Below are 54,012 nucleotides of genomic sequence, written 5' to 3'. Positions count from 1 at the left end.
CGTCATCACGACCGAGATGGGCAAACCCGCCAAGGAGGCGGCGGGAGAGGTCCAGCTGGCCGCGGACATCTATCGCTGGTACGCCGAGCACGGACCGGATCTGCTCGAGACCGAGGCCCTCGACCCGCAGGGCGCGGATGCGTCGATCGTGCAGGTCGCGCCGATCGGACCACTGGTGGGCGTGATGCCGTGGAACTACCCCTACTACCAGGTCGCACGTTTCGTCGCGCCGAACCTGTTGGCCGGCAACACCGTCATTCTCAAGCATGCGTCGATCTGCGCGGCGTCGTCGGCGTTGATGGCAGAAATTTTGCACGACGCGGGTGTGCCCGCCGACGCGTACATCAACGTGTACGCAAGCAGTGATCAGGTCGCAGACCTGCTCGCGCACAACGCGATACGCGGTGTATCACTCACCGGGAGTGAGAAGGCGGGTGCAGCCGTGGCGAAGGTTGCCGCGGAGAACCTGAAGAAGTCCGTGCTCGAGCTCGGCGGTTCGGACCCGTTCATCCTGCTCGACTCCGCCGACACGGAACGCACGACGAAGATCGCGGCGGGCGCACGGCTGTCGAACGCGGGCCAGGCGTGCAACTCGCCGAAACGGTTCATCGTTCTCGACGAGTTGTACGACGACTTCGTCGACGGTGTGGTCAAGCAGTTCGAGTCGACGGTGGTCGGTGATCCGTCCGACGATTCCACTCAGATGGGTCCGCTGTCGTCCCTGTCGGCGCGCGACACCGTGGCCGAACAGGTCGAGACCGCGGTGAAACAGGGCGCCACCCTGCGGACGGGTGGGAAGCCGCTGGAGCGCGACGGAGCCTTCTTCGAACCCACTGTGCTGACGGACATCACCCCGGACATGGACGTCTACTCCGAGGAGATCTTCGGGCCCGTCGCGATGGTCTACAGGGTGTCATCCCCGGAGGATGCCGTGGCGCTCGCCAACGATGTCGAGTTCGGTTTGAGCGGCTCGGTGTGGAGCGGCAACATCGGCAAGGCCGAGGAGGTTGCCGACCAACTCGAAGTCGGCATGGCGTATGTCAACGAACACGGCACCACGCTGCCCGGCCTTCCGTTCGGCGGGGTGAAGCGGTCCGGCTACGGTCGCGAACTCGGGCGTTGGGGCATGGGCGAGTTCGTCAACACCAAGCTGCGTCGCACCGCCTCCGAGTAGCCGGGCGATCGGCGACGGCCGGACGGGCCGATGCGGAAAGCGTCGGCCCGTCTCGCCGTCTGGCCCGTCTCGCTGTTCGGCTCGTGATCCGGCGGCCGGCTGTCCGACGTGTCAGCCGTTGGTCTGACGCGCCCGGTCGACCGCGACGGCCACCCCGTGATGCCACGGAACCCCGTGCCCGGGAAGCAGAGACTTCGCGTCCGTCGCTGCCAGCGCGTCGAGCGACGCCCGATTGCGATCGAGGTCGGCGGTTGCGGAACCGGCGATCATGCGCGGGCCGGTCGCCGCGGTGTACGGATCGAGGGTGACGAGCGCGTCGCCGGCGATGACCGCGTCGCGCAATGGAAAGTGCAGCGACACATGGCCGTAGGTGTGACCGGGAGTCGGCACCACCTGCGCGCCACCGGGGAGCAGGGCATCATCGCCGAAAGGCGTCACATCCAGGTGATCGACGCCGCGCACCGTGAACGCACCGGCCGCCGCCATGCGTCCGAGCAGGCGTAGCGAACGCGGATGACGAAGGGGCACTCCGAATCTGGTCGCGTTCTGATGCGCGTAGCGGTAGGGATGGGACGCCAGCCACGCATCGTCGCGATGGACGTGGACCGGGATCCGCCACTCGCGCGCCAGGCGGCGCGCGGTGCCGACGTGATCGAAATGACCATGCGTGATGATCAGGTCGGTCACGGCATCGGTGTCACGGCCGAGTTCCCGGATGGCCTTGACGAGGGGTTCGTACGAACGGGGGAGTCCACAGTCGACGAGGATCAGCCGGTCCTGGTCCTCGATCAGGTACTGATTCGTGTAGGCGTACTCGAGCCAGTGGATGCCGGGGACGACGCCACGATGGAAGGTCATGACGAGACGCGTACCCGGTGGTCGCGGCAGCAAACCGGGACGACCGTCGAAGTTTGGACAAGACCGGGGGTTTCTGTAATCACCCCGGCCTCTGGCTCGACATGCGGGTTACAGCACCGCAGGAGCGTGACTGCGACAGTAACAGGAACACCCCGGTGAACGCGAATCACCGATCGCCGACCTGCTGTCGATCGTCGATGAAGACCTGCCAGCACAGGTCATTGCGGGCATGTTGGTCGTCGAGCACCAACTCGCGTACCCGAACAGGGAGATGTTCTCGCTGCCAAGCGCATTCGTGTCTACCCGCGTCGACCCCGTGTGCGGACCGGACTGCCTTGATCGCGTACGCCGCGGCACCGAGGTCGTGCGATGCGACGTGCGCGGTCACCGCCGCTTGCCCGGCGGCGTAGGCGGCGAACCGCGGTGCGCCACGTAGATCGCGGGCGGCACCCATGGCGTGTCCGCCGGCGGCGCGCGACTCCATCATCGCCAGTTCGCCCCGGGTCCACGCGCGGACCGCCGCGATTGCCTCCCTGGGGCGAGCGTCATCCGGCCGTGCCGACTCGAACAAGGGCAGAACGTGCTCCGCACACCGTGCCGCCCAGAGCGCCAGCAAGTGGTGATCGGCGTCGGTGAGCGTCCCGCCACGACGGATGGTGACCAGGCGGGGGTCGAACACTGTGGGGAGGATCATCGCGACCTCTCTGCCGGCCGCGGACTCAACGGCCGCGCCGGGCAATTCGCACCTCGACGTCCTCGGGTGTGAGAACCGCGGTGGGTTCGGCGACGACGCCCACGCGTACGGGCGCCTGGGCTCGGTCGGTGACGGTGAGCGGCGGGCCGTCGGGCTGCAGATGGTCGTTGCCCCACTGCATCAACGACATCACCACAGGAAACAGATCGCGGCCCATGTCGGTGAGCTGATACTCGAACCGTTCGCGCTGCCCGGCGTCGCGGTAGGGGACCTTGGTGAAGATCCCGGCCTCGGTGAGTTCGCGCAGGCGGGCCGACGCGACCGCGTCGCTGATCCCGACCCGCCGGCTGAACTGATCGAACCTGGTGGCGCCGTAGAAGGCCTCCCGCAGGATGAGGATCGCCGACCGGGTGCCCACCATGTCGATCGCCTTCGCGATCGAGCAGCCGCTCGCCTCCCAGCTGTCGCGTTCGGCCAGCGGGCCCTTCAGGTGCATCATGCCCCCAGCCTACCCTGACTTGACAAGACCATAGCCAGAGCGTAGACCTGACTTTGGTAGACAAAAGTCAGCCATCATCCGGATCGGGTTGCGTTCCGATCCGCACACTGACGGAGGATCAGTCATGAGATCTGCGGTCATCGTCGACGCTGTTCGCACACCCATCGGCAAGGGCAAGCCCACCGGCGCCCTCCATGACGTTCATCCCGTCGACCTCCTCGCGCACAGCCTCCGAGCAGTCGTGGACCGTTCGGGTGTCGATCCCGAACTCGTCGACGACGTGATCACCGGTGTCGTCAGTCAGGTGGGGGAGCAGAGTTTCAACATCGCGCGGCGCGCGCTCCTGGCCGCCGGCTACCCCGAATCCGTGCCGGGGGTCTCCGTCGACCGCCAATGCGGAAGCGGGCAACAGGCCATCGCGTTCGCCGCGCAGGGCATCATCGCGGGCACGTACGACATCGCGGTCGCCGCGGGTGTCGAATCGATGTCCCGTATCCCGATGGGCTCGGCCGTTGCCGGTACCGCCGATCTCAACGGACGGGCGTTCGGCGAACGATACCCGCAGGGCCTCGTGGGTCAGGGGATCTCGGCGGAACTGATCGCCGCCCGCTGGGACATCTCGCGACGCGAGATCGACGAATTCTCGCTGCGGTCACACGATCTCGCCGCCACCGCCACCAAGAACGGACTCTTCGACGACGAACTCGCCCCCATCGCGGGGCTGACGTCGGACGAGGGCATCCGGCTCGGGGGCAACCTCGACGACCTCGCCCGGCTGCGACCGGCCTACTACGACGAGGCGATCGCGAACCGGTTCCCCGAGATCGACTGGCGGATCACCGCGGCGAGTGCGAGTCAGATCAGCGACGGGTCGTCGGCGGTGCTGCTGATGAGCGAGGAGAAAGCCGCCGAACTCGGTCTGCGTCCGCGCGCTCGTGTGCACACCATCGCGGTCGCCGGTGACGACCCACTCCTGATGCTCACCGGCATCATCCCGGCGACGCGGAAGGCACTGTTACGCAGTGGTTTGCGAGTCGAGGACATCGACCTGTTCGAGGTGAACGAGGCGTTCGCGCCGGTGGTACTGGCGTGGTCGCGGGAGTTCGGGGTGGACGTGGATCGAGTCAACGTCAACGGCGGTGCGATCGCGCTCGGCCACCCGCTGGGTGCCAGCGGTGCCCGCCTCGCGACCACGGGACTGAACGCGCTGGAACAGCGCGGCGGTCGTTACCTCCTGCAAACGATGTGTGAGGCAGGCGGATTGGCCAACGCGACGATCTACGAGCGACTCGGCTGAGCCGTCGGCGGTCCGGGCGGACGTGCTCGTCGTCCATTCGGTGTATCTCGGTCGCACACGTTGCGTCCGCCCGGTACCGTGATTGCGCATACCCGCTGTTCGGAGCGGGGCCGATGACTGCGGGGACCTCATGAACCCAACCGACCCGAATGCAGCAGCGCTCGTCGCGACGCGGGAGGCCACCGTTCTGGCGCATCTCGAGGCCGAGAATCGGCACGACGTCGGTGCCACGCTGGCGACGTTCAAAGACGGCGCGGCACGTACCGAGTTGCCCGGTGAGATCGCCGATGGCCACGACGCGGTGTCGGCCTCGTATCACGAACTGTTCACCGCATTGCCGGACATGCATTTCGATGTCGACCCCGAGACGCTGTGCCATCACGACGATCGAGTCATCTGTGAGACGCGAGTTCGCGGAACACATCTGGGCCCATACCGCGGGCTCGCCCCGACGGGTCGGTCTCTCGACCTGCCCATCGTCGCGGTGTTCACCTTCGCGGGCTCAGATCTGGTTGCGGAGCGCGCCTACTTCGACCGTCTGGAAATGTTCATGCAGCTCGGGGTCGCGCGGGATCCGAACACCCTCGCCGGCCGGATCGCCACGCTGCTCAATCACCCGATCACGGTCATCGGCGCTGCTGTCCGTCGTCTAACATCCCGGTCCGCCGCGTCGGCCTGACGCCGCTGAGGATCACACCCCCAGGCGGCGCCTCGCCGCATCGATGTCGAAAGACGTCGGGTCGAAGGCAGAACCAGGTGACATGCCCGCCCACTCGCGTAGCTCCAGATGGCGAGGGTGCGTCTGATCATTGACCGCCTCGATGAAGTCCGCCCATCCAGGCACTCCGCCGACGTCTTCGAACGGGGCGGTTCCACCACCGTCGATGAACGTCACCGGCGGTTCGTCGTCGTTCATCGGCGCGAATGCCTCGACGACAATGCTCACTTCCCAGCCGTCGCCGAAGTCGTACTCGTAGGTCACCACGTCGCCGGGTTCGTCGACCAGCTCGCCCAGGGTCGAGTCGAAGACAGACTCCGTGTATTGGTCGACCCGTGCGGTGTCCATCGCTTCGTCGGACAGGTACCGGTGCGCGTGGCCAGAACACGGCGTTGTGAAGGGGTAGAGATGCGCGTCGTCCCAGGCGAAAGCAGCTTGGAGCACTTCATGGAGTTCGTTCAATGGAACCAGCGCGAGAATTCGAATCCGTCGCCAGACTCTGGGTCGTACGCCGGCGAGTTCGACGCGCACCGTGATCATGGTCGCCTCGCCCCCGCTCTCCGGATTGTGACGTTCCGGAAATCCGCCCCACACCGCGGGTCGCAACCCCTCGGGGACGACGTAGTCACCGTCCTCGTTGAGGACGAGCCACCCGTCCTCGATGATGTGCTCGACGCGAGAATGAGCCTTGGGAATCTCCGGTGAGATCAGCCCGTCATCGCGCAGGGCGGCGAAGCGATCGGCGGCAAACGGCATGATCGTCAGCCCGTGGTATACGACGCGCGCGACGATACCGTCCACAAACTGTGCCTTTGCACTCGAATCAGAGGTCAACGCCCTGCCGACGGCCGCAGCCAGCGTGCTGCGTCGCGTCGTCAGCGACTGTGGTCCACGCCAGGACGCGGCCGCCGGGCCCGGGTAGACATGGGATGGAGTAATTGCGATCAACTGGGCATCCCGGGCGAGCTCCCAGATCTCGGCAAGAACGCGATGATGTTTCATTGCCTTGAGTGCTGCTGACGGTTGCTCGATCTGAAGGGCCTGCAGAAGGTCCGGAAGCAGTGCCGGCTTGAGCCATCCACTCGGCGTCACCGGCCGTTTGTAACCGATCCAGTCCATCAACACATCGAGCCGCTGCAAAACCCGAACCGCTTCCAGTGCATCGCGCTCGGCGGAGCTGTCGATGTCGTCGACCTCGACCTTCAGCCCGCCCATGGAGTCGAGGAGGTATCCCTGGCAAGCCCCCATCACGACATCGGCGCTGATGGCTCCTGTCCACCTGGAAGTGGTGACGAGGAAATCGATGAACAGGCGCAATGCGAAGACCGCGATGCTTGCCGGTAAGGCGTCGTCCTCTTCCTCTTCCATGTACTCGGCGAAGTCGATTGCCGCATCGACCTCATCGAGCGACCACTCGGTGGGCCGATGGTCTGGCAATGCGTAGCCGACGGCAAAGTCCAGCGCTCTTACGGCGTCGACGATGGCTGCCTGCTTGTCCGGATCGTCTTCGAATTCCTCGCTGGGCAGCCATCGTTCGAACTCGCGCAACAGGACGCCCATCTCCGAGGTGTCGCGACCCCGGATCGGGATCACGTTGCTGTTTCGGCGGGCAGCCCGCTTCTTCGCCTTCTCGGTCCGCTTGGCGCCGCGGGATCGCTTGTTCTTCCGGCTCATCGGCGTCGATCCTATGCGCTGGCGCGTCCGACAGCCAGGCCGATTTCTGGTGCCGACAGCACTCGAACGGCCCCGGCTTTGAGGTGCCGGGACCGTTCGATTCGGAGGTTCCAGATGTCCTCAGCGCTCACCCGGTCCCTGCTCCACCGGTTCCTTCTCTTCCGGCACGTCCTCCTTCTTCGCCAGCGCGCTGGGCCACCACACGGGACGGCCGATGTCGTAGACGAGCGCCGGGACGAGCAGGGTCCGGACGATCAACGCGTCGAGGAGGACGCCGAAGGCGACGATGAACGCAATCTGCGCCAGGAAGATCAGCGGGATGACCGCCAGGGCGGAGAACGTCGCCGCGAGGACCACGCCGGCCGAGGTGATGACTCCGCCGGTGACCGTGAGCCCACGGAGAACACCTCGGCGCGTACCGATCTGCAGTGCTTCCTCGCGGACGCGGGTCATCAGGAAGATGTTGTAGTCGATGCCCAGCGCGACCAAGAAGACGAACGCGAACAGCGGCACGACCGGGTCGGCGCCGGGGAATCCGAGGATGTGGTTGAACACGATCGACGAAATTCCCAGTGTGGCCGCGAAACTCAGGATGACGGTGGCCATCAGGAGAATCGGGGCGACGATCGCCCGGAGCAGCGCGCACAGGATGAGCAGCACGACGATGCTGACGATCGGGATGATCAGGTTCCGGTCGTGGATGGCCGTCGTCTTGGTGTCGAGGTCGACCGCCGTCGGACCACCCACGAGCGCGTCGGCGCCGTTGACGTTCCCCACCGCGTCGCGAAGACGCTCGATGGTCTCCTCGGCGGCCAGGGAATCGGCCGGATCGGTCAGGGTCGCCTGCAGAGCGACCCGTCCGTCGACGGTCTTGGGGGCGCCGCCCGGATCGGTGACCGGGACGACCTCGGCGACGCCGTCGACATTCGCCGCCGTGTTCTGCACCTGCTGCAGCGATGCGGCGTCGGCGATGATGACCGCGGGTGAACCGTCCCCGGCGTCGAAGTGGGCGGTGAGGACTTCTTGGCCCTCCTGCGACTCCACTGCTACGAGGAAGGTGTCGGACTGCGCGACCCCGTCGGCCTTGAACTGGGGGAGGAACAGCGCGAAGAGCACGAGTAGCAACGTCGTGGCCACCCAGAAGCGGCGGGGGTGCCGTCCGATCCGGTTCGCCAGGGCGCCCCAGACGCGATGATTGCTGCTGTCGTCACGTTGCGCCGACGCCGGGTCGACGACCGGTCGCTTCGGCCAGAAAGCACTGCGTCCGAGCAGGGTCAGCGCCGCGGGGAGGAACGTCATCGACGCCAGGAACGATGCCGCGATGCCGATCGCGGCAACGGGGCCGAGACCGCGGTTGGAGTTCAGATCCGACAGCAGGAGGCACAGCACACCGGCGATGACCGTGCCGGCGGAGGCGGCGACCGGTTCGAGGGTCGCGCGCCACGCGGCCCGCATGGCGTCGTACTTGTCGGCGGTCAGCCGTAGTTCTTCTCGATAGCGGGACACCAGGAGCAGGGCGTAGTCCGTCGCCGCACCGAACACGAGGATGAAGAGGATGCCCTGGCTCTGGCCGTTGAGGGTGAGCACGTCGTTCGACGCGAGCACGTAGACCAGCAGGCTGGCGAGCCCCAGCGCGAACACGGCGGACACGATCACGACGAACGGGAGGATCGGACTGCGGTACACCACGATGAGGATCAGGATGACGACCGCGCCGGCAACCAGTAGCAGCAGGCCGTCGATCCCGCCGAATGCCTCGGTGAGGTCGCCCGCGATGCCTGCGGGTCCGGTCACATACACCGACAGTCCCTCGGGCGGGCCGTTCGCGAGTTCCGCACGCAGAGCCTCGATGCTTTCCGAGATCTCCCCGGAGGAGTCGACGGGCACGATCATCTGGATCGCCTGACCATCCTGCGAGCGGATCGGCGGAGACGTTCGCTCGGAGATCCCGTCCGAGCCGGCGACCTTGCCCACCGCCTCGGACACGAACGCGAGGTCGGCCTCGGTGATGCCGCTCGTACGTTCGGCCACCACGACGGCCGGGATCTCGGAGGAGTCCACGAAGTCGGCTTCCAGGCGGGAGACCTCGGTGGCTTCGGCGGACGCGGGCAGGAACGACGTGTTGTCGTTCGCCTGTACGTCACCGAGTTTTCCGGCGAACGGTCCGCCGACAGAACCCAGGGCCAGCCATCCGATAACCAAGAGGGCTGGCAGAATCCATCGCAAGCGACTGACTCGTCGAGCAGAGGTGGGTGGGTTCACGGGCTTCCGTTCGTCGGTTGCGGGTGGAGTGCGTGAGCACCATGATGTTCAGCAGGCTGAACAATTGCAAGTCTGCGCGGTGTGACGTAGAGAATCGGCAGGACAAGGTGAACGACGGGAACGACGGGATGGACGGGTGGCCGACCGGTCGGCTGCTGTCGGTGGCGGCACGGCTCGTCGAGCACGCCTGGGAGGCGGTACTGCGGGAGTACGACATCTCGAGCGCCGGACTCGTCGTCCTCCATGTGGTGAGCACGGGACCGGCCACCCAGCGCGAGGTCGCCAAGAAGGCCAGGGTGACCGATCAAACTGCGAGCCGCACCATCGAGCGACTGGAACGAATGGGTTACGTACGGCGTCAGGTCGATCCCGACGACGAGCGGCGAAAGCATGTGAGCGCGACTCCGGCCGGTGCCGAGGTCTACCGCGCATTGCTCGAACGGGAGCGAACCGACCCGGCGCTGATCGCGTCCATCGGCGCGTCAGAACCGCAACTCCGTCGATTGTTGCTCGAACTGATTCGCGTGCAACAGGATCGGAGCTCGGGGCCGTCATAGCGTCGCGTCGGTGCTCAACCCGCGTCGCGGGCCGCTTCGAGTCCGGCGACGAGCGCGTCGACCTTCGCCCGGTTCTCCGCCGACGTCATCAGCCCGACGAACGGCGGGCGCGAGAAGGTGAGGGTCACCTGGAGGAGCTGTTCGCGTTCACCGCCGAACAGCTTCCTCCGTCGGTCGGTCTCGGTGACCTCCGCGGAGACGAACGATGCCGCCGGTAACCGGGTCTTGGACGTGCCGCCGCGGAGTTTCTCGAACCACTCGCCATCGAGCACGACCGTTTCATTCGACAGACCATGGATCTCGAGCACGTGCTACCCCTCGCCCTGCGGATTGTGTCGTGATCACGATATCCGCCGCGAACGTCGACGCCGGGGTTTGCGGCAGATCACAACACCGTTGTCCTTCGACGCCGGCGCGCACTACTGTGCCGATCGTGCATACACCGACCTGCTGGGCCAACACTCGTTCGGCGACCCGTGGCTGAGGTGAGACTTCGGCAGGCCGACGACGCCGACACGGACCGCCTCGTGGCCGTGTGGCGTTCGGCGGTCGAGGCTACGCATCACTTCCTGACTTCCGCCGACATCGACGGCTACGCGGATCGACTCGCACGAGACTACTTTCCGGCGGTCGAGTTGGTCGTCGCGGAGGCCGACGGAGTGGTCGTCGGCTTCAGCGGAACCGCAGAGAATCGGCTCGAGATGCTGTTCGTCGATTCGGCCGCCCACGGGCGGGGCATCGGCACGGTGCTTCTCGATCACGCGGTCGCGCACGGCGGCGTCGACGAACTCGACGTCAACGAACAGAACCCGGGCGCCGCGGAGTTCTATCGGCGCAGGGGGTTCGAGCAGGTGGGCCGCTCGCCGGTGGATTCCGACGGCCAGCCGTTCCCGTTGCTGCACTTTCGGCGCGCCGGGGTCCCGTGACACGTAGGTTCGCGCCGCAGAGCCGGGCGCATCGCGGGTGCAGAACTTGTTCACCGTCACCACTGCCATTCGAGGCCATTAGAAGACTCGCGTACGAGTGACGGCTCACGTTCGGATGTGTCGAACTGCGACTGCTGCCCTAACTTATTCACCGTCATTACTGCCAGTCGAGGCCTTTAGAAGACTCGCGTACGAGTGACGGCTCACGTTCGGATGTGTCGAACTGCGACTGCTGCCCTACGCAGCTGATACCGCGCCGAAGACAAACGGGGACGGGAGAGTTCGAGTCCGGCATCGTCGGCGATGTGCTCGACAACCTGGTCGACACTGCGTTCGTCTGCTGGCACATGGCTTGCGAATCGGTCCTCGCCAAGCCGGGCGACGCACCTCCCAGTCTGTTTCATCGCCCAGGTCTCATCGGCGCCGAGGATGGGGCCGAGACGGTGAGCAAGGCGGGCTCTGAGACGTCGATGGATCACTTCGACGGAAGCGGTCAGGGTGTAGTGCCTGACATCGGCGCCATGCTCTTTGAGTCCACCGACGATCTCGTCGAAGTACTCAGCGTCGACGAGCGTCATGGGAACTATCACCGGGCAGTCGCTTGATTGTTCGGCATCCAAGAGGGTTTGGGTGACGCCCGTGCGCCACTGCGGTAGGTCCTGAAAATCGTCGCGCCGGGCGGGCGGCAGCATCTTGTGCATCGCGAATCCGAGGAGTTCGGGATCGGCCACGTGCGACGCAGTCAGCCGGCGGTGAAGCTCGTGTGCGGTCTGTGTCTTACCGACGCCGAAGGCGCCGTTGATCCAGATCAACATGACGTGAGGTTACCGACAGGTGGGCCGCGCTTCCGGTGAAGCGGTCAGGGGCGATGTCGGTCCGCCGGTCAGGATTCGTGCCTCCGATCCTCGGTGCCGCCTGCCTGGCCGGGGGAGAGGCGCACCCGCACTTCACTGGTGCCAGGCCACTCGTCGGCGTCGGGACCGTAGAGCCAGGTCGCCGTGAGGAGGTGCGGGGGAGTGGACCAGCTATTCGTCGACGTCTCGCAATGGACCGGGTGGTCGACCCACTAGTCGCCGCCACCCGAGCTTCCGCCAGAGGAATCGGAGCCGCCGTCGCCTGACGATCGGGAGCACCAGGGCGAGCACGAAGAGCAACGCGGCTACGACGACGGTCAGCCAATCCGGCGCCCCGAGTAACGCGGTGACGATGGTGGTTCCGATCGCGACGAACATCAAGACCGTTCCGAGCGTGATGCGCGGCAATGCTCCTCCTTGATAGCGACGTCGAGGTCTGTCCGACTGCCGTCTCCGCGACAGGTTACGCAGGTGTTTGGCGGTGTCTCCGTCGAAACTTCACAGGACCGACGGCTCGTCGGCATGTTCGAGTTGACGCGTCCGGGATCATTGGCCACATGGAAACCAAATACGAGGCTTGGCCTGCACTACCGGTGGATTCGTGGGTCGACACAAGGGACACCGTCCAGTTGTGGACCCAGATCGTCGGCAAGACGCGTCTCGCTCTCGGACCCGAGGTCAACCACTGGTGGGGCGTACCGCTGTATGTGGACGCACGTGGCCTGACCACGTCTCTGATGGCCGTCGGAGACCGCGGCCTCGAGATCCGCTTCGACTTTCTGGACCACCAGCTGCTCTTCCTCGTCACCGATGGCAGCACCCGTCAGATGAAGCTGGAACCGCGGACGGTTGCCGATTTCTACGCGGAGTACACCGCCCACCTCGCCGACCTCGGTTTCGACATCGCCATCGTCGGTACTCCCGTCGAACTGCCCGATGCGACCCCGTTCGCCGAGGACACCGCCCACTCGTCGTACGACGCCGACGCCGTGTCTCGGTTCTGGCGGTCTCTCGTCAGTGCGCATCGCGTGCTGTCGGAGTTCCGCGGCGGCTTCCGTGGCAAGTCGTCACCCGTGCACTTCTTCTGGGGCGCTTTCGATCTGGCTGTCACGCGGTTCTCGGGTCGCAGCGCACCCCAGCATCCGGGTGGTGTACCGAATTGCCCCGACTGGGTGATGCACGAGGCCTATAGCGACGAGGTGTCGAGCGCGGGCTACTGGCCGGGTGGCGCCGAGGAGGGGGCCTTCTACGCCTACGCCTACCCACATCCCGAGGGCTACGACACGCACCCGGCGGTCGAGGCTCCGGCGCGATGGGATGCCGCACTGGGCGAGTACATCCTGCCGTATCACCTTGTGCGCCAGTCGCCGGACCCGGACGCGGTGGTCCTGAAGTTCCTCGAGCAGACTCATCGTGCGGCGGCGGAGACGGCGGGCTGGGACTAGACGCCGGCCGGCGGCGGACGTTACGGACTTCCAGAGGTCACCTCGTCGACGCGACTTCAAACGGAGTGGTGTCGACGGGGTCTGTTCGTCGTTCGTCCTGGCCGGTTGCGATCTCGCTCAGCGGCGCCGCTCGCCACCTAGCCCCCGTGCCTATCCGGCGAGCTGAGCGTCCAGCGCTTCGAACGCCGCGCGCCAGCCGGCGGCCGCGTACTCGTACTGCTCGTCGGTGAGGTTGCCACCGGTTTGGCTGAAACGGATCTCGGTGCCGTTGTCGACTGCCATGAAGTCAGCGGTGAGGAGTTCACGTTCATCACCCGGCGCGTCGGTCATCGTCAGTACGAGTCTGTTCGGCCGTCGGACCTCGACGTACTCACCGCGCCAATGAAATTCGGGGAAATCGTCCCCGACGATCATCGTTGCTGCCCAGGTGCCCCCGGGTCGGGCGTCGAGCGATACCGATTCGACGGGGACCTGATTCGCGCTGCCGCCGAAGACCGCGGCGAACAGAGCCGGCGTCGTCCACGCGTCGAACACGGCGGCGGGAGAAGCGTTCAGTGTGTAGGTGAGGGTTACCCCGGTTGCGTCCGTCATGGTGTCACTGCCTTCTGGTCGTCGACGTCGGCCGACATCGATGTTGTTGCGCCGCGGACGGCTCGGTCCGCAGGAGGGCAGACTCTCGTTGCTCGCAGAACTCATCGGGCTCACGGCGGGGAGGACGCTGACCTGGGTGCGGTTGGGCAGGGACAGTCGGGCGAGTCTTGATCGGCGCCGACCCACCGGCCAGGTCTGCTAGGTTCTCGACGACGTGCCTTTCCAGGCGAACAGGAACCGGTGGGTATCAGTTGTGAACGAAGAACCGCGCGCCGGCGGCAAGGCGCCCGCGATGAGGCCGTCCGAGGCGCCGATCGAGGAAGTGCTCGACCGAGCAGTCGGTCCACGTCGGGACGAGGCCGATGAACTGGTCGCCCTGCTCGCTGAGATCTCCGGACACCGGCCCGTCGTCTGGGCCGGCCGTATGATCGGCTTCGGCGAGTACGAGTACCGCTACGCCAGCGGGCATGGCGGTCGGGCGCCGGAACTCGCTTTCGCGCCCGGCCCGAAGAATCACACCATCTACCTGGTCAGCGACTTCGCGACGCAATGGCCAGATCTCATCGACCGGCTGGGAAAGTGTCGCGTCGCCAAGTCGTGCCTCCACGTCACTCGCCTCCGAGACGTCGATCATGCAGTGCTGACAACGCTTCTCGAACGATCGTTGGCGCAGACACGTTCGTCCCACGGGGGTTGAGATCACCGCGGCCGGTATGCGGTCAGTCGAGATATCCGGTCTCCGGGTTGATGTTCGAGAGGAACTCCCTGATCGACTCGCGGTGGTCGCGAATCGTCGGCAGGGGGAGTGGCAGCGGGGCGGGCGGGAGCCCGTCGTCGCTCTGCCACGCGACACGCGGGCCGCTGGAGCCGAAGCCGTACCCAGGGTTCGGGCCCGACGTCCACGTGCTCGAATACCCACCGTCGGCATGGACTGTCACTTGAAACAGTTCACCGTCGACGACCAGATCGACCGGGCCGTCGGCCGGCGTCGGGCGCCAGTCATCGCTCTGTTGCGCAATCATCCGTGGGACGTTAGAGACTCACGTCGGTACTCGCATGGCATTTTTCCGCAGACGGGGACGTGACTCCGAGTGGTGATCAGTGGCCGGGGAAGTGATCCGGCCCGATGGTCATTTGCGGCCACGGTGGTTGCCGCAGGACCGCAGCCGATCCCAGCGCGGCCGCGACGAGGCCGGTGATCACGCCGATGAGTGCCACCCGGCCGCCGTCGACCGCCGGGGTCCAGGTCGTTGCCCCCTCGGTCACCGTGTACGCGCCGACGGCCACCGACCGGTCGCGGAACCCGCGGCGAGACACCAGGATCATCGTGGTGCGTTCGTCGATGACGATCGGTTCCTCGAAGTACGTGCCGCGCCGTACGGTGGATTCGTTGTCCGACATCAGTTCTCCTATCGTTCTATGGGCGATCACGAGGTGGGGGTACCTTGTCACCGGCGGTTTGTCGTCACGAGTCCAGATTGTCGCGCCGCCACTGTGACGGGGTCACCCCGAACGCGGCTCGGAACCGCTTGGTGAAATGCGTCGGGTCGCTGAACCCATGAGCGCGGGCGATGGCCGGGACGGTCAGATATCGACGGGTGATCATGGCGTCGCGGGCACGGTCGAGGCGGCGTCGGATGATGTGATCCGTGAGCCGACCCTCGGCACTCGACCAGTCGGCATACAACTTCCGGGTCGACACGTTGTGGGCCGCGACGATCGTCTCTGCCGACAGGTCGGCGTCGGTCAGGTGCTCGTCGATGTAGGCCTTCACCCGAACGATCAGGTCATCGACCGGATCGCGTGCTTCGGTCTGCGCCGACGTGAGCAGCAGCGAGCGCACGATGTCGGTACTCGCGGAAGCCAACTCCGGGAGGACCCCCGGGTGGTGTTCGGCGATACGCCCGAGGTGGACGAGGTGATTGCGGACGAACATGGTGAGCGGGTTGGAGTCGTCCAGGTTTCTGATCCCGAGCCGGACGGTCTCGGCCGGAAGAATGAGCCACGACTGCGGGAGGTGAAGCGCGACAATCGTCCCCGGTTCGCGGGTTCGGAAGTCGAATGACGTCGACTGATCGACGACCGCCAGTTCGGTCCTGCGCCGGGAATCCTCCGTGGTCCCGAGCCGACTATGCCACGAGTCCCCACCCGGAACGGCGACGAAGAGTCGTGGCGCCACTGGTGCACCGCCGCGTTCACCGGCACCCGATGCCGACACCCCGTGATGTCGGACCGAGGTCAGCCACATCTCGTCGCCCATCGGCCATGATCGGACGACCGGAACGTGGAGCGCGTCGGACCCGTGCGCCGAGAGGGTGATCGCGTGTGCGCGCACGGATCAGTCGTCCGAGTCGGGGGTGAGCCGACGCCATGCGCGCGGCGTCATGCCGTACACCTCGCGGAACCGGCGGCTGACGAACGACGGGTTGACGAGTCCCCAGCGCCGTGCAACCTGTGCGACCGATTGGTGTCGGCTCGCCGACCGGGCGAGTTCGTCGCGGAAACCCTCGAGGCGGGACGCGAGGATCCACTGTTCGAGACTGATGTCGGCATCGGCGCAGAGCCGGAACAGCTTTCGTACGGAGATGTCGTGGGCATCGGCGATCATCCCCGCAAACAGTTCCGGATCGCCCAGGTGACGCCGCACATAGCCACGAATCCGGGAGAGCAGGACGTCATCCATTGCTGCAAGGCCGTAATCGAGTCGTAGGCGGATGCGAGCAGCGCCCGCGTCAACTCGATGGTGGCGCTTCCGACGGCATCTGCCGCGACGTCATCGGCGGACAGTCGATTTCCGTCGTCGGTCATCTCGTTGATGTGACTGCGCAGCAACGGATACAACGGACTCGCCGGCAGCCGACGCGACGCTCCGCGGATGACCTCGTTCGACAATCCCAGGTCTTGCAGCGGCACGTAGAGCGCCCTCGATGCCCCACGGCCACTCCATGCATAGCCGTACGACGTGTTCATGTCGTTGATCATCAGGTCGCCCTTCTGCACAACGCGTTGCTCGCCGTACATCTCGTGGCGCCCGGCGCTGCGCTCCTGCACGGCGACGGCGAGGACGTCGGCGGGACTGGACCGGACCTGTTCCGTGGAGCGCACGAGTCGCATTCCTCCCATCTGCGCCCGGAAGATGCTCGCGCGGCCATAGGAGAACACCTCGATGACTGCGTCGTCGGCGGTCGGCTCGTCGAGTGCGACGGTCGTGGGCCAGGACTGCTCGAGAAAGGCCGCGCGCGTGAATTCCTCACGGTCGGCCTCCGTCAGGTCGGCGGAACGATAGACGATCCCCATGTCCCTCCTCAGCGCCGTCGACTATCGCGACCACAGCGTCGTGAGCAGGAAGGACAACGTGAATCGGTCAGGATTCATGGCGGATCTCCCACCACGTGCGCGGGGTGAGCCCATATAGGTCGCGAAATGATGCTTCGAAGGTGGCGAGGTCGGCGAAACCGTGAGCGCGGGCAAAAGCGGCGTCGGGTTCGGTTCGGCGTCGGCGGAGATCCGCGTGAGCTCGATGGAGACGCTTCGCGGTGATCCATCGCGGCACGTCCACCCCCGCGACGGCCGCGAGGCGGGTGACCTCGCTCACCGGCGTGTCGAGGTGGCCGGCGACAGCGCCGATCGACAGATCGGGATCGGTCAGGTGGTCGGTGAGGAAGGTGTCGACACGTCGTACCCAGCGATCGATGTCGGCGTCGTCAGGAGCTGGATCGTGTGGCGCCAGCAGGCAGCGGATGAGGGCATTCGACGATGCGGCGAGTGATTCCGTCGCGAGACCGGGGACCTCGTCGTCCCGGTCGATGCACAAGTCGTCGATGTGGCGGCGGACGATTGCGTACAGCGGACTCGTGGTCAGGCGTCGCGCGGCCTCGCGGATCTGTGTGCCGGTGAGCCCGACGTCGGATGTCGGGATGTGCAGACATCGAGAGCAACCCCAGCCAGCCCAACCGAATTCGTAGGGAGCATCGAGCTCGACGACCATCATGTCGCCGGGACGAACGATCCGCTGATCACCGTCCTGCTCGAATCTCGCCACGCCGAACGTCTGCACCGCGATGCCGATGGTGCCCGTCGGACCGCGACGCACATCGCGCGCAGTCCGACTCAAGTGGTTGCTCGTCATCGATGCACAGAACAGATGGTTGTCACCCAGCCGCCACGTTTCCATGACTGCAGTCATGGGGGAGTCGACGAACGCCACCGTCGACGGCGCCGACTGCTCCCGGAACACCGTCCGTGCCATATCGACTCGATCGCGTGGCGCGTGGTCAAGGCTGTCGAAGACGACCGCCACCGTCAGCCCCGGTCGACGGTGCAGGCGTGCAGAACTGACCCGTCGTCTGATGCATCGTGTGACGAGAGTGCTTGTGCAGGAGAGTCTGTCGCTGTACGCACAGAGGGGGGGACGTGAACATGAGACCGCCTTTCTGGGTGTCGAAGCGGACACTGTAAGCGATTTGGCCGCGGCCGGTCTGGTTGTGGCCGCACCGATGTGTGCTGTCCGCGCACGAGGCGGAACCCCGGAGTTGGCTGTCTGTGCACGAAAATTGTCTCTCCGTGCCAGTCCACAGAACGCTCGCTCAGCCTGCTGTTCACTCGGCAACCATGGCCGTAGTATTCGACACCGCGTTGTTACCGTACGCCGATCGCATCGAGGCGACCGTGTCGGCGATGCAGGACCAGTCGGTTCCGTCCACCGTGATCCTCAACGAGACAGGCGCCGTCCGATGCCGAATGGATGTGTGGAGCTACGGAAGAGCGACGATCTTCCAGGCCGAGATGACCGGCTTCCGGCTGCGGCGCACCGAACGTCAGATCCGGAGCAGTCCGGGCGAACAACTCGGTATTGCGTTGCATCGCAACTGTATCGGCCGACAGGAGCAGCACGGTGTGCAGCGGGAGGTTCGGCCCGGTGCGTTGATGATCACCGACCACAATGCGCCCTACGACTACGAGCTGGCCGGCCCGGGCGTGCCGTTCTGTCTGAACGTGCCGGTGGAGGAACTCGGCCTACCGCGCGAGGTGGTCTGGGCGGCGTCGGAACGGTTGGCGAAGAGTCCGTTGCACAACATGGTGGTCGACCACATCACCGAGCTGACCTGCAAGGCCGACGAGTTGGCGGCGTCGGAGGTCGCCGCACAGCTTGGTGAGACCAGTATCGATCTGGTCCGGGCCCTCATCGCATCCGCCTACGACGCCGAGTATGCGCGGGGGACGATGGTCGGAGTGTTGCTTCCCAGGATCCGCGGATACATTCGCCTGCACCTCAACGATCCGGACCTGTCGCCGACATCGATCGCGCGAGCACACGGCATCACCGTCGGAAAACTGTTCCAGCTTTTCGCTGATGCCGGCATGAGTCCCGAGCAGTGGATCATCACGAGTCGACTCGAGGGCGCGCATGACGACCTCGCTCGGGCCGAGACCGCTCATCAACCGGTCGCGGCCATCGCCCGGCGCTGGGGCATCACGAACCCGTCGTACTTCAGTAGACGATTCCGCGAGATGTATGGAATCAGTCCGCGGGCGTGGCGGGTACTCGCGGCGTCGCGCACGGGGGAGCGGGCAGGAAACGGCTTACTGTGACCGAATGCGAAAGCCGGACGAAGAATGGTGTTGCCATTCGGACAGTGCGGCCTCGGCGAGCAGCACCACTACAAACCACTCGTCCGCATCTCCGGTCAGCCGACACTGCGGGTCCGTGTCGGTGCAACGCTCAGACGTGCAGTGATTCGACAGATCAGGTCTGGGCCCCGACGGGTCGGCCATTGTTTTGCGACGATGATTCGATGGTGCAGATCACGTTGGACTACGACAACCAGGTATCACCGGGGTGGCGACGATTCTCGCGAGGCCACGAGCGGGCGCGGGAACTATCCAGTCAGGCCGAATCGTGAGACGCCCCGCGACGTCCTCATCGTTGTGGTCGACGCTGCGCGTTCGCACCACGGTCCGAAACGGCATGCCGACGACCGAATTGCGCACCGACCTGCCACCCCAAGCGGTGTGGGCAACCCTCACCGATGTGAACGCCTGGCCGGAATGGGGGCCAACAGTTTTCGGGGCAAGGGTGGACGGCGACGTCGAGCTGACGTTAGGGACACGCGGAACGATCACGACTGTCGCGGGCGTTTCCGTGCCGTTCGAGATCTGCGAGTTCGTCGATGGACGGTTGTGGGCCTGGAGGGTGGCAGGGGTGAACGCGACGCGACACGAGGTGATCCCGGTGGCGGGTGGCTGCATTCTCAGTTTTGGTGCGCCGGTCTGGGCGGTGGCGTATCTGCCGATACTCGCCATCGCGTTGCCGCGGATCGAACGGATCGCCGCTGGTCTTTGAAACTGACCTCGGAAGACGGCGTGGGCGTGGCGTCGGTGTTGTGATGTCGGCGGCCTGAGGAGCAGTCCGTCGCACGTGCCGTGCCACTCCACGTTCGAGTCGTCGAGTAAACGGGCTCCCGCGACTGTGGACACCCCGGCCGGAGCTAGCGCGAGCGGGATCGCCAGTGGGGGGTCACTGTCATCATGGCGAGCAGGCCGCGGGTCCGGGTGTACGCCCGGACCCGCGACCGTGCTGCCGACGAGCTGGCCGGCCCGTAACTGAATGAGGCCGATGGTGGTTCGAGGGATCGCCCGTTGCCGGTGGCTTTGAACCGAGCGCCACCGATCTCGCCGAGTTCGGGGATGAGCTGCTGGGGGTTGGGCAGCCGCGAGCCGTCGCGCTCCTGGGTGGTGATGGTGGCGTGCATGCACGACGGAGCGGACAGAATGCCGGGAGGGAGGACGGAGAGAATGTGTCAGGGTCACGTTCCCCGCTGCCCGTTCGTCCTAGTTTCGGGGTGAACCAAGGAGGTCCCATGCACGATGACCGATACCCTCTGTACAGTTCACCCCGCAGTGGTCAACGGCGGTATTGGGATGGTCAATACTGTTGAGGGTGAACCGTTTTCGGTCATCGGGTTCACAATCGCCGACGACCGCATCACCGCGATCGACATCCTCTCGGACCAAGCTCGTCTGGCCCGCCTCGATCTGACGGCAGTCCTGGGGTGATCTGACTGAGAACTGAGCTGCGATGTCCTGCCTGTCCTCCGACAGTTCGGAGGAGTGGCCACGGGCGTGGATGCGACTCGGTTGCAACGCTACTGGTTACCCTGCATATTCGACTGCTGTATCGTCTTCGACGACGTGTGTATCACCGGTGATACGCTGTTGGCATGCCCGACCTGGTGAGTGTCAGAGACCTTCGTAACAACGGTGGCGAGGTGCTGCGCAGGGTCGCGCGTGGCGAGCGTGTCGTCGTCACGCGCGACGGCGAGCCAGTGGCCGAACTCAGGTCTCTGCCCAGAAAGAGTGTGAGCGCGGCCGAGCTGATTCGGCGACGCGCCCATCTTCCGCAGATCGACCCGGACGCCCTGCGGTCTGACATCGATAGCGTGTTGGATTCGTCCCTATGACGGGGCCGGTCGATACAACGCGGGGGATGCTTGACACCTCAACGGTGATTTTGCTAGGCAGACTGGCGGATTCCGACGAGCTGCCCCAGGAGTCGGTGATAAGTGCGATTACCCTTGCGGAGCTTTCGGTTGGCCCGCACGTCGCGCGAACCCACCGCGAGCGAAGTGCTCGGCAACAGCACGTACAGCAGGCGGAAGCGGATTTCGAGGTGCTGGCATTCACTGCCGAGAGCGCGCGAGCTTTCGGCGGCGTCGCGGCGGCACTACGCTCATCGGAGCGAAAGCCCAGTGCGCGGGCATATGACGCATTAATCGCGGCCTGCGCCATCGCGAACGGCATTCCGCTGTACACCTGCAACCCAGGTGATTTTCTTGGCATACCCCAACTAGAGCTACGTTCGGTGACGCATCCAGATGCTGGAGCCTGAGGGCCGCGTTTCCTTCATTTCTGATGCGCCAGGTCATTGGCACCTGTGACGCGGCACTTGACCGCCGGGTGTCGCGGGTGTTCCGTCAGCGCAGTCTCATCGGGGTGTCACTGAGTCCCCGGTAGGGTGACCAACCTCCCGAGTATGACAGACGACTCGAGACAGGATGACTGGTGCAACTTGTTCGGTGTTCAGTGACGCTCCGAGTTTCAGGACTGAACTCGGGCCACCGACGTGGACGTCGAATTCTTCGCCTCGATGGCCGTTCCGACCCACCGATGCAGGAATGCGCGTAGCTCGTTTGGGGGACGAGGAGGGTCGCCCGGGTCGACGAGGAGTGATTGGACGAATCGGAGCATGACTTCGACGAGCTCATTCATGTCGGCGTCCGTCCATCCATGTTCGGCCCAGTCGATCGGAAGGTGGTCGACGATCACGCGTCCTATGGCGATGGACCGCGTAGCGGTGACCTCGGCGGTGAGTTCTGTGTTGTCCGGTTGAACGAACAGCAGGGCGAATCGGCGATTATCTTGGAGGCGCTCGAAGGTTAGGGCGACTGCCTCGACAATCGCGTGGGAAGGTTCGGTGAGACCTTCAAGTGACCGCGCCAAGTCGTCGAGGAACTCGTTGGTGGCGTGTTGAGCCGTCGCGACGAGCAGCGCTTGACTGTTGGGAAAGTACCGGTAGACGGTCTGGCGAGCGATACCCAGCTTCTGTGCGACCTGACGGATGTTCACATCGGTTGCACCCGACTCCATCAGTTCTCCGGCGGCGGCGATGATGCGTTTCGCAGCCTCGTCGTCGTCGGCCGGGGGAATCAGGCCGGCCCATCCATGTGTACGCACCTGCCCATTGTGTCGTGCTCGTCGATCCTAGTGGCGTATTGGATCGGGGGATCGACGCGAACGACTAGACATAGAACGTGTTTCATGTATGGTCATCGGTAAGGGCACTGGTGACGAGAGGACCTGGCATGACGACGTTCGAGAACCCCACACCGAGCACGGGACCGACCGCCAGTCCGTTCGGAGCTGAGCTCACTCGACGAGCATTGGACCTGGCAGTCGCCAACACCACGGACATGGCCGAGTCGACACTGCGGGTGCCCCTGTCGTATTACCGCGATGACAAGATCGCCGAGTACGAACGGAACCAACTGTTGAGGGAGACGCCGCTTCCTCTGCTGGCATCGGCTCAGATCCCGAAGAATCATGACTATGTCGTGCGCACGGTGCTCGACGATTCGTTGCTGATCACCCGTGACCGTGACGGGCAGGCTCACGTCTTCTTGAACTACTGCCGCCACCGTGGCGCGATGCCGGCTTGCGGGGCAGGGAACAGCCGACGATTCACATGCCCGTACCATGCATGGGTTTACGACAACAATGGACAGCTTCGCGGGATTCCGGGCAAGGCAGGGTTCGACGACGTCAATCGGGCCGAATACGGTCTGGTCGAGCTGCCCAGCGAGGAGCGTCACGGATTCATCTGGGGTGTCCTCAACGCCGATGCGCCAATGGATCTGGACACGCACCTGGGTGAGTGCGGTGCCGAACTCGCACGGTGGAACTACCAGGACTACCAGTACCACGACGAGCGATCCCTGAACTCCGCCGTCAGCTGGAAGGGTGTGCTCGAAGCCTTCGCCGAGGGTTACCACTTTCCATTTGTCCACGGCAACAGCGTCATCGGACAGAACACCATCGCGAACACCCACGTCTACGACGAGTTCGGCCCGCACCACCGTATCGGCTTCCCGTTCAACTGGGTTCGGGATCTCGAGGGTATGGAGCAAGACGACTCGTGGGATGACCCGACTGCGCAGATGGGCATCATCTATTGGGTTTATCCCAACCTCATCCTGGCCAACAGTCCTGTAGGAGTCGAGGTCATCGACATTCTGCCGGGTGATTCGGCCACGAGTTGCGTTGTGCGGCACAGTTGGATGGCGAAGTACCCTGCGGAGAGTCCTGAGCAGGTGGAGATGTATGCCGGCATATTCGCACAGGTTCATGCCGCTGTTCGGGACGAAGACTTCGCGATGCTCCCTCAGTGCGGTGAAGGAGTGCGCCGCGGGCAGCATGACCACATGGCCATCGGGCGCAACGAAATCGGCGTGCAGCACATGATCCGGGTGATGGCGGAGAAGATCGGGATCTCTCTCACATGACCGCTGATGTCGCGTCGGCATCGGGGGAGGGATGAGCGCAGTCGACTGGGGTCGCCTGGAAGGTGATCTCACCGAGGAGATCGTCTCTGCGGTTCGGGAAGTCACGACGCGGTCTGCGGGGTCAGCGGTGTACGGCGCTGCGCTGACCGATGTTCATGCGCGGGACATGCTGTTCCTGTGGCCAGCCATCCGGGTGGCCACTGGCGTACCGGATTGTGCTGTGGCTGATCGGGGATGGGACGTCGATAGTTGGCCGGTGCAGGTCGACTGGTCAGGCAGGGGTGACAAGTGGGCTGAGACGCTGACAGCTTCCGTTGGTCTTGGTGACTACGTCTGGGATTGGGTCACCGCCCGGTTCCGCGAGAGTCTGGTGAGCGCATCCCGCCGCGCGACTCGAGTGCTGATCAGATCCGGTGCCGTCAACGAAGCGTTCGCGGTCGTAGTCCACGATCCGGACGATCCCGTTGCTGCGATGAAGAATTCACTCACCGTCGAGCAGCTTGCAACGCTGTTCCCAGAGCTGTACCAGCTCGCGGAGATCGAGGACCAACTCTCTCGACTCTCGGAGCCTGAACAAGTCGAACAACTGGTCGAGATACTCGTACACGCCGATTCCCGCGAACAACATCACCTGGCGCACCGTCTGTTGGTTGCCGCCGGATCGACGGCTGTTTCACGCGTTGTCGCCGCGCTGGGCCTGCTTCCTTCGGAGGCGGCCGCGTCGGGTGGTATCGATCGCGTTCTTGACGTCCTGCTCGCGATCGGCGAGGTTGACGATCAGGCCGCCGAGCGAATCGTTGCGTTTGCAGAGGTTCCGACGACAACGGCAGAGGTTCGAGCGCGTACCGTGTCCGTGCTGAGTGCCGGCGGCCAGACCTGTAGAGCAATGAATCTCCTCGCGGATCTGCCGGACAATCTGGCCGGCAGGGCGGTGAGTGCTCCGTACGTCGATGGCGAGCGAAGGTGTCAGCTCGACTACGCACCGATTCGTGAAGTTCTCGCTATGCGCCCGGAGCTGGACGAAGTGATGGCTGCAGAACTCACGTCCGATCGGATCCAGGACATAGGGCACGAAGACCTACGAACAGCTGCGGACGCGCTGGACTCACCGTCGCGCTTCATCAGGCGGCACGCGTCGATCGTGCTGCTGTCGTCTCACCTGTAGGACCGTCGGTGTCGGCTGACATCGCAGTTGGGAAAAATGACGCCCACCGGGGAGTCGGTGACCTGCATCAATGATTTGGAGGAGTGGGTGGGCTGATGCATCTGATGCAATATGCAGAGCCTTACTTGACATAACGTAGATTATCGGCGAAAGGTGTTGCTGCGCTCTATGATTCGTCACCAGTGACGAAATGCTACGCAACGTGACGACATTCTAGATGCGGGCTGGCGCGCTGAGAGTGGTTGCTGGGCAAGCCTGACGCTCACTGCGCACCGCTCATGGTCACGAACCGAGGAGGTCGCGGTGGTGCTGACGGTGCAGAGCTGCACGAATTGTGCGGCCTGGTCCGAGCTCTTTGGCGATCGACATTTCGCCGACCATCAGCAGTGTCAGCCAACCGAGAACGGCTACTGTCCAACCTGCACCCACGAAGACACCTGGCGGCCACGAACTGGCGATAATCCGCCAGACCGCGCAGAAGGCGGCGACGAGCACGCCGACAGGCAGAAAGGCCACGCCGACGAATCCGATGACCCACTTGAACCGGGCGGGCGACGGAGTAGGTCCGAGTTCAGGGTGCGGCTGCCAGCGCACCGCCCGAACGGGCTGTGTCGCTGCGTCGATGACCGCTGCCGCGCCGAATCTCGACCAGTAGACGAGACCGCCCAGGAGCAGGATCTGCCAGACGAATCCGGCCGTTACCGCTTGATTCAACGCGGCCGCCTGACACGCAAGACGGGTGCGACGTACATCGCCGGGTTCCCGACCCGCAACGGCGGGCCGGCGAGCTCGTAGCCGTGGGCATTGATCGCGGCGAGTGCGGCCTTTTTCCGTCCGCGTCCCTCCGTCGGAACATCAAACTGATCGAGCACGCGCCTGTCCTGGTCGTTGCGTCCGTTCGCGGTGACGGTGATGACGGGCCCGCCGGCTACATGGAACATTGCCATCGGATAGCCAGCCTCCATGGCATTGGCGCCCGACTCGCCGCCAGGGGTGAAGAGGTTGATGATGGTGTTGGTCAATCCGGTGAACATCAGGTTCCTCCTGCGTCGCTTGTTGCCTGCTGTGCGGCGTTGTCCCAGGTCGTCGACTCGCAGTTACCTTTTCATGAAGGTCCGACAGTCTCGCTGAATCAGTCGGGCAGTAGGCGCGAGGCGGCAATGCCGAAGTGGTCGGCTATCCGGTAGAGCGTTCCGATGGTGATGTTCTCGCGCCCGGCTTCGATCGCCGACAGGTGGGTTCGGTGCACGCCAACAGCTTTGGCTACTTCGGCCTGCGTCTGACCGCGGCTGGTTCGCGCGTCGCGCACACGCTGGCCCAGCTCCTGAAGTCTCTCCACCGTGTTGACTATATCCCACACGCATGTAGACTAAAACCATCACCGCTGATGTTTGGTGGTGAACCTTCGCTGCCGACTCGGGCAGAAACAAGAGTGGTCCGCGGGTGCTGGAACACCCACGGACCCGACGCACACCACGGAAAGGGCCGTGACATGCACCAATGCTCCACTCTAATCGAACAAGCCTCCGGCTATCTCGCCGCCGACCACACCATCCGCCGCATCACCCCGACCGCCCGGGCGAACGCCGCAGCGGCGATCCTTGCGCACTACCCGCCGACCTCGGCGTTCGATGACGGATTCCGGCAGCGACTCTTCGAGTTCGCTCCCCCCATGGCATCTGCCGATCATCGAAAGGGGCAGTAGGCCAATGGAGTTCACTGCTCTCGGAACCCTGGCCGACGTGGCACCCCTCAAGCCGGAAGCCCCTGAGGCCTTCATGCAGGTGGCGTCCAATCTCGGATGGGGGGCCTCGATCCTCGGGGTGGTCATCCTGTTGGGGGCGGGCCTGCGAGCCGCCATTGCGAAGAACTCAGGCGAAGTCACCGACACCGTCGCTCCACTTGCGATCGGCGGTGTCATCCTATCCTCCGTCGGCCTGGTTCTGACTCTGGTCGGCCCCGATTCGGATCAGGACAGGCAGCCAACCTCCCCCGACGCGTCCCCCGTGCCGACGCCGCCGGCCCCGGCCGAGCCGACACCGTCGGCACCCGAGGCGCCCACCGACTACACGACGCTGTGGATCATCTGCGGAGCCGTCGCGGCCAGCCTCATCGTCATCGCTGTCGCGGTTCTCGCCTACCACAAAGTGAGCCAAGCACGTTCCCACCGAGCCGTTCTGGTGAAGAGCACACGCGCTCAGTGGGTCAAGGCGGCCGACGTCCTCGGCACCATCGACGCCGACTACGCCGCCTATCACGCCGACCTCGCAGACCGGCTCTTCACCCGCCCACTCCTCGACGACACCAACGACCCCCACACCGCGGCGTTCCTCGACGCCTACACCGCCGCCCGCGCCGCCGCCTACGACTCCCGGCCCCTGGACAGAGACCTCGCCGAGCGAGCCGTCACCAACGCCCTGGCAGCCCGCGACGCATGGAACACCGCCTCACGCCACGCCCGCGACACCGGCCTGAACATCCAGCCCGCCAAGCGTGGAAAGCTCACCCGAGCACGCAAAATGCTCGACCAGGCACTGGACCCGACCATCACCGACGCCTACCGCGACAACCTGCTCGACCGCATCACCACACTCATCGCCGAGGCCGGCGCACGCCGCATCCCACCGGTCCGGGCGCTCGTCGCCGAGTCCGTGCAACGCCAACTCGACACCCAGGCCAAGCGCCCGCAACTGCAACGATGACCCAGCTGACGGGCGATTCGGGCGCGCGATGCACGCCACGGCGTCGGTGCGGCATGTTATGCACACACAAAGACAACACCCGAATCGCTCTCGAAGAAGGGCCCTTCGACCTACAAGGAGAAACATGAACTGGGTGATCTGGTCCCTCAACGTGGCCGTCATAGTCCTCGCGATCGCCGTCATCGCCTTATGGAGATTCCCCATCGGCAACTTCGGTTGGTTCCAACGCCTACTCCGCGCCCGGAAGCGAGCCCTCGCCGAAGGCCACACAGAAGACTGGCATGACGACGCCTGGTACGACGCACTCGCCGCACACGGTATGCGCATCAACGATCCAGACGCCCCGCTCGCACCCGCCGGCCACGAGGCAGAGTTCACCAGGCGCCACCCTGGGCCGACACCGCCGCCGCGGCAGCCCGCAAGCATGGTCAACCCCATCCTCGCGCTCATCGCTGTAGCCATCGTGGCCACGGTCAGCACGCTGGCGCTCAACTAGACCATCAGGAGACCACCATGTGGACTTATCAGTGACCAGCAACAGGTTTGCTCTCAAAGGCCACGCGAACTGTCACCCACCCCGCGAGGAGAGATCCCCTCATGAACTTGCCTTCGGCCCACAGCGTCCTGACACCCCGTGAGTTCGCGGCTCTCCTGCGCGTTGACGCCCGAGCCCGTCGACGACGAGTCCGTCTCACTCATAACCTCGACTACGAGACGTTCTACGCCGGGCTCGCCAGCTCGATCGACGACCAGCCCGACAACGTCGAGTTGGCCCGTAAAGTGCTCACGCTCTGGAACAAGGACCAGAACTGGTTGCGAGCACGTCGCACACGAACCTTCGCGATCGCCTCGACCGGCGACATCTGACCACCGATCACCACCACCGATCACGAAGGACGTTCTTCTGAGTTGCCACACCCAAACCGAAGATCGTTCCTCACAGGATAGGAGGGGAGGGCGGCGAGCTCCCCCGAATGTGCAGCCCCCTCCCCTCCGTCCTGGTTACGCGCGACGGCGACCAGCCGGTGTGGGTCTTCACTGAGGGTCGTGGAGGGTTAGTGCCCGATCTGGTGAAGTAGTTGCGAGATCGGCACTTTCAGCGCTTCGGCGATGCGCGCCAGGGTGATGATGGTTGCTCGCCGCGATCCGTCTTCCACGCCGCGCAGCATGTTGCGCTCGACGCCGGCCTCGAGACCCAGGGCCCGCTGACTGAGGCCCAGTTCCTCGCGGCGAGTCGTGATCGCTTCTCCGAGAGCGCGTAGCAATGCAGGTTCGTCGATGTCGACGGCCATGACGGCTCCTCCTCCCCTGTCGCCCGCCAGGTCGGCGGGCGCACTCGGCGTGGCTGAGCCTACCGGCGAGGTCGCCACGGGCGGCAGCATGACGGCGGTGCGCCCGGTCGGCGCGGGACAGCTGCTCACTGCGCGGGTTTCACGATCGTCAGAGTCAGCTGGTCGTCGTCGATGTGCTCGTCGAACTCCTCAACTGCAAGCCAGTGATCACAGACGAACTGGTCGCGCTCGGCATCGTCCATCGTGTCCCAGTCCTGCGGGAGTGGGCCGACGTAGCGCTGCACCCTGCGCACCAGATACGACCGCTCGACAACCTCGGTGCGCGCCAGCTCGGGCATGGCCTGCTCCACGAGCGCGACCAGCGCAGCAGCCGCCTCGTGTTCAGCATCGCCGCCCGATGCGCTGTCGGCGGCTCGATGCCACCGCTCGATGCAGGCCGCGATAGCGCGTGAGTGCGCACTCATCGCCGTTGCGGCAGAGGCGTTTCCGGTAGTGACGACCATGACTCTCTCCTTCTAAGGACCCTGACTAGTGGTTGCCTATAGGCTACCGCTAATGGTAGTCTATAGGCAACCACTTAGGGAGTGTTGAGGAAAGGGCCAGGACCATGGGTCACATCATCTCGAAGACAGCCGAACATCGACCAGCGCTGCGTCGCAGACGGTTTCGCCACGACAACCCGACCGCGCTGGACTTGTTCTCGGGATTCGGCGGATTCACCCAGGGCATCGAGGCCGCAGGCTTCGACACGATCGTCGGGGCCAACCACAACCGCTACAAGGTCGAGGTGCACGAGGCCAACCACCCGCACGTCGAGCACTGGATCGCCGATCTGATCAACACCGACTCCGACACCTACCACTCGGTGCGCGAACTCCCGGCAGCCGACCTACTGGTCGCCGGGGTGACCTGCACCAACCACTCCCAGGCCAACACCCAGCGCGCCTACGCGCAGGGACTGACGTTGTTCGACCTCGACGACCCCGAGTTCGAGGAACGCGCCACCCGGTCCGAGCGGGACCGCGCAACGGCCAACTGCGTGCTGCACTACGCCGACCAGCACCATCCCCTGCTGATCCTGGTCGAATGCACCACCGAGTTGCAGTCCTGGGGTCCAGCGGTCCCCGGCCGACGCAAGGTCGGCGACGGCTCGACGTATCGGTGGTGGCTGCGCGAGATCACCAAACTCGGCTACGAGCACAAGGTGCTCTACCTCAACTCGATGTTCTTCGGCGTCCCCCAGAGCCGGGACCGGCTCTACATCGTGTTCTGGGACCGCGCACTGCCCGCCCCCGACCTCGATCACCGCCCCCAGGCGTGGTGCGGACCCTGCGATGAGGCCGTCGAGGCGATGTGGGCGTGGAAGACCGGCGTGCCCGCCAGCGGATCGGTGCGCTACGGCAAGCAGTACAACTACCGCTGCCCGCGCTGCTTCGGCGAGGTCTCCCCCACCACCACACCGTCGTTGACGGCCCTTGACCTGACCCACCTGGGCACCCGGATCGGCGAGCGGACCAAACCGCTGGCCCCGGCGACCATGGCCCGCGCGGAGCGGTGCCGTCAGAAGTTCGCCGAGTTCCCCGCTGTGCTGATGCCGGCCAAGGCCCAACGCGGCGTCGAGCGCCATCCGCTGCAACCGATGGCCACCCAGACCTCGCAGCAAGAGGCCGCGCTGCTCAGTACTGGCGCCATCATGGTCGCCGCCGGAAACACCTTCGAGCGCCCCGGATCGCAGTGCCGGACCCGGACCCTGGGTCAACCCCTGTGGACCCAGCCCGCCACCAACACCACCGGCCTGCTCACTCCCCCGGTCGCCATGGCCATCAACAACTTCCAGGGCGCACCACGCGGCCTCGACGAGGCCCTGCCCACCCAGGGCGGCTCGGAGACCCTGAGCATCGTGTCCTCGGGTGTGGTGCCCTTCCGCAAACACACCACCCCGGCCAGCCACGCCCAGGCCATGCCGACCGTCACCGCCGAGCAGACCCCCGGCCTGCTCACCGCGACCGGTGACCCCGCCCTACTCGCAGGCTGGTTCAAACAGAACGGCAGCACCGGAACCGAGACCGCCGCGCACCCGCTCACCGACCCCCTCGGCACCATGACCAGCCGCGACACCACCGCCCTGCTGGCCGCGCACTGGCGCGACGCCCTCGCCGAGATCTCCCTCGAAGAGTGCTTCTTCCGCATGATGACCCCCCACGAGGTCGGCCGCGGATGCGGATTCGACCCCGACTTCGGCGACCACAAAGGCACCTTCACCGTCTGGGGAAAGGGCCGCGACCAGATCGACGGCTACGGCAACGCCGTCACCCCACCGGTCCCCCTGTGGATCGGCACCCGACTCCGCGAGGTCCTGCACCCCCGCGGCGCGTAACGACCACCGGCCCCGGCGAGACCAGCCACGCCGGGGCCGGACGCCCATCGCCCCAGCAGGAGAGGAAGTGTTCTCGTGCCGGTCACCCATCACACCGATTGCTATTATTGCTGCATGATCGACGCTGGCCGGTGGGGTGCGATCCGCGACCTGGCGGATCGCCAGTTCGGCCTGTTCACCACCGCCCAAGCCCGCCATCTCAGCGTCGCGCCCTACGTGTTGGCCCGGCTCGCCGAGCGCGAGTCCATCGTCCGGGTGCACCACGGCGTCTACGAACTCCCCGAATCCTCGGCCTGGACCACGGTCGGCGACTGGGCGGCACAGTGGTTGGCGCTACACCCCGCCGCCGACATCGAGGACCGCCGCGCCCACCCCGACAGCGTCGTGAGCCACACCGCCGCCGCCCAAGTGCTTCGGCTGGGCACGATCACCGCATCCGGGCTCGAACTGAGCAGCCCGCACCGGATCAACGTCCGCGACCCCTCGGTGCGCACCTGGCGCCGGCCGATCGGCGACCGCGGCCGCGACTGGGACCTCGTCGACGGACTGCCGGTGACCACACCCGCCCGCACCGTGGCCGACCTGCTACTCACCCACGGCGACGGCGGGCACATCGGGACCGCCCTGCACACCTGCCTGCACGAGTCGCTGGTCGAGGCCGACGAGCTGATCGCAGCGTGCGACCGGGCCGCGCCGCGCTGGAACTACGCCTCGGGCGCCGAACTGTTCTCCTCGCTGCTCGATCAGGCCCAGATGCCCGCCGAACCGATGCTGGTCGGCTGATGCCCTATGCGTCCGAAGAGGCATTCCGTGCCGGACTGAAAGCCCGCCTGTCCGCCGAAGCTCGCACGAGCAGGTTCAGTCGCGACGAGCTCGCCCGCACCGTCACCCTCCAGTTGTTCCTGGCCCGCTTGTTCCGCTCCCCCGATGCCGACCAGTGGATCCTCACCGGCGGCACCGCCCTGCAATTCCGGGCACCGACCCAGGCCCGCCCGACCGCCGACGCCGACCTGGCCACCCGCCTCGACGCTGAACACATGCAACGCTCGCTGCGCCAGGCCGTCCACCCCGGACCCGGCGACTTCGGCGAGTTCGACGTCACGATCACCACCACCCGTAGCCCCGGCTTGTTCGCCGGACGTATCCGCTACAACATTGCCGGACAACGGTTCTCCGACGCCACACTCGACATCGCCACCCACCGCGAGATGCTGCTACCACCCGAGACCGTGAGCCCGCACCCCGTGCTCGCGCTCGACGAACTCGACCCCATGCCCGTGATCCGTATGCAAGCCGCCGCCGAAGCGGTCGCCGACAAGGTCGCCGCCCTCTACGAGCTGCACGGCACCCACGGCGACACCCCCTCCACGCGCGCCCACGATCTGGTCGACCTCGTCATCCTCGCCCGCACCCAGTCGATCGACGCCGAGCAGCTCCACACCGCGCTCCGCCACCAAGAACACCGCCGCGACCTGACCATCCCGGTCCCGCTGGTCCTGCCGAACCCAGCCTGGGAACGCGACTACCCCGAGCGCGCCGCCCACAGTGGACTCCCGACGCACCTGCACCAGCCCGACGCCGCCCTCGAGGCCGCCAACAGCCTCATCGAACCCGTCCTGGCAGGCACGGCCGGCCACGGCCGGTGGAACCCCGACGACGGAGTCTGGACCCCGCAGAGAACACGCTCACGCTCAATCGGCGGACTGCTCGGCGACACCCGCGCACCACACGCGGCGACACGCACACCCCCACCACAGGCTTCGGCCAGCCCGGGGAGTATCAGATTAACGGTGTAAGTGGCGTTTTCGGTTAGTTGTCTTCGCTGGCCGGCATGCGGTCGGCGAAGGTGATGGCGAATGCGTTGAGTGCTGGTTTCCACCGCATTGTCCATCGTTTCTGTCCGGTGCCGGTCGGATCGAGCGACCGGGTCACCAGGTACAGGCACTTTAGCGCCGACTGCTCGTTCGGGAAATGCCCACGAGCCCGCACTGCGCGCCGGTAGCGGGCGTTGAGTGACTCGATCGCATTCGTCGAGCAGATCACCTTACGGACCTCGATGTCGTAGTCGAGGAACGGTATGAATTCTTGCCATGCGTTGCGCCACAACCGGATAGCTGCCGGGTACCGGTGCCCCCACTCGGCGTCGAACGCATCCAGCGCCTCGGCCGCGGCTGCAGCGGTGGGGGCGGTGTAGATCGGTTTGATCGCCTTGGCGATAGCATCGCGGTGCTGGCGGCCGGCATAGCGGAATGTGCCCCGGATCAGATGGATGACACACGTCTGCACCACCGTGTCGGGAAAGACCGCCCCGACTGATTGCGGCAGGCCTTTTAGCCCGTCGCAGACGAGGAAGAAGATGTCGGCTACACCCCGGTTCTTCAGCTCGGTAAGCACCGCCAGCCAGTACTTTGCCGACTCACCATCGCCTTCACCTGCCCACATCCCGAGCACGTCACGATGCCCGGCCAGATCCACCCCGATCGCGGCGTAGATCGGCCGGGGCCCTACCTGCCCATCGCGGATTTTGACATGGATGGCGTCGATGAACACCGCGGCGTAGACGCGTTCGAGCGGACGGGCATGCCAGGTGGCCATCTCTTCGAGCACCCGGTCGGTGATCCGGCTGATCGTGTCTTTGGAGACCGCAGCACCGTAGATGTCGGCGAAATGGGCGCTGATTTCACCGGCGGTGAGCCCACGGGCATACAGCGACAACACCACCTCATCCACATCAGTCAAGCGGCGTTGGCGCTTCTTCACGATCTGCGGCTCGAAGGTGCCCGCCCGATCCCGCGGGACATCGATCTCGACCTGCCCACACGCATCAGTCAGCACGGTCTTCGACCGAGACCCGTTGCGCGAGTTGCCACTCCCGCGACCACGCTGGTCGTGCTTGTCGTAACCGAGATGCTCAGACATCTCTTCATCGAGCGCCGTCTCGAGCACCGTTTTGGTCATCGCTTTGAGCAACCCATCCGGACCGGTCAGGCGGACCCCGGCCTCCCGGGCCTGGCGGACCAGCTCGCGGGCTACCTCGAGTTCATCGACGCTGCGGTCCGCAGGCACCTCGACGATCCCGTCATCGTGTTCATCAGATGGCTCCACAGCCACCAGAGTGTCGGTCATGATGCGACCTTCCTGCCCCCGACACACCGAGGGCGGTAAGGCCACTTACACCGTTCTCACGACAGTCCCCCAGCCCGCCGCCGCCGAGCACGGAACGCGCCCGTGATCATGGGCCGGAGCTATAGGCAGCGCCCTAAGGCGTCGACAACGGTGGTCGAGTCTGCACCAGCTGGGGTACCGCGCTGCGGCCGGCTATGTAGGCCGCCATCGAGGGATCGAACAGTGTGGCCAGGGCCAGGATACTGGCGTGCTGTGCAGCGAGATTGGCGGTGAACAAGGGCTCGTGATGTGCGACTCGGTTGCGGAGGCGATGCAGACCCACAACCATTTTGTCCACATCGCGGCGGTTGGTTCCCGCGGGGAAGGCGTGATGCAGGTAAGGGGTCCATACGCTGGTCTCGTGTGGCCGGTCGGTGAGGAAGCGCCAGAACCCGAAAGACAGCTCGGCGACCACCTTCCCCGGGCTATGGGCTGACGGCGCAGCATCTTCGATGGCTTTAGCTCGTGCAGCGGTGAGGATCTTGCGGTTCTCTTTGTTGATGTCGACACGGTTGCGAGTTCCGTTGCGGTTACGTCGTGTGCGGTACTCGGGTGCGAAGAAGATGTTCGGGTGATCGGTCCAGTGCCCAGGCCCGCTCCAGGCGGCCTCGATCGCGTGGTTGTAGGCGTTGCGTAGTGCGATCTCGATGTGGCCCAGGTCGCGGAAGACAGCGGTCGACGCCTCACAGTTCCACTCGTAGAGCGCAAGTGCGTCGGAGCGGGTGGCGGTGGCGGCGAGGTAGACGTTCAGGCGCTCCTGGCTCAACCACTGGGCAATCCAGGGGCCGTCCTGGTTGCGGAGTGTGACGGTGGCCGAGCCCACGATCGTTGCCTTTCTAGCGGAAGAAGCTGTACTCTTGGTGGCGGAATGCCCCGGTGGACCGCTGACGTGAGTCATGTCGCCGGGGCTTTGTTCTGCCTGGCCTTCAGGCGCCCTCGGTGATGATGAGGCTCAATCCGGATTTCGTGGCCCGGGAGGGTACGCGGCCGAACGGTGCGGCCAGGGTGTAGCGGTACTCGCGGGTCTGCACCGAGTCCTCAAGTGGGGTGTCTTTGAGAACGCTGTGGCGTTCGAGCAGGTGCAGCTTGCGCAGCTCGTCCAGTCCCCGGCCGACGGTGTCGCCGCTGATCCCGTACCAACGCTCTGCCTTCTCAGTCGGCAGCACAAATCCAGGGGCCAGCGACGAACCGATAAGCAGCACGGCCTTGGCCCGTAGTGACAGTCGCCGGAACCAGAAGTCTGGGCCGGTCCAGTATTCGAACGGCAGGGTCAGGTACCTGTTGGCGCGAGCGCGGCCGTCGGGTGAGGTGTACGGGTCTCCTGAACCGTCTTCGGCCAGCGAGGTGTACTTGCCTCGCCGCCCCGAACGGCCGACCTCGATTAGGTGGTAGGTCTGGTCCAGTCGCCGCCACGCCTTGGAGACCGCGGCTTTACCTCCGTCACGGTCAAGGTGCACACCTAACGCTCGCGCCCACGCCTTGGCCGGCATCGGTCGGACATCCCACGGGTCCGCGCTGGCCATCATCCGATGCAGGAGGAACAGGTCCAAACACCGTTCGTCGTGACGGCGCACCATCTCGTGCAGCGGCCCGGGTTCTGGGTCGGACTGTGTTCCCTGCTGCACGAAGGTATGCCGAACAGGCACCCTGCGTGTGTCGCGCTTACAGGCATCCAGCATTCCCTCGATGGTTACCTGCTGCTCGCTGTCAGCCTTGCCGTTCATACGAGAAACGATGGCACCGGCAGCACTCAACTGGCAACTGCCCGCCGACTCAACCGTTTCCTCGCGAGCGGGTGCTATAGCAACACCTCGGAGTACCCCTCGAAGCTCCACTCGTAGAACCATCTGATCACCACGACGCCAGATGATCCTCCAGCGGAGATGATCGGCTCGACGGAGCGATGTTCATGCACGCCCGGTAGAAAGTCGTCGACTTCGTGCCTACTCAGTGCCCGGCCCAAGGGCCTCTCGGGGCCGACCTCGCACTTTCGGTCAATGCTCCCGGTAGATCGGGCAGCCGCACGAGGTGTTGCAGGAGAAGCTCCAGGTGGGGTGGGCGGCCTGAGTGTGCACTCCCCAGGGATGTCCGCAGACGCAGTCGGGGAAGAACTGCCGGTCCCAGCGATCGCAGAGGTCCTCGACGGTCAGCGTTGCTGACGGGTAGCCCACCGCGCCACGGAAGCCGACACACTGGTACTTCGACCAGGTGGGGTCGACCTCGACCGGACAGCCGAGGTAGCCCAGGTCGTGGTTGATGACCAACCCGTAGTCGAAGGTGTTCTCCCCGCAGCGGCCACACCAGTCCTCGCCTTGCGGGACGGGTTGGCCGTCGGGTCGCCCGGCGTGACGCTGCTCCCACAACTGGCGCAGGGTCGCGACCTCGGCCTCGAGGCGGCGCTGCTCTTCGATGCGCTCAGCGGTGCCGTCGAGCAGATCGAGCAGGTCGATGTCGCCGTGATCGGATGGTGTGTGGCGGCGTGCCATTGCACAGCTCCCCTCGTCGAGGTCTCAGGTGGTTAGTCGGCGGCGTAGATCGGCGTGCAGGTCAGGAACAGGCATTCCCGGTTCTCCTCATCGGCCAGGACGACCCCGATCCCGGTGGTGAGGATTTCGGCGAGACCGAGTGCCCACCTCGACCAGGTCAGATCGACCATGGCGTGCACGTGCTCGATGGGCACCAGCTCGGCGTGGCCGGTCTGGAGCACGCTGGTGGCGCGGATGATCTCACGCGCGCCCGGACTGGCGACGATGTTGCTGTAGCTCCACGACATGCGATGCCCCTCTGCTGAATGCGGCTGCGACCGTGCGTCTTCCGGCGCTACGACTACCGAAAGCGTGTACCCCATAGGGTTCACAATATGCACCCTATGGGGTACAGTCAAGTTATGACCACAACCACCCTCCCGACGACAGTGATCGCGGTGCCCTCGCCCGGCCAGCAGCTCGACATGTTCGCCGAAGCGGCCCGCGATGAACGTGAGACCGCCGAACGCACGACCGGCGTGCCCAGGCTGTATGCGTTGCGCTGCACCACGATTGCCGACTACCAACACGCGATGACGCAGTGGAGCCAGGCGTGGCCTGACCTTGCCTGCTTGCGCGACTCGCACGGCTGGCACGTCGCGATCGGTGAATATGCGAGCAGCCGGGAGCCGACCAGCGCGTGCATCCCGATCACCCTGCAAACCGACCTCCGGTGCAACCAGGCCTCGCACCGCGGCTGCCTGTGCGTGGGTGATCTGGTCTCGCGCAGCTTCTGCCGAGGATGCGGTTGGCACTCCGAGGTCGTCGACGACGACACCGACGCGGCGCTGTTGGGCCTGGATCACTGCTTCCCCGGGTGGCGCGACGACCCGATCGTGCCCTCGGCGCCCTATGACGACGGCCCCAAGCGCCGCACCCGCCTTACCTGGGAAACCAAGGTCACCGAGCTGCACGGCACCGACCGTCCCCAGGGCTATCCGATGATCACTCGCCGCGGACCGCACGGGTGGCGAGCAGTGCCGGGCCGGTCACTGTGGGGAGGCTACGACGTCGCCGCTGAAACCCTTGGCCGATGACCGACGCCTGCGATGGTGCCGTGCCCGGCCTGTCTGCCGGGCACGGCACGCACTTGCCCTCCCCTGGCTCTGGCAAGCTCGACACCACACGATCACCGACCGCCCCCGAGAGGCCCGAATCCATGTCGAGCGACCCGTCCGCCGTCAGCGTTGACGAGACCGCCGTCATGGCCGCCGTCGGTGCGGCGATCGTCGCCCGCCGCACCGAACTCAAGATCAGCCAGCAAGCCCTGGCGCGCACCGTCGGCACCAGCCGGACCTTCCTGCGCGGCATAGAGGCGGGCGAGCGCGCGCCGACCGTGGTCACACTCACCCGGATAGCCCGCGCCCTGCACACCACCCCCAGCGCGCTCATCACCACCATCAGCTGACGCCGGCTCCACGTACACGGGGCGGCGCTGATACCCGCCCACGCGGGCCGCAGCCCTCTTGCCTACCGGCATAGTCACGCAACCACCCGTCATTTCCTCGCGTATTCGTCGCGCTTTCTGTGGTGCTTTCCGAATAAATAAAAGAATCCTCGAAGAGAGGAGTGTGCGGCATTCGAATGACCCCTAACGGCAGGTCGAGACCCATTTACTTGCATCGTGAAATACGTTGCAGCCCTTGCGTATACATGCCTTTTAGGTATAGAATAGAAGAAAGCAAACAGCCGCCGGCAGAAAGGTTTCAGAAATGACCATCACTGTGTACACAAAGCCCGCTTGCGTCCAGTGCCATGCCACTTACAAAGCGTTGGACAAGCAGGTTTTGACCTATCAGGTGGTCGACATCAGCGCCGACGACGACGCCCGCGACTACGTGATGAGCCTGGGTTACCAGCAGGCCCCGGTCGTGGTGATCGACGACGGCCAGCAGTCATGGAGCGGATTCCGCCCCGACCGAGTGAAGGCGCTCGCCGCCGCCGCCTGACCCGCAAGCCCCCCGCCGGGTGTCGCACTTGCCGTCGACGACACCCAACCCCGCAACGCCGACCAAGGAGACCCAGGATGAGCCGTCCATCCGCCTACCGTGCCATCAACCACACCGGCCCGTGGACCTTCGGTGGCCTCGCGATCGCCGCCGACAATGCTGCACTGTGGGCCAGCCCCGCCGCAGCGGATCCCACCGACACCTCCGTGCCCCAGGTGCAGGCCACGCTCGCCGACGTCGAGGGCGACCTTGTCGTCAGGATTGCCGTTCCCGCCGGCCTCACCTTCGTGGCCAACTTCGACGAGGGCGTCATCCAGATCACCATGGCCAACATCCATTCCGACTGCTGCCAGAGGTGCGGGGAACACTTCAGCGATCCGCACGCACCGGAATGCGAGATCGGCGCCGCCGAGGAGGCCGCGTTTGCCGCCCAGGACGACACCGCCATGCTCGCCGCCCTCGAAGCCCGCGCCGAACGGCGACTGCGATGAGCTACACCCTCGACGCCGCTCTCGCCGACATCACGGCCACCACCGGGTTGGTGTTCACCCGCACCACCTTCGGCGCGCAGCGCAGCGGGCACCTCGCCTACACCCGAACGCGCGACGTCGTGGTGATGATCGACAACGACTGGCAGGCACTCACCGACAGCGGCGCCGGTGTCTTCGCGCCGAGCAACCCGCGATGGACGCCCGTCCACCCGATCGTCATCGCCGTCTACGAAGACGGTGACTTCGCCTGCCTCCCGCTCACGGAGGTGTCCACCCGCCGCGCCGACATTGCTGTGCTGCTTCCCCACCTGCTCGATCAGGCCCTCGAACTGGCCGACCGCGCCCGCCGGGAGTGCGGCCACTTCCTCGGCTATGACTACGACGGCCGCGGCGACACCACACGACGCCACCAGGTGATCTGAACCATGCCCGCCGCGACCCCACCCGACCCATCGGTGAACGCCGCCGCCCACGACGACGAGGCGCTCGCTGATGGCCACGGGTGGGCCAGCGACACCGGCCACGCCGAGGTCCTGTTGCTCTCGGCGCTGCTGTGGGCCACACCCGCCCACCACGACGACCTCGCTGACATCGTCGGCCTGGTCCGCGCCGAGGACTTCTACGTGCCCGCCCACGGCGAACTGTTCACGATCATCGCCGAACTCATCGCTGACGGGACCCGCCGCGCACACGACGCCACCACCGTCGCCCACGAACTACGCCGCCAAGGACGCGCGGCCACCCTCGGCGCCGAGCGCCTCACCCGTGCGCTCGTCGCGGCGACGTCCGCCGGCGCCGACGGCATCCAGGCACGCCACTACGCGGCGATGGTCGTCGCCGATGCTTACCGCCGCCGCTACCGCGCCGCCGGCGAAGGCATCACCCACGCCGCCGACCACCTCCCCGAAGCCGAACTGTGGGACTACATGTGCGCCCACGGCATCGCCCTGCGCGAACACCGCACCCGCCTGTCCAACCTGCGCCCGAACTGAGACATCGAAAGGAACACCGCCATGCCCACCGACACCCGATACCCGGCCGCCGACCTCGCCAAGCTCCACGCCGACGCCTACACCCTGCGCCACGTCGACAACCTCACCTGGGACCAAGTCGCTACCGCCCTCGATGAACCCGTCGCCGTGGTCAAGGACTGGGCGCAGACCTACATCGACCGCACTGACGCCGCCGCCGCCGAACAGCAGATGTCGCTGTTCGACTGACCCCCTCCCCGCACCCGCCTCGTTCGGAGCCCTTGCCCATGCGCACCCTCACCCGTCTCGCCTCCCGCACCGTGCTGCGCCTTGCGCTGCTCGCCGCGCTCGTCGTGGCAGCATTCGTGGCCCTCAGCGGCGTCGTCGCCGCCCTGCCCGCACCCGGCGACCTGTGGCCGCGGACGACCTCTGTTGCGGCGCCGTCGCGACCATCCGGCGACACCACGCCCGCAGTGGTCACCCGCGTCATCGACGGCGACACGATCACCGTCTCCACCGACACCGACCCAGCGCTCACCGTGCGGCTCCTCGGCATCGACACCCCCGAGGTCCGCAAACCCAATACCCCGGTCCAGCCGTGCGGCCCGCAAGCCAGCGACCGCACCCGCGCACTCGCCTCCCCCGGCGCCACCGTGCACCTCGAGTACGACCCCACCCAAGACCACACCGACCGCTACGGCCGCGCCCTGGCCTACGTCTGGATCGGCGACACGATGCTCAACCACACACTCGTCGCCGAAGGGTGGGCACGCACCTACGTCTACAACCACCAACCCGGCCGCCACGCCGACGCCCTCGCCGACGCCCAACGCGACGCGCAAGCAGCCCGAGCCGGCGTCTGGGGCCAGTGCCCGCGATAGCCGAACCTCAGACGCGCACAGGGACGGGCACCCGCAGCGGCGGTGCCATGGTGATCCACCGTCCGGTCCGGACCCGATGCGCCAGCACGAGCCCGATCACACTCGCCGCAGCAACACCGACTAACCCCCAGAAAGCCAACGCGTAGCCCTCGCAGATGTTGTACGCGGCGTGCGCCAACGCGAACCCGATCACGAGCCGGTAGTCGCGCCATCGCCAGACCATGTACGCCGACACCACTGCCCACAGGGCCATGCTCACCCAGAGGCTGGCCCCGTAGTACACGTGATAGGCCAGCCGCATCGGAACGAGCACGCACAACGCCGCGATCAAGCCCACACGAGTCGACGGCAGCCACATCGCCAGCGCCGCGATCGGTACCGCGACGACAAACACTTCCTCACCGAACCCAGCCCTCAGTCCCGCGATCACTTCCGCCACCAACGGACGCTGCGAGACCGTGGTCGCGCCGTCGACGGCGGGTCCAGGCACAGCCAGTTCGACAAGCCAGCTCAGACCCAAGGAGGCGTACACGCTCAGTACGTACACGCTCACGCACGCCACGTAGGTCGAGCGCGACAGCGGAGGGCGGCGAGTCCACTGCGGCCACGACCACCACCACGGCCTCGTGGTGAGTTCGCGAAGGATCAGCCAACTGAGGCCGACGAGCGCACCACTTGCGACGACAAGCCGTAACCACACCAGCACCTCCCCAGACCACGAGAACGGCTGCGTGGACGCGCCTTGCCCATAGCGGTCGATCGCTGTGGAGATACCTTCGCCGAACCCGGCCGCGTACGCCGCAGCCGCGATCACGACCACGCCGACGCGCGCAGCGTTGAACTGCCAACGCCCGCTCACGATCTGCGAGCCTGTGGGTTCGAGTTCGAGCATCGAAGTCCTCTTTCGGGCCTTGGGGCGGGATGACGACGCAATGCGGTTAGTGCCCTCGCGTGAGCGCCCGGGCACTAACACAAGGCGGGCGTCTGTCTTAGAACAGGCCGAGCTGGTCGGCGGCCGCGGACGGTACGGGCTGGAACAGCCGGTGCGCGTGGTCGGGGTCGCCGCCGTCGCGTAGGTAGGTGCGCAGCATGATCGAGCGCGCGGCGCGGTCGATGGCGGTGGTTGGTCGTGATCCGCGGTGGCGGCCGAGGCCGACGGCGTAGGTGAGGTTGTTGGTCTGGGTGCCGATGCGCACGTGGGCGGAATCGACGCGCACGCATAGCGGTTCGTTGCAGTAGTGCTCGCCGATGTCGGCGGCGTCGGCCCCGAGGTCGGGGTGCACCAGCAGCAGCGCGAAACGGTGCGCACTGATCGCTCGTTGACGGTTGTTGCGGCGGAAGGTGAATCGGCCGTACCCGTCGGGCGAGCTGATCGCCCCGATCCAGTACCAGCAGCCACGCGGTGTGAGTACGACGTGCTGCCAGAAGTGTTCTTCGGCGCGAGCATCGGGCATCAGCGTCGGGTCGGTGACCACACCCGGCGACGGAGTCGCGGTGCCGCCCGCCAGGTGGGTGGCCGGCACCGCGAACAGGCCGAGTTGATCGTGGTCGGGGTCGACACTCATGGCCGAACCGTAGAACCCTAGGCCGACATCACCGCGGGATCAGAGGGCTCGGCGCGGGTCTCATCGGGGGCCGCATCCGGACCGCCGGGGGTCGGTGCTGGCTCCGAGCTGGGGGTGGCCTTCTTGGTCCCGACGGACAGGCCCGCCTCGCGTAGCAGCGTCTTGGCTTTCGCGGCACTGATCTCCACGAGATCGGCCGCGCCACTAACACTTCCTACTCGCTCGGCGATCGCGGCGAGCGCGGCGGCTTTCGCCTTCGCTGACCGCTCGGTGATCACTCGCAGTTCTGCTTCGGCAGCGGCGAGTTCGGAGTCGGCTTGTAGGAACTCGGCGATGTTGGCCTCGTTGGCTTCCATCACCCGCAACTCGGCTTGGAGTCTGCGTTCGAGTTTCGCGCGTTCCTCGGCTCGACGCGTCTCCAACGCCCCGAGCGTTCGTTTGCGCGCAGCAGCGCGCGCCTGACTGGCAGTGAGTTTTGAATTGTTCGACGGCATACCCGACACGATAACGCCGGCCAACGCCCCCTCGCCACCGCCACACGCCCGCTCTCGGTGCACTTTTCACCCTCACTTCCCCAGCCCTCGCCACCGTTTCCGCCTTCCCACTCCTGCCCCTCACCCTCCTCACCTGCACCAACACCCCCGAACCGCCCCCGCGCCACACCTCACCCCATGTACCCACAACCTCTATAACTCCCACACACCTCTTGCATTCTGGATTCGTCCGACGAAATTAATGTGCCAGAATGCAGCCATGGCCGGTGCCGGGGCGTGCGATCACTGCGGTGGTGTGCTGCCCGGAGACGGCGCGCGGCGCCGCGGTCGGCCACGGCGGTGGTGCTCGGATGAGTGCCGCCGCGCCGCGTGGGTCCGCCGCCATGACCGGCCCAACACCGCCGGGGTCACCGCTCAGGATGCGGTGGCCCAGGTGCTGGCCTCCCCCACCGCCACCGCGGAACTTCTCGGGACGCTGGCCGAGCAGATCGAGAGCGGCGACGAGGTCGCCAGCGGAGTCATTGCCGAGCTGGTCCGGGCGCACCGCGCGAGCGTCCATGCGGTGATCCGGACCAACGAGTTGCGCCCGTTCCGGCGGTGATTCGGCCGTGACCGCCACCATCCACAAGCTCACCGCCGGCGACGGCTATGAGTACCTGACCAAATCCGTTGCGGCGATGGATGCCACCGACAAGGGGCGGGTGACGCTGGCCGACTACTACAGCGCCAAAGGCGATTCCCCGGGCCAGTGGATCGGGTCCGGGCTGGAAGGATTGAGCGATGTCGGGGCAGGGTTGGAGGTGTCGGAGCAGCTGGTCGACAAGCGCACCGTCGAGGCTGGGTCGATGGTGTCGGCGGCGCAGATGAAGGCCTTGTTCGGCGAGGGCCGCCACCCCAACGCCACCGCGATCGAACAGCACGCGGTGGCGTCTTCGGACTGCCGAACGGCCGAGGCGTTGGCGGCGACGAAACTGGGCAACGCCTACGCCGTTTACAACGAATTCCCGGAGTTCCTACAGGAACTCGCGGTGGTGTTCCGCGACCACAACCTCGCTCGCGGCGAGCGGTGGGATGCGGTCATCGACGACGACACCCGGGCGGCGTTGCGCACCGAGTTGGGCCGCGAGCGGTTCACTGCCACCTACCGTCGCCCGCCGCGTGATTCGCGCGAGCTTTCAGGGTTCATCGCCCAGCAAAGCCGCCGACGTCAGTCGGCGGTGGCCGGCTACGACATGACGTTCAGTCCGGTGAAATCGGTGTCGGCGTTGTGGGCTGTCGCGCCGCTGCCGATGGCCGAGAAGATCGAGGCCGCCCACCGTCAGGCGGTCGCCGATGCACTGGCGTTCATCGAGCGCGAAGCGTGCCTGTCGCGGTTGGGAACCGACGGCATTGCCCAGGTCGACACCGACGGTCTGATCGCGGCGGCGTTCACCCACCGCGACTCCCGTGCCGGGGACCCGGACCTGCACACTCACGTCGCCATCTCCAACAAGGTGCGGGTGCGTGATGCGGCCGGGATCACCCGGTGGATGGCCCTGGACGGCACTCCGTTGTTCAAGGCCACCGTGTCCGCCTCGGAGGTGTACAACTCGCGCATCGAGCTCTACCTTCAGCGCGATCTTGGGGTCTCGTTCAGCGAACGTCAGCAGACCGACGCACGGAAACGGCCGGTCCGCGAAATTGACGGTGTGTCCACCGAACTGATGGCGCAGTGGTCGTCGCGGCGCGCGATGATCGAGCAGCGTCTCGGTGAGTTGTCGCAGCAGTTTCATGCCGATCACGGCCGTGAACCCACGACTGGTGAGGCGTTCGATCTGGCCCAGCGGGCCACCTTGGAAACCCGCGAAGCCAAGCACGAACCCCGCTCCTATGCCGAGCAACGCCAGGCGTGGCGCAGCCAAGCGCGCCGCGTCCTGGGCGGCGATCGTGCGATCAGTGACCTCGTGCACGAGGCCACCCACCCGCGCCCCCGCACCCGTGAGTATTCGGAGTTCACCGACGAGTTGTGCACCGACCTTGCCGGTGCGTGCATCGAGAACATCTCGGCTACACGCGCCCGCTGGCAGCGTCCGCATCTGCGCGCCGAAGCCGAACGCCAACTGCGTGCCCGCAACTTCGCCGGCATCACCGACACCGACGAACTCGCCGCCGCCATCGAGCGCATCGTCGACACCGCACTGTCCGCCGACACCAGCGTCGCGGTGTCGTCGGATGCGCTCGACGGCGACCTCGGCGAGCCGGAGGTGTTGCGTCGCGCGAACGGCGAATCAGTGTTCGTGCGCCACGACGTCGCCCTGCACACCAGCACCGAGATCCTTGCCGCCGAACACCGGATCGTGGCCGCCGCCAAGCGTGCCGACGGCCGCCGCCTCGACGAGGCCACCGTCGACATCGCGTTGCTCGAGCAAGCCGCCAACGGCCGCGAACTCAACGCCGGCCAAGCCGCCATGGTGCGCGAACTGGCCACCTCCGGGCGTCGCGTGCAACTGGTGCTGGCGCCCGCCGGTACCGGTAAGACCACCGCCATGCGCACCCTCGCCCGGGCGTGGACCGACAGCGGCGGAACCCTCATCGGCCTGGCCCCCACCGCCGCCGCAGCCGCGGTGCTGCGCGAAGAACTCGACACCACCACCGACACCGCCGCCAAGCTCGTCCAACTCGCCCAAGCCAGCCGCGACCGCGCCCTGGCCGCGACGCCGCCCTCGCGCACAGAGGACAACCCCGAGCTCGCGGCGAAGGTGGCCGCGGCGCAAGAGAAACTGGCCGATCCCGCCTATCACGCACCCAAGGAACCGGACTGGTTCACCAGCATCGGACCCGACACCCTCGTCGTCGTCGACGAGGCCGGGATGGCCTCGACCGCCGACCTCGATGAGGTGATCCGGTGCGTGGCCGCCCGCGGTGGCAGTGTGCGGCTGGTCGGCGACGACCAGCAGCTCGCCTCGATCTCTGCCGGCGGTGTGCTGCGCGACGTCGCGCACGAAACCGGTGCGCTGACCCTGAGCCAGGTGGTCCGCTTCTTCGACGCCGCCGAGGGTGCGGCGTCGCTGGCGCTGCGCGACGGTGACCCAGCCGCGCTCGGTTTCTACGCCGACCACGGACGCATCCACGTCGAGTCCGACGCCGTGGCCACCGATGACGCCTACCTGGCCTGGTTGGGCGACCGCGCCGCCGGCCGTGACACCGTCATGCTCGCCGCGACCCGCGATACCGTCAACGCCCTCAACGAACGCGCCCGCGCCGACCGTCTCGCCGGTATCGACCCCCGCCTCCGCGGCCCCGAGGTCGCGTTGTCCGATGGCCTGGCCGCCAGCGTCGGCGACATCATCAGCACTCGCAGCAACCGCCGCGATCTACGCCTGTCGGCCACCGACTGGGTCCGCAACGGCGACCGATGGCGGGTCACCCACATCGGCGCCGACGGCACCCTGACCGCCAAGCACCTCGACCTCAACCGGCACGTGCAGCTACCGGCGGACTACGTCGCCGAACACACCACCCTCGGCTACGCCTCCACCATCCACGCCGCCCAGGGCATGACCGCCGACACCTGCCACGTCATCGGCTCCGACGCCCTGAACCGCCAACTGCTCTACGTCGCGATGACCCGCGGCCGCCACGGCAACCACATCTACCTGCCCACCACCGAAACCGACCCGCACAACGCCACCACCCCCAAGGCCCGCCACCCCCAAACCGGGCTGGAAACCCTGGCCGCGATCCTCGGCCGTGACGGCACCCAACAGTCGGCGACCACCGCCCAACGCGACGCCGTCGACCCGTTCCTACGTCTGTCCCGGGCCGCGGCCGCCTACGACCACGCCCTCGGTTCGGCCGCCGAACACACCCTCGGCGCCAAGGCGCTGCGCGACCTCGAACACGACGCCGACACCCTCTACAGCACCCACACCGGCACCCCCGCCGGCACGCTCACCGCGTGCGCAGCCTGGCCCACCCTGCGCACCCACCTCGCCACGCTGGCCCTCGGTGGCGACGACCCGATCGAGCGGCTACAGGCCGCGATCACCCACCGCGAACTGGCCACCGCCGCCGACCCGGCCGCCGTGCTCGACTGGCGCCTGGACCCCACCCAGCAACACTCCGCAGGCGGCGGACCCCTGCCGTGGCTGCCGCGGGTCCCCGCCGGGTTCGACGACCCCCAGTGGGCGCCCTACCTCACCCGCCGCGGCGCCCTCGTCACCGACCTCGCCGCCGCCGTCACCGAACGCGCCGCATCCTGGGACGCCACCACCGCCCCCGTGTGGGCGCGTCCACTGCTCCTGGCTGACGCCGAACGCGGCGGCGAGCTCGTCGCCGAACTCGCCGTGTTCCGCGCCGCCCGCGGCGTCGACGACACCGACCGGCGTCCCGCCGGACCGCGACCAAATTCCATCGCCTTGGCGCGGCGTCACGCCGCGCTGACCGAGCGCGCCGACGCCCTGGTCACCACCACCGCCGAGGCGGCCCGCTACGCCGACCTCGCCCGCGACCTCGACCCCCACCTCCTCGCCGACCCGTACTGGCCCGAACTCGCCGACCACCTATCGCTGGCCGCCCGCGCCGGCCTCGACGTCGATGCTCTGGCCCGCGACGCCCTCGCCGACAACCCGCTGCCCACCGAAATGCCCGCCGCCGCACTGTGGTGGCGCCTGTCCGGTGAGTTGGCTCCCGCCGCGGCCGAAGCCACCAACACCGGCCTGCGCCCCGACTGGGCAGACGCTCTCGTCGGGATCGTCGGGGACCGGGCCGCCGAAGCGATCCTTACCGACCGCGCCTGGCCCGCACTCGTGGCCGCGGTCAGCGCCGCCGACCCCGTCCAGTGGAACCCCCACGAGCTGCTCGACCTCGCCGACACCCTGCTCCACAGCGGCACCGACGACGACCACACCGTCCGCCTCGACGAATACGCCCGCCTGCTCACCTGGCGAGTCGAACTGCTCGTCACCCACAGCAGCCACGCCACCGGCACCACCCCACTACCGCCGGCACCGCCCACCCCCGAAGACGAAGCCGCCGCCGAAGCAGCCGCCGAAGCCGCCGGACTGGCCGACCCCTGGGCCGACCCCCTCACCGGCCAGCCCGGCAACGACCTCGACGAGAACGTCGGCGTTGACGAGGACTACCTCGCCGCGCTCACCGCCACCGATCCGCCGCCGGAAACTGGCGTCGATGTCCTCGATCCGGACGACCTCGACCGCTACGAGGATCTGGACTTCGACGAGTTCGCCGCCGACGCCGTCGCTGCACCTGATCGCTTCGCCGCGCCGACCGACCTCGCCGAATGCATCGCGCTGCGTTACGAACTCACCGCCAAACTCGCCGAACTCGGCACCGACATGGCGCAGCTGCGCGAGGCGATCAACGCCGGCACCAGTGCCCACCAGCAGGCCATGGCCCCGCATGTCCTGACGTTGCGCGCGGCCGCCGACCACCAGTTCGCCGCAGCCTCCGACACCGCCGGGCATCACCACGACCTGATGATGGCCGAACAACTCATCGAAGATCTCACGAACCAGGCAGCCGCCCTGCGCCGCAACGCCGCCCAGCTCCGCGCCGCCGACACCACCGACCTCGACCCCCTCAGCGACGACGAAGCACCCGACCTCGCTGCACTACGCGCCGAGGCCGATGCCACCGCCCTGGACTGGCGCATCACCGCCGCAACCGCCGACCGCGACGCCCTCGCCGCCGTCTACCACGACGCGAACGCCCGCCTCGAGACGGCGATCGCCGAATCCGGCGGTGTCCGCGTCACCGACACCGACGTCGAACTCATGCGCCTGCAAGTCATCGAACTCGACGAACTCAACCTCGCCGACCTGCGCGCCCGCCGCGCCGACCTCACTACCCGCATCTACCGAATCGACAACCGCCTCAACCACGTCCACGCCCTCACCCACACCGCTCACCACCACCGCGACACCTTCCTCATGCCGACCACGGCCACCGGGCCCGTCGCTGCCCCCGACGCGGTCACGCCGGCGGCGACGCAACCCGCCGCCGAAGCCACCGCCACCGCGGTCGCCGAACCGGTGGCTGACGCCGAGCTGCGTGACTGGCTCCACCAGGACCCGCTCCGGGTCATGAGCGACGACCAGCTCACCGCACACCTGCGCACCCTCACCCGCCGCCACACCCTCGCCGTCGACGACCTGAAAACCAGCCGACCAGCGCCCGAGCGGACGCCGCGGGTGCGCGCCGAGCACGCCGAACTCGCCGACACCGTCGACCGCATCACCACCGCCCGCACCGCAGGACTCGCCCTCGCCGACGCCGCCGACCGCGTCACCGACGCACGCACCGAGCTGGCGGGACTGCCGCCGGCCGGGCGCGGCCGCAAAGCGCGCGCCGAGCACGACCAGCACCACCAGCGTCTCGCCGAGGCGGTAGCCGCGGCCGAGCGTCAGCATCAGTACCTCGCCGCCGCCCACGAACAGACCCGTCGGGACGTCGGTGTTCCCGAACACCAATGGGACGAACTGACCGCCCGCGCCGTCGACACCGCCACGCTTGCACGCGAACTCGCAGCCGCCCAGCAGACCGATGCCCGTGCCCGCCAGCTCCACCAGACGGCCATCGACGATCGCGACGCCGCAGCCGCCGCCATAGCTCACGCCCGAGCCGAAGTGGCCCGCCGCCGCGACCTTCCCGGCGAGGCCCGGGCCGTCGAAGACTCGATCCGCACGGCACTTGACCACGCAGGAACCCAAGCTGAACCTACGACCGTCCCTTCCGCGTCGGCCGCGCTGCCGCCCCGCACCAGCGATCTATCGCCGGACACTGCGCCTCGCCGAGACTCCGGATACGACATCTGAGCTGAGCTGACGGCGAAGATCCTGCTGTAAGCCATCGCGTACACGCGCCGTGTCTGCATCCCCAGCTAACCTCTCGGGCAGCCGAAACACCCGAAGGAGCGCGCAATGACCGAACCCGTGCCTGTACCCGTTCTTAACGATGGAGGCGACTGGTGGATGCTGATCGAGGTTGGATACACCGACAGTCCGGACCCCGTCCAGAACTACTGCAAGGTGCTGCAATGGGAACGCACCGTCGACCCGCACGGCCAGCCGATGATCGCCGCCTGGCTGGCCGGCTCCCCGCCAGTTCGATCTGACCGCGACGTGACACAGGGCAGGACGGGGGTGCGATACATCCACAGAAGGCAGTTCGTCCGCCTCACCCGAGACGACATTGAGCGTCTCAGACAGACCACCCAGTGGCGCACTTTCGAGTTCTGAAAGCTCCCCCGGCGCAACACCGAGGCAAATCGTCATTGACTACGCGGCACTTGGGGCTACCTCTCCGGTTATCCCCGGAATGGAACCTCGGACCCCCCTTACGACACGGGGGTCGTGCCCCTGCATCTTCAATAGCTCACGGGCCGCGGCTATCTGGCCATCCTGTACTGCATGTGGGCCTACAATCAGTGCTCCGATTGTAGGATGCGTGTGATCATCGAACCGCAAGTCGACGCCCACCTCAAGGTAAGGCACTAGACCGGAACGGCCCGAACGGACGTTCACTGGATATTTCGCCTCGCTGATCGCCCAGAGCCGCCACTCCTGTTCCTCAGCGAATGCATCGTCCTTTACCGTCGCGATCTCACGGAATACCTGCTCAGCCAGAAACTGAAGATGCGGTGCATCACCCTCTCGAATGAGTCCTCCCATTCCGGTGGTATGCCAGCGAGCGATCGTGGACGACACAAAGAGTTCTGCTCGGCGCTCGGCCTCTGTTTCGCCGTAGCCGACTTTGCGCAGCTCGGTGCGGAAGGCGGTTGTCCCCATCGCGGTTGACTTGGGATGGAAGGCGAAAGTGTGACCGGCCAGCGCATCCCAGGTAAAACCGATCGCGAAGCCGCCCGTACCGCCACCGTAGCCACGCCACTGTGACAAGAGGTCGGGCTCCGCGCTCAACGACACCGCGAAGCACCCAAACTCCCAGTCGTAGACCGACAGATTCGCAAAGGCGTCCGCGACCGCAGTGAACGCGTTCCCCAGAACGTCGTCGACGCCGGGCCGGCTGGCCGCGTGACGGAGGTGGCGGTGAAAGATCTTGGCTCCAAAGAGCAGTTCTTGCTCGTCATTCATGTAGCGGGCATCCGATGCCCACAATTTCGCAGCCGACGCATGAACTGACGAGTCCGGGTATTCGATCGGCCATCCCCCCGGAGCGATGATCCCTGTTAGCGCAGCGGAATCGGTGTAGTGGTACAGCAGATCTGGTCCGAGTTCGTCATCAGGTAGGGATTCGTTAGGGCCGGATTGCGCAGCGAACAGCTGACTTATCGGAAAACTGCTCTCCGCTGTGGGATCACCGAACACCATCGCCTGATTATGACGTACCTACCCCGCACTGGTGGTTGCGATCCGCCATGCGCATCGATTCTGACCCTCACGTGGAGGCCGGCGGCGGGCCCATGTCGTCTGGGCGGTCAGATCGGTCGGCGGCGCGTTGCTGCTTGCGGGCGGTCTGGCGTTGCTGTTCGGCTCGATCGCGCAACTGCTGCAGGAATTCCCGGTCTGCCTCAGGATCTTGCGGGACGTAGCGGCCCGGGTGGTCGTATTCCGGGAACTCGCTGGCCGCACCCGTGTGCTGCCGGTGTGGTCGCTCATCAGTGGCCGGGCGTCCGACCGCCAGCCACACCAGCGCACCGACCAACGGCAGCATCACCACCAGGATTACCCAGGCGAACTTGGGTAGCCCGCGCACGGCGGCGTCGTCGGTGTTGATGATGTCGATCAGTGCGATCACCAGGATCACCAGGTAGATCAACCCGAGATACGGCACGTCCACTCCCTCTTCGTCTCGCCGGTCACCAGACCTGCTGTATCCACAGCGGATGTCCGTTCAGGCTCTTGGTTCGGTCAACGTAGACCGCGATCACGACCCTCCCGCCTGGGTGGGCGGCGGCCTCGGAGATGACCTGATGACCGGTCACGTCATTCCAGCTGGCGGCCTTGTCCGGACGGTAGTACGCCCCGGCGCGATAGCGGGAGTCGGTTTCCAGGATGACGCCCCAGTAATCGTTGCCCAGGACGGCGTTGATGACCCGACCGGCGCCGAGGTGGGCGGCGGCCACGGTGTCGGCGTGGCTGAGTTCGATCACCACCACCCCCGGTTGCGACGTCTCGACGATCCGCGCGGCCTGCGCCGGCGGACTGGACAGCACCGCCCCACCGGTAGCTACCGCGAGACTGAGCGCCGCACCCGCCACCCCCGCGCGTATCCCCGACCTCGTCAGCATCGTGTATTCCCTTTCATAACCCCGACCTTTGTCATCGCGAATGGTAGTGCCAGGGCGTCCACCCCGTCGACGCCTCAGTCGGAACGCGGTGAACGTCACTGTTTGCCAGCACCGCCCGCCCGACAGCGTCGTCCGTCCGATCGACCGAACGACAAAGGGTCGCACAGGCAATTCCTGCGCGACCCTTTGTGTGGTCAGCGGACTTTACGTAGGTAGACGTCGCCGGTGGGGACGCCGCCGGCGAACAGAACACCTTTGTAACCGTGTGGTGTCTTGCGTAGTTCGATGCGGGAGTACCAGTGCGCGACTGAGTCACCGGCGATCGAGACGATGCCGCCGTTGCGGGTGTGGGTGATGTGGCTGTTGGTGGCATTCCACGGCCCGACGCCGTAGATGTCTTGGAACAGACGGTTGCCGATCACTCGCGCGTTGGATTCCGGGTAGGGGATGACGCCGTACATGACCAGCTGGTACTTATATCGGCCGTCGTCGATCTTCGCGTGCGCTTGCCCACTACCTAGGCCGAGACCCGTGGCGAGGCCGGCGGTGATGAGAAGTCCGGCGACGATGGTCTTGACGGCGGTGGAGAGTCGAGCTGTTTGCAAAGGCATGAAGTCACGTCCTGTTCGGTATCGGTTGCTGGTGATGGGTGCGCGGGCGGTTTGGCGGTTCGCTTCTATCACGAACCTGGGACAGGCCTGGCCGGGTCCGAGGCGGCCTGCTCGACCTGCTTGCCAGGCCGGGCCGAGAACCGCATCGGGGGTGCGACAGCGAGCTCGCACCTGCCATCGCCTCCGTCTGAGCGCGGTGAACGTCCCTGTTGTACTCACAGGTCTAGGTCCGGGTCGCGTTGGGGCTGTGTCCCGTTATCGAGTGGGTCGTGTGGCGGGGGCTGCGATCCGGTGTTCTCGGTGCGTTCTGCTTCTGGTGGGGGTCGGGTGTCGGCGAGCAGTGTCCCGATTCCCGGTTCTGCTGTGGTGGCGTCCTTTTCGGCTTGGTAGAGCTCTGCTTTGTGTTGGTGGGAGCGTTTCATCACGGCGATGTAGTCGGCGGCATGGTCGAGTCCGGCTTCTTCGACCATGACCGGTGTCGGGTTGAGTTCCAGACTCCAGCCAGGTTCACGACCAGCACTTCGCATCCGTTCCTCGGCAGCCTGGCGGGCGGCGACGGCTTCTTCGGATTGCTGGGCGCGTTCGATCTCTATCCGCAGTTGTCGCAGCCGAACCTGTTTGGTCTGCAACTCATCCGCCTGGGCGAACGGTGCGTCGATACGCGGCGCGTTGACCTCGACCTCACGGCGGTAGCTGGCGATGTCGGCGACCAGTTGAGCACGGGTGTCGTCGAGGCCGGTGTACAGGTTCTCCAGACGGGTAGCGAGCCCCGACGCCGTGGCGGTGCGCCGCTCGGCAGTGGTGAACACCTGGGAGGCGTCGAGAGTAAACCCTGGCCGCCCCGGGCAGTCGAGCCACACGTGGATCTTGTCCTGGGCAAACTCGCGCGAAGCGTGCGCCTGGAGCCCTGACGGTATCGACGCGATCGGCATGGACTGCTTCATGCCGGCACCTTTGAGCTCGTGGTAGA

At 66.2% G+C, this 54,012-nt stretch carries 67 protein-coding genes (1 of these 67 only partly in view); 31 read left to right on the top strand and 36 right to left on the bottom strand.

The features are described 5' to 3' along the window. Positions 1–1,174: the 3' portion of an NAD-dependent succinate-semialdehyde dehydrogenase gene (locus tag AS181_RS21275; protein WP_058253486.1), read on the top strand. The gene continues 203 nt to the left of window position 1, outside the view; only the last 1,174 of its 1,377 coding nucleotides appear in the window; its start codon lies beyond the left edge, outside the window; its stop codon occupies positions 1,172–1,174. Positions 1,175–1,285: 111 nt separating this feature from the next. Here the strand turns inward: AS181_RS21275 and AS181_RS21270 are convergent, their stop codons facing one another. From AS181_RS21270 to AS181_RS21260, 3 genes are all read right to left on the bottom strand, one after another. After that, positions 1,286–2,032, bottom strand: coding sequence for an MBL fold metallo-hydrolase (locus AS181_RS21270; RefSeq protein ID WP_058253485.1), 747 nt, complete (start codon positions 2,030–2,032; stop codon positions 1,286–1,288). A 166-nt stretch (positions 2,033–2,198) separates the two neighbouring features. Further along, positions 2,199–2,726: a putative immunity protein gene (locus AS181_RS21265; RefSeq protein ID WP_058253520.1), complete on the bottom strand. Its 528-nt coding sequence runs from the start codon at positions 2,724–2,726 to the stop codon at positions 2,199–2,201. A gap of 25 nt (positions 2,727–2,751) precedes the next feature. Continuing rightward, positions 2,752–3,225, bottom strand: a complete 474-nt coding sequence (locus AS181_RS21260; protein WP_058253484.1) for a winged helix-turn-helix transcriptional regulator — start codon at positions 3,223–3,225, stop codon at positions 2,752–2,754. Positions 3,226–3,349: 124 nt separating this feature from the next. Between AS181_RS21260 and AS181_RS21255 the strand changes: the two genes are divergently transcribed. Next, on the top strand, positions 3,350–4,522 hold the full coding sequence (locus AS181_RS21255) for an acetyl-CoA C-acyltransferase (RefSeq protein ID WP_058253483.1): 1,173 nt from the start codon (positions 3,350–3,352) through the stop codon (positions 4,520–4,522). Positions 4,523–4,652: 130 nt separating this feature from the next. After that, positions 4,653–5,201: an ester cyclase gene (locus tag AS181_RS21250; RefSeq protein WP_058253482.1), complete on the top strand. Its 549-nt coding sequence runs from the start codon at positions 4,653–4,655 to the stop codon at positions 5,199–5,201. Positions 5,202–5,213: 12 nt separating this feature from the next. Here AS181_RS21250 and AS181_RS21245 read toward each other — a convergent pair whose 3' ends face one another. Both AS181_RS21245 and AS181_RS21240 read right to left on the bottom strand, forming a co-directional pair. Then, positions 5,214–6,800 carry a plasmid pRiA4b ORF-3 family protein gene (locus AS181_RS21245; protein ID WP_175404375.1) on the bottom strand — a complete coding sequence of 529 codons (1,587 nt, stop codon included), beginning with the start codon at positions 6,798–6,800 and terminating at the stop codon, positions 5,214–5,216. 234 nt (positions 6,801–7,034) lie between these two features. Next, positions 7,035–9,176 carry an MMPL family transporter gene (locus AS181_RS21240; protein WP_058253480.1) on the bottom strand — a complete coding sequence of 714 codons (2,142 nt, stop codon included), beginning with the start codon at positions 9,174–9,176 and terminating at the stop codon, positions 7,035–7,037. A gap of 41 nt (positions 9,177–9,217) precedes the next feature. Here AS181_RS21240 and AS181_RS21235 point away from each other — a divergent pair, with 41 nt between their 5' ends. Beyond that, complete coding sequence (locus tag AS181_RS21235) at positions 9,218–9,733, top strand: MarR family winged helix-turn-helix transcriptional regulator (protein ID WP_078114055.1); 516 nt, start codon at positions 9,218–9,220, stop codon at positions 9,731–9,733. A 14-nt stretch (positions 9,734–9,747) separates the two neighbouring features. Here the strand turns inward: AS181_RS21235 and AS181_RS21230 are convergent, their stop codons facing one another. Continuing rightward, positions 9,748–10,041, bottom strand: coding sequence for a hypothetical protein (locus tag AS181_RS21230; RefSeq protein ID WP_058253479.1), 294 nt, complete (start codon positions 10,039–10,041; stop codon positions 9,748–9,750). Between the two features lie 168 nt (positions 10,042–10,209). Between AS181_RS21230 and AS181_RS21225 the strand changes: the two genes are divergently transcribed. After that, positions 10,210–10,659 carry a GNAT family N-acetyltransferase gene (locus AS181_RS21225; protein WP_078114049.1) on the top strand — a complete coding sequence of 150 codons (450 nt, stop codon included), beginning with the start codon at positions 10,210–10,212 and terminating at the stop codon, positions 10,657–10,659. Between the two features lie 203 nt (positions 10,660–10,862). Here the strand turns inward: AS181_RS21225 and AS181_RS21220 are convergent, their stop codons facing one another. Further along, positions 10,863–11,474, bottom strand: coding sequence for an AAA family ATPase (locus AS181_RS21220; RefSeq protein ID WP_058253478.1), 612 nt, complete (start codon positions 11,472–11,474; stop codon positions 10,863–10,865). 210 nt (positions 11,475–11,684) lie between these two features. Then, positions 11,685–11,921, bottom strand: coding sequence for a hypothetical protein (locus tag AS181_RS21215; protein WP_058253477.1), 237 nt, complete (start codon positions 11,919–11,921; stop codon positions 11,685–11,687). Positions 11,922–12,070: 149 nt separating this feature from the next. Here AS181_RS21215 and AS181_RS21210 point away from each other — a divergent pair, with 149 nt between their 5' ends. Beyond that, the gene (locus tag AS181_RS21210; RefSeq protein ID WP_058253476.1) at positions 12,071–12,958 is read left to right on the top strand and encodes a DUF5996 family protein; all 888 of its coding nucleotides are present in this window, start codon (positions 12,071–12,073) and stop codon (positions 12,956–12,958) included. A gap of 150 nt (positions 12,959–13,108) precedes the next feature. On the opposite strand, the gene AS181_RS21205 is transcribed toward AS181_RS21210, so the two are convergent. The 8 genes from AS181_RS21205 to AS181_RS21175 form a co-directional block, all read right to left on the bottom strand. Beyond that, positions 13,109–13,549 (bottom strand): SRPBCC family protein, encoded by a 441-nt coding sequence (locus tag AS181_RS21205; RefSeq protein ID WP_058253475.1) that lies wholly within the window; start codon positions 13,547–13,549, stop codon positions 13,109–13,111. 247 nt (positions 13,550–13,796) lie between these two features. After that, on the bottom strand, positions 13,797–14,183 hold the full coding sequence (locus AS181_RS25785; protein ID WP_156422438.1) for a hypothetical protein: 387 nt from the start codon (positions 14,181–14,183) through the stop codon (positions 13,797–13,799). Between the two features lie 85 nt (positions 14,184–14,268). Beyond that, the gene (locus AS181_RS21195) at positions 14,269–14,571 is read right to left on the bottom strand and encodes a hypothetical protein (RefSeq protein WP_058253474.1); all 303 of its coding nucleotides are present in this window, start codon (positions 14,569–14,571) and stop codon (positions 14,269–14,271) included. Between the two features lie 76 nt (positions 14,572–14,647). After that, positions 14,648–14,950: a hypothetical protein gene (locus AS181_RS21190; protein WP_058253473.1), complete on the bottom strand. Its 303-nt coding sequence runs from the start codon at positions 14,948–14,950 to the stop codon at positions 14,648–14,650. A 64-nt stretch (positions 14,951–15,014) separates the two neighbouring features. Beyond that, complete coding sequence (locus AS181_RS21185; protein ID WP_058253472.1) at positions 15,015–15,884, bottom strand: helix-turn-helix transcriptional regulator; 870 nt, start codon at positions 15,882–15,884, stop codon at positions 15,015–15,017. A gap of 3 nt (positions 15,885–15,887) precedes the next feature. Further along, positions 15,888–16,157 carry a helix-turn-helix domain-containing protein gene (locus tag AS181_RS25485; RefSeq protein WP_231742619.1) on the bottom strand — a complete coding sequence of 90 codons (270 nt, stop codon included), beginning with the start codon at positions 16,155–16,157 and terminating at the stop codon, positions 15,888–15,890. After that, positions 16,154–16,846 carry a hypothetical protein gene (locus AS181_RS21180; protein WP_231742617.1) on the bottom strand — a complete coding sequence of 231 codons (693 nt, stop codon included), beginning with the start codon at positions 16,844–16,846 and terminating at the stop codon, positions 16,154–16,156. The genes AS181_RS25485 and AS181_RS21180 overlap by 4 nt, the downstream gene beginning before the upstream one ends. Before the next feature lie 67 nt (positions 16,847–16,913). Then, on the bottom strand, positions 16,914–17,798 hold the full coding sequence (locus tag AS181_RS21175) for a helix-turn-helix domain-containing protein (RefSeq protein ID WP_058253471.1): 885 nt from the start codon (positions 17,796–17,798) through the stop codon (positions 16,914–16,916). A 362-nt stretch (positions 17,799–18,160) separates the two neighbouring features. Between AS181_RS21175 and AS181_RS21170 the strand changes: the two genes are divergently transcribed. Then, positions 18,161–19,141, top strand: coding sequence for a helix-turn-helix domain-containing protein (locus AS181_RS21170; protein ID WP_058253470.1), 981 nt, complete (start codon positions 18,161–18,163; stop codon positions 19,139–19,141). 376 nt (positions 19,142–19,517) lie between these two features. Continuing rightward, the gene (locus AS181_RS21165) at positions 19,518–19,892 is read left to right on the top strand and encodes an SRPBCC family protein (RefSeq protein WP_058253469.1); all 375 of its coding nucleotides are present in this window, start codon (positions 19,518–19,520) and stop codon (positions 19,890–19,892) included. A gap of 145 nt (positions 19,893–20,037) precedes the next feature. Here AS181_RS21165 and AS181_RS21160 read toward each other — a convergent pair whose 3' ends face one another. Then, entirely contained in the window at positions 20,038–20,301 is a 264-nt protein-coding gene (locus AS181_RS21160) for a hypothetical protein (protein WP_058253468.1), read from the bottom strand. 115 nt (positions 20,302–20,416) lie between these two features. On the opposite strand from AS181_RS21160, the gene AS181_RS24720 reads away from it, so the two are divergent. The 3 genes from AS181_RS24720 to AS181_RS24715 all read left to right on the top strand — a co-directional run bounded on the left by AS181_RS24720 (position 20,417) and on the right by AS181_RS24715 (position 21,437). Beyond that, positions 20,417–20,605: a hypothetical protein gene (locus AS181_RS24720; protein WP_175404374.1), complete on the top strand. Its 189-nt coding sequence runs from the start codon at positions 20,417–20,419 to the stop codon at positions 20,603–20,605. Positions 20,606–20,769: 164 nt separating this feature from the next. Next, on the top strand, positions 20,770–21,009 hold the full coding sequence (locus AS181_RS21155) for a type II toxin-antitoxin system Phd/YefM family antitoxin (protein WP_058253467.1): 240 nt from the start codon (positions 20,770–20,772) through the stop codon (positions 21,007–21,009). Between the two features lie 26 nt (positions 21,010–21,035). Next, on the top strand, positions 21,036–21,437 hold the full coding sequence (locus AS181_RS24715; protein WP_231742614.1) for a type II toxin-antitoxin system VapC family toxin: 402 nt from the start codon (positions 21,036–21,038) through the stop codon (positions 21,435–21,437). Positions 21,438–21,646: 209 nt separating this feature from the next. Here the strand turns inward: AS181_RS24715 and AS181_RS21150 are convergent, their stop codons facing one another. Beyond that, on the bottom strand, positions 21,647–22,282 hold the full coding sequence (locus AS181_RS21150) for a TetR/AcrR family transcriptional regulator (RefSeq protein ID WP_058253466.1): 636 nt from the start codon (positions 22,280–22,282) through the stop codon (positions 21,647–21,649). A gap of 128 nt (positions 22,283–22,410) precedes the next feature. Here AS181_RS21150 and AS181_RS21145 point away from each other — a divergent pair, with 128 nt between their 5' ends. Beyond that, the gene (locus AS181_RS21145; RefSeq protein WP_082653003.1) at positions 22,411–23,607 is read left to right on the top strand and encodes an aromatic ring-hydroxylating oxygenase subunit alpha; all 1,197 of its coding nucleotides are present in this window, start codon (positions 22,411–22,413) and stop codon (positions 23,605–23,607) included. Positions 23,608–23,638: 31 nt separating this feature from the next. Next, the gene (locus AS181_RS21140) at positions 23,639–24,772 is read left to right on the top strand and encodes a hypothetical protein (RefSeq protein ID WP_058253465.1); all 1,134 of its coding nucleotides are present in this window, start codon (positions 23,639–23,641) and stop codon (positions 24,770–24,772) included. Between the two features lie 282 nt (positions 24,773–25,054). Here AS181_RS21140 and AS181_RS21135 read toward each other — a convergent pair whose 3' ends face one another. The 3 genes from AS181_RS21135 to AS181_RS21125 form a co-directional block, all read right to left on the bottom strand. Then, a complete protein-coding gene (locus AS181_RS21135; RefSeq protein ID WP_058253464.1) occupies positions 25,055–25,486 on the bottom strand; it encodes a hypothetical protein in 432 nt (143 codons plus the stop codon). Further along, positions 25,483–25,806: a hypothetical protein gene (locus AS181_RS21130; RefSeq protein WP_058253463.1), complete on the bottom strand. Its 324-nt coding sequence runs from the start codon at positions 25,804–25,806 to the stop codon at positions 25,483–25,485. The genes AS181_RS21135 and AS181_RS21130 overlap by 4 nt, the downstream gene beginning before the upstream one ends. 98 nt (positions 25,807–25,904) lie before the next feature. Further along, a complete protein-coding gene (locus tag AS181_RS21125; RefSeq protein WP_231742634.1) occupies positions 25,905–26,081 on the bottom strand; it encodes a helix-turn-helix transcriptional regulator in 177 nt (58 codons plus the stop codon). Between AS181_RS21125 and AS181_RS25480 the strand changes: the two genes are divergently transcribed. The 4 genes from AS181_RS25480 to AS181_RS21105 all read left to right on the top strand — a co-directional run bounded on the left by AS181_RS25480 (position 26,016) and on the right by AS181_RS21105 (position 28,341). Further along, positions 26,016–26,477 carry a hypothetical protein gene (locus AS181_RS25480; RefSeq protein ID WP_231742637.1) on the top strand — a complete coding sequence of 154 codons (462 nt, stop codon included), beginning with the start codon at positions 26,016–26,018 and terminating at the stop codon, positions 26,475–26,477. The two genes, AS181_RS21125 and AS181_RS25480, sit on opposite strands and share 66 nt — an antisense overlap. Before the next feature lie 4 nt (positions 26,478–26,481). Continuing rightward, positions 26,482–27,474 carry a hypothetical protein gene (locus tag AS181_RS21115; protein WP_058253461.1) on the top strand — a complete coding sequence of 331 codons (993 nt, stop codon included), beginning with the start codon at positions 26,482–26,484 and terminating at the stop codon, positions 27,472–27,474. A 124-nt stretch (positions 27,475–27,598) separates the two neighbouring features. Beyond that, positions 27,599–27,970 (top strand): hypothetical protein, encoded by a 372-nt coding sequence (locus AS181_RS21110; protein WP_058253460.1) that lies wholly within the window; start codon positions 27,599–27,601, stop codon positions 27,968–27,970. 101 nt (positions 27,971–28,071) lie between these two features. After that, positions 28,072–28,341 carry a hypothetical protein gene (locus tag AS181_RS21105; protein ID WP_058253459.1) on the top strand — a complete coding sequence of 90 codons (270 nt, stop codon included), beginning with the start codon at positions 28,072–28,074 and terminating at the stop codon, positions 28,339–28,341. Positions 28,342–28,529: 188 nt separating this feature from the next. On the opposite strand, the gene AS181_RS21100 is transcribed toward AS181_RS21105, so the two are convergent. Further along, the gene (locus AS181_RS21100; protein ID WP_058253458.1) at positions 28,530–28,766 is read right to left on the bottom strand and encodes a helix-turn-helix domain-containing protein; all 237 of its coding nucleotides are present in this window, start codon (positions 28,764–28,766) and stop codon (positions 28,530–28,532) included. A gap of 125 nt (positions 28,767–28,891) precedes the next feature. After that, on the bottom strand, positions 28,892–29,269 hold the full coding sequence (locus AS181_RS21095; protein ID WP_139114247.1) for a hypothetical protein: 378 nt from the start codon (positions 29,267–29,269) through the stop codon (positions 28,892–28,894). Between the two features lie 104 nt (positions 29,270–29,373). On the opposite strand from AS181_RS21095, the gene AS181_RS21090 reads away from it, so the two are divergent. From AS181_RS21090 to AS181_RS21080, 3 genes are all read left to right on the top strand, one after another. After that, positions 29,374–31,143, top strand: a complete 1,770-nt coding sequence (locus AS181_RS21090; protein WP_175404373.1) for a DNA cytosine methyltransferase — start codon at positions 29,374–29,376, stop codon at positions 31,141–31,143. A gap of 114 nt (positions 31,144–31,257) precedes the next feature. Beyond that, the gene (locus AS181_RS21085; RefSeq protein WP_058253456.1) at positions 31,258–31,926 is read left to right on the top strand and encodes a type IV toxin-antitoxin system AbiEi family antitoxin domain-containing protein; all 669 of its coding nucleotides are present in this window, start codon (positions 31,258–31,260) and stop codon (positions 31,924–31,926) included. Then, positions 31,926–32,939 carry a nucleotidyl transferase AbiEii/AbiGii toxin family protein gene (locus AS181_RS21080; RefSeq protein ID WP_058253455.1) on the top strand — a complete coding sequence of 338 codons (1,014 nt, stop codon included), beginning with the start codon at positions 31,926–31,928 and terminating at the stop codon, positions 32,937–32,939. The genes AS181_RS21085 and AS181_RS21080 overlap by 1 nt, the downstream gene beginning before the upstream one ends. Positions 32,940–32,952: 13 nt before the next feature. Here the strand turns inward: AS181_RS21080 and AS181_RS21075 are convergent, their stop codons facing one another. The 5 genes from AS181_RS21075 to AS181_RS21055 all read right to left on the bottom strand — a co-directional run bounded on the left by AS181_RS21075 (position 32,953) and on the right by AS181_RS21055 (position 37,081). Then, positions 32,953–34,269 carry an IS256 family transposase gene (locus AS181_RS21075; RefSeq protein ID WP_231742612.1) on the bottom strand — a complete coding sequence of 439 codons (1,317 nt, stop codon included), beginning with the start codon at positions 34,267–34,269 and terminating at the stop codon, positions 32,953–32,955. Between the two features lie 133 nt (positions 34,270–34,402). Beyond that, positions 34,403–35,131, bottom strand: a complete 729-nt coding sequence (locus tag AS181_RS21070) for an Abi family protein (protein WP_058253454.1) — start codon at positions 35,129–35,131, stop codon at positions 34,403–34,405. Positions 35,132–35,234: 103 nt separating this feature from the next. Next, positions 35,235–36,062: a hypothetical protein gene (locus AS181_RS21065; protein ID WP_231742609.1), complete on the bottom strand. Its 828-nt coding sequence runs from the start codon at positions 36,060–36,062 to the stop codon at positions 35,235–35,237. Between the two features lie 240 nt (positions 36,063–36,302). Further along, positions 36,303–36,794, bottom strand: a complete 492-nt coding sequence (locus tag AS181_RS21060; RefSeq protein ID WP_058253452.1) for a hypothetical protein — start codon at positions 36,792–36,794, stop codon at positions 36,303–36,305. A 32-nt stretch (positions 36,795–36,826) separates the two neighbouring features. Beyond that, the gene (locus AS181_RS21055) at positions 36,827–37,081 is read right to left on the bottom strand and encodes a hypothetical protein (RefSeq protein WP_058253451.1); all 255 of its coding nucleotides are present in this window, start codon (positions 37,079–37,081) and stop codon (positions 36,827–36,829) included. Positions 37,082–37,195: 114 nt separating this feature from the next. Here AS181_RS21055 and AS181_RS21050 point away from each other — a divergent pair, with 114 nt between their 5' ends. From AS181_RS21050 to AS181_RS21015, 8 genes are all read left to right on the top strand, one after another. After that, positions 37,196–37,870 (top strand): DUF6349 family protein, encoded by a 675-nt coding sequence (locus tag AS181_RS21050; protein WP_139114246.1) that lies wholly within the window; start codon positions 37,196–37,198, stop codon positions 37,868–37,870. After that, positions 37,867–38,241, top strand: coding sequence for a helix-turn-helix domain-containing protein (locus AS181_RS21045; RefSeq protein WP_231742606.1), 375 nt, complete (start codon positions 37,867–37,869; stop codon positions 38,239–38,241). Before AS181_RS21050 ends, AS181_RS21045 begins: the two co-directional genes overlap by 4 nt. 304 nt (positions 38,242–38,545) lie before the next feature. Further along, positions 38,546–38,782 carry a glutaredoxin-like protein NrdH gene (gene nrdH / locus AS181_RS21040; RefSeq protein ID WP_058253448.1) on the top strand — a complete coding sequence of 79 codons (237 nt, stop codon included), beginning with the start codon at positions 38,546–38,548 and terminating at the stop codon, positions 38,780–38,782. Between the two features lie 77 nt (positions 38,783–38,859). Continuing rightward, the gene (locus AS181_RS21035) at positions 38,860–39,273 is read left to right on the top strand and encodes a hypothetical protein (RefSeq protein ID WP_058253447.1); all 414 of its coding nucleotides are present in this window, start codon (positions 38,860–38,862) and stop codon (positions 39,271–39,273) included. After that, positions 39,270–39,695, top strand: coding sequence for a hypothetical protein (locus AS181_RS21030; RefSeq protein WP_058253446.1), 426 nt, complete (start codon positions 39,270–39,272; stop codon positions 39,693–39,695). Before AS181_RS21035 ends, AS181_RS21030 begins: the two co-directional genes overlap by 4 nt. A 3-nt stretch (positions 39,696–39,698) precedes the next feature. Beyond that, positions 39,699–40,265 (top strand): DnaB-like helicase N-terminal domain-containing protein, encoded by a 567-nt coding sequence (locus AS181_RS21025; protein ID WP_058253445.1) that lies wholly within the window; start codon positions 39,699–39,701, stop codon positions 40,263–40,265. Positions 40,266–40,286: 21 nt separating this feature from the next. Continuing rightward, positions 40,287–40,493, top strand: a complete 207-nt coding sequence (locus AS181_RS21020) for a hypothetical protein (protein WP_058253444.1) — start codon at positions 40,287–40,289, stop codon at positions 40,491–40,493. A 38-nt stretch (positions 40,494–40,531) separates the two neighbouring features. Then, positions 40,532–41,125, top strand: coding sequence for a thermonuclease family protein (locus AS181_RS21015; RefSeq protein ID WP_231742604.1), 594 nt, complete (start codon positions 40,532–40,534; stop codon positions 41,123–41,125). Between the two features lie 7 nt (positions 41,126–41,132). Here the strand turns inward: AS181_RS21015 and AS181_RS21010 are convergent, their stop codons facing one another. The 3 genes from AS181_RS21010 to AS181_RS21000 form a co-directional block, all read right to left on the bottom strand. Next, a complete protein-coding gene (locus AS181_RS21010; RefSeq protein WP_058253442.1) occupies positions 41,133–42,017 on the bottom strand; it encodes a hypothetical protein in 885 nt (294 codons plus the stop codon). Between the two features lie 97 nt (positions 42,018–42,114). Continuing rightward, positions 42,115–42,690 (bottom strand): hypothetical protein, encoded by a 576-nt coding sequence (locus AS181_RS21005; RefSeq protein ID WP_058253441.1) that lies wholly within the window; start codon positions 42,688–42,690, stop codon positions 42,115–42,117. Between the two features lie 17 nt (positions 42,691–42,707). Continuing rightward, positions 42,708–43,184 (bottom strand): hypothetical protein, encoded by a 477-nt coding sequence (locus AS181_RS21000; RefSeq protein ID WP_139114245.1) that lies wholly within the window; start codon positions 43,182–43,184, stop codon positions 42,708–42,710. Between the two features lie 259 nt (positions 43,185–43,443). Between AS181_RS21000 and AS181_RS20995 the strand changes: the two genes are divergently transcribed. From AS181_RS20995 to AS181_RS20985, 3 genes are all read left to right on the top strand, one after another. Further along, positions 43,444–43,785 carry a hypothetical protein gene (locus AS181_RS20995; RefSeq protein ID WP_058253439.1) on the top strand — a complete coding sequence of 114 codons (342 nt, stop codon included), beginning with the start codon at positions 43,444–43,446 and terminating at the stop codon, positions 43,783–43,785. 7 nt (positions 43,786–43,792) lie between these two features. Further along, positions 43,793–49,999, top strand: coding sequence for a MobF family relaxase (gene mobF, locus AS181_RS20990; protein WP_231742596.1), 6,207 nt, complete (start codon positions 43,793–43,795; stop codon positions 49,997–49,999). Between the two features lie 105 nt (positions 50,000–50,104). After that, entirely contained in the window at positions 50,105–50,422 is a 318-nt protein-coding gene (locus tag AS181_RS20985; protein WP_139114244.1) for a hypothetical protein, read from the top strand. 39 nt (positions 50,423–50,461) lie between these two features. On the opposite strand, the gene AS181_RS20980 is transcribed toward AS181_RS20985, so the two are convergent. The 5 genes from AS181_RS20980 to AS181_RS20960 all read right to left on the bottom strand — a co-directional run bounded on the left by AS181_RS20980 (position 50,462) and on the right by AS181_RS20960 (position 53,974). After that, entirely contained in the window at positions 50,462–51,511 is a 1,050-nt protein-coding gene (locus tag AS181_RS20980; protein ID WP_082652999.1) for a DUF2971 domain-containing protein, read from the bottom strand. Between the two features lie 67 nt (positions 51,512–51,578). Continuing rightward, on the bottom strand, positions 51,579–51,974 hold the full coding sequence (locus AS181_RS20975; RefSeq protein ID WP_058253512.1) for a PLD nuclease N-terminal domain-containing protein: 396 nt from the start codon (positions 51,972–51,974) through the stop codon (positions 51,579–51,581). A 25-nt stretch (positions 51,975–51,999) separates the two neighbouring features. Then, positions 52,000–52,431, bottom strand: a complete 432-nt coding sequence (locus tag AS181_RS20970) for a hypothetical protein (protein WP_139114243.1) — start codon at positions 52,429–52,431, stop codon at positions 52,000–52,002. A gap of 194 nt (positions 52,432–52,625) precedes the next feature. Continuing rightward, positions 52,626–53,042: a hypothetical protein gene (locus tag AS181_RS20965; protein WP_058253435.1), complete on the bottom strand. Its 417-nt coding sequence runs from the start codon at positions 53,040–53,042 to the stop codon at positions 52,626–52,628. A gap of 215 nt (positions 53,043–53,257) precedes the next feature. Beyond that, the gene (locus tag AS181_RS20960) at positions 53,258–53,974 is read right to left on the bottom strand and encodes a hypothetical protein (RefSeq protein WP_175404372.1); all 717 of its coding nucleotides are present in this window, start codon (positions 53,972–53,974) and stop codon (positions 53,258–53,260) included. Positions 53,975–54,012 lie beyond the last annotated feature (38 nt).

This window comes from Gordonia sp. SGD-V-85 (assembly GCF_001456905.1).
GTDB lineage: Bacteria > Actinomycetota > Actinomycetes > Mycobacteriales > Mycobacteriaceae > Gordonia > Gordonia hongkongensis.
The sequence above is the reverse complement of the archived record's forward strand: the minus strand, read 5'-3'. Positions and strand labels throughout refer to the sequence as shown.

Coding starts and splice junctions, on each gene's coding strand:
- AS181_RS20980 (WP_082652999.1), bottom strand. CDS start 51,511: ATGGTGTTCGGTGATCCCACAGCGGAGAGCAGTTTTCCGATAAGTCAG.
- AS181_RS21140 (WP_058253465.1), top strand. CDS start 23,639: ATGAGCGCAGTCGACTGGGGTCGCCTGGAAGGTGATCTCACCGAGGAG.
- AS181_RS21005 (WP_058253441.1), bottom strand. CDS start 42,690: ATGAGTGTCGACCCCGACCACGATCAACTCGGCCTGTTCGCGGTGCCG.
- AS181_RS21165 (WP_058253469.1), top strand. CDS start 19,518: ATGCCGACGACCGAATTGCGCACCGACCTGCCACCCCAAGCGGTGTGG.
- AS181_RS21210 (WP_058253476.1), top strand. CDS start 12,071: ATGGAAACCAAATACGAGGCTTGGCCTGCACTACCGGTGGATTCGTGG.
- AS181_RS21035 (WP_058253447.1), top strand. CDS start 38,860: ATGAGCCGTCCATCCGCCTACCGTGCCATCAACCACACCGGCCCGTGG.
- AS181_RS21085 (WP_058253456.1), top strand. CDS start 31,258: ATGATCGACGCTGGCCGGTGGGGTGCGATCCGCGACCTGGCGGATCGC.
- AS181_RS21250 (WP_058253482.1), top strand. CDS start 4,653: ATGAACCCAACCGACCCGAATGCAGCAGCGCTCGTCGCGACGCGGGAG.
- nrdH (WP_058253448.1), top strand. CDS start 38,546: ATGACCATCACTGTGTACACAAAGCCCGCTTGCGTCCAGTGCCATGCC.
- AS181_RS21050 (WP_139114246.1), top strand. CDS start 37,196: ATGACCACAACCACCCTCCCGACGACAGTGATCGCGGTGCCCTCGCCC.
- AS181_RS21080 (WP_058253455.1), top strand. CDS start 31,926: ATGCCCTATGCGTCCGAAGAGGCATTCCGTGCCGGACTGAAAGCCCGC.
- AS181_RS21195 (WP_058253474.1), bottom strand. CDS start 14,571: ATGATTGCGCAACAGAGCGATGACTGGCGCCCGACGCCGGCCGACGGC.
- AS181_RS24720 (WP_175404374.1), top strand. CDS start 20,417: ATGACCGATACCCTCTGTACAGTTCACCCCGCAGTGGTCAACGGCGGT.
- AS181_RS20960 (WP_175404372.1), bottom strand. CDS start 53,974: ATGCCGATCGCGTCGATACCGTCAGGGCTCCAGGCGCACGCTTCGCGC.
- AS181_RS21220 (WP_058253478.1), bottom strand. CDS start 11,474: ATGTTGATCTGGATCAACGGCGCCTTCGGCGTCGGTAAGACACAGACC.
- AS181_RS21190 (WP_058253473.1), bottom strand. CDS start 14,950: ATGTCGGACAACGAATCCACCGTACGGCGCGGCACGTACTTCGAGGAA.
- AS181_RS21015 (WP_231742604.1), top strand. CDS start 40,532: ATGCGCACCCTCACCCGTCTCGCCTCCCGCACCGTGCTGCGCCTTGCG.
- AS181_RS21030 (WP_058253446.1), top strand. CDS start 39,270: ATGAGCTACACCCTCGACGCCGCTCTCGCCGACATCACGGCCACCACC.
- AS181_RS21060 (WP_058253452.1), bottom strand. CDS start 36,794: ATGGCACGCCGCCACACACCATCCGATCACGGCGACATCGACCTGCTC.
- AS181_RS21180 (WP_231742617.1), bottom strand. CDS start 16,846: ATGGGGATCGTCTATCGTTCCGCCGACCTGACGGAGGCCGACCGTGAG.
- AS181_RS21145 (WP_082653003.1), top strand. CDS start 22,411: ATGACGACGTTCGAGAACCCCACACCGAGCACGGGACCGACCGCCAGT.
- AS181_RS21260 (WP_058253484.1), bottom strand. CDS start 3,225: ATGATGCACCTGAAGGGCCCGCTGGCCGAACGCGACAGCTGGGAGGCG.
- AS181_RS21235 (WP_078114055.1), top strand. CDS start 9,218: ATGATGTTCAGCAGGCTGAACAATTGCAAGTCTGCGCGGTGTGACGTA.
- AS181_RS21025 (WP_058253445.1), top strand. CDS start 39,699: ATGCCCGCCGCGACCCCACCCGACCCATCGGTGAACGCCGCCGCCCAC.
- AS181_RS20995 (WP_058253439.1), top strand. CDS start 43,444: ATGGCCGGTGCCGGGGCGTGCGATCACTGCGGTGGTGTGCTGCCCGGA.
- AS181_RS21205 (WP_058253475.1), bottom strand. CDS start 13,549: ATGACGGACGCAACCGGGGTAACCCTCACCTACACACTGAACGCTTCT.
- AS181_RS25785 (WP_156422438.1), bottom strand. CDS start 14,183: ATGATCGACGTCTCGGAGGCGAGTGACGTGGAGGCACGACTTGGCGAC.
- AS181_RS21155 (WP_058253467.1), top strand. CDS start 20,770: ATGCCCGACCTGGTGAGTGTCAGAGACCTTCGTAACAACGGTGGCGAG.
- AS181_RS21255 (WP_058253483.1), top strand. CDS start 3,350: ATGAGATCTGCGGTCATCGTCGACGCTGTTCGCACACCCATCGGCAAG.
- AS181_RS21020 (WP_058253444.1), top strand. CDS start 40,287: ATGCCCACCGACACCCGATACCCGGCCGCCGACCTCGCCAAGCTCCAC.
- AS181_RS20985 (WP_139114244.1), top strand. CDS start 50,105: ATGACCGAACCCGTGCCTGTACCCGTTCTTAACGATGGAGGCGACTGG.
- AS181_RS21160 (WP_058253468.1), bottom strand. CDS start 20,301: ATGCACGCCACCATCACCACCCAGGAGCGCGACGGCTCGCGGCTGCCC.
- AS181_RS21105 (WP_058253459.1), top strand. CDS start 28,072: ATGAACTTGCCTTCGGCCCACAGCGTCCTGACACCCCGTGAGTTCGCG.
- AS181_RS21265 (WP_058253520.1), bottom strand. CDS start 2,726: ATGATCCTCCCCACAGTGTTCGACCCCCGCCTGGTCACCATCCGTCGT.
- AS181_RS21270 (WP_058253485.1), bottom strand. CDS start 2,032: ATGACCTTCCATCGTGGCGTCGTCCCCGGCATCCACTGGCTCGAGTAC.
- AS181_RS21100 (WP_058253458.1), bottom strand. CDS start 28,766: ATGGCCGTCGACATCGACGAACCTGCATTGCTACGCGCTCTCGGAGAA.
- AS181_RS21175 (WP_058253471.1), bottom strand. CDS start 17,798: ATGGCACGGACGGTGTTCCGGGAGCAGTCGGCGCCGTCGACGGTGGCG.
- AS181_RS21245 (WP_175404375.1), bottom strand. CDS start 6,800: ATGGGCGTCCTGTTGCGCGAGTTCGAACGATGGCTGCCCAGCGAGGAA.
- AS181_RS21130 (WP_058253463.1), bottom strand. CDS start 25,806: ATGTTCACCGGATTGACCAACACCATCATCAACCTCTTCACCCCTGGC.
- AS181_RS21170 (WP_058253470.1), top strand. CDS start 18,161: ATGGCCGTAGTATTCGACACCGCGTTGTTACCGTACGCCGATCGCATC.
- AS181_RS21045 (WP_231742606.1), top strand. CDS start 37,867: ATGACCGACGCCTGCGATGGTGCCGTGCCCGGCCTGTCTGCCGGGCAC.
- AS181_RS21055 (WP_058253451.1), bottom strand. CDS start 37,081: ATGTCGTGGAGCTACAGCAACATCGTCGCCAGTCCGGGCGCGCGTGAG.
- AS181_RS20970 (WP_139114243.1), bottom strand. CDS start 52,431: ATGCTGACGAGGTCGGGGATACGCGCGGGGGTGGCGGGTGCGGCGCTC.
- AS181_RS24715 (WP_231742614.1), top strand. CDS start 21,036: ATGCTTGACACCTCAACGGTGATTTTGCTAGGCAGACTGGCGGATTCC.
- AS181_RS21090 (WP_175404373.1), top strand. CDS start 29,374: ATGGGTCACATCATCTCGAAGACAGCCGAACATCGACCAGCGCTGCGT.
- AS181_RS20965 (WP_058253435.1), bottom strand. CDS start 53,042: ATGCCTTTGCAAACAGCTCGACTCTCCACCGCCGTCAAGACCATCGTC.
- AS181_RS21010 (WP_058253442.1), bottom strand. CDS start 42,017: ATGCTCGAACTCGAACCCACAGGCTCGCAGATCGTGAGCGGGCGTTGG.
- AS181_RS21000 (WP_139114245.1), bottom strand. CDS start 43,184: ATGCCGTCGAACAATTCAAAACTCACTGCCAGTCAGGCGCGCGCTGCT.
- AS181_RS21075 (WP_231742612.1), bottom strand. CDS start 34,269: ATGACCGACACTCTGGTGGCTGTGGAGCCATCTGATGAACACGATGAC.
- AS181_RS21115 (WP_058253461.1), top strand. CDS start 26,482: ATGGAGTTCACTGCTCTCGGAACCCTGGCCGACGTGGCACCCCTCAAG.
- AS181_RS21110 (WP_058253460.1), top strand. CDS start 27,599: ATGAACTGGGTGATCTGGTCCCTCAACGTGGCCGTCATAGTCCTCGCG.
- AS181_RS25485 (WP_231742619.1), bottom strand. CDS start 16,157: ATGATCGCCGATGCCCACGACATCTCCGTACGAAAGCTGTTCCGGCTC.
- AS181_RS21095 (WP_139114247.1), bottom strand. CDS start 29,269: ATGGTCGTCACTACCGGAAACGCCTCTGCCGCAACGGCGATGAGTGCG.